Below are 57,241 nucleotides of genomic sequence, written 5' to 3'. Positions count from 1 at the left end.
CGCCTACCCCCAAAGGGTAGGCGCCGATTTTTGCGTTGGCGTGCGTTAGTTGCTGCGGCCGCGCAGCTTGTTCCAGCGGGCGGTCAGGCCCCACTTGGTCACGTTGAGCATGGCCTCCTGGACTATGTTTCCGCTCATCTTGGAGGCGCCGAACTCGCGCTCGACGAACGTGATGGGAACCTCCACCACGGTCAGGCGCTTTTGGCAGACACGCCACAGCATGTCCACCTGGAAGCCGTAGCCCACCGAGTCCACGGCGTCCAGGTCAAGGGCTTCGAGGGTTGTGCGGCGGAATGCACGGTAGCCTCCGGTGATGTCGCGGACCGAGATGCCCAGCAGGATCCTCGAGTACAGGCTTCCGCAGGTGGAGATCAGCTTGCGGTGCAGCGGCCAGTTGACCACCTTGCCGCCGGGCACCCAGCGCGAACCAAGCACCAGGTCGGCGCCCTGGTCGATGGCGTCCAGGAGCAACGGCAGTTGTTCGGGCTGGTGCGAACCGTCGGCGTCCATTTCCACCAGCACGTCGTACCCGGCGTCCAGGCCCCAGGCAAAGCCCGCCAGGTAGGCGGCCCCCAGGCCTTCCTTGCCGGCGCGGTGCAACACATGCACCTGGGGGTCGGCTGCGGCAAATTCATCGGCGATGCGCCCGGTGCCGTCGGGGCTGTTGTCGTCGGCAATCAGGACGTCGACATGGGGTGCGGCAGCGCGCAGCCGGGCCAGGGTCTTGGGCAGCGACTCAAGCTCGTTATAGGTGGGGATGATTGTCAGGACACGCAAAAGATGGTGCCTTTCCGTGATGAAAAGTCGAAGGTGGAAACACCGGGCGCGGCACCGCGATGGTGCCCGGCCCAGACGTGATCCAGCAATGCCGCGGGTCTGCGGCGCCAAGTCCCCATTATAGGCGACGGAGCAGGCAAAAAAAGATAAGCCCACGCACCTTCGGGCCAAGCAGGATTCACGTCATGGACGTGCCGTCCTGTTTGTTTTCTACTGGCGCGTGGACTTATCTCCCTAGCTCCGGCCGCCGTCTCCAACGGCCGGCGGGGAACCCCGTCAATGGGGGTATCCGCTTCAATAAAACGTAATTGCCGCCGGGCCGGGTGTCAACAGAGCGCTGACCTGCATGAAAGCGCATTCATGCAGGTCAGAGACGGGTCCCAAGGGCCGGGAATCTTGGACTTTGCCCGCGTTTTGCCGGTTCCCGGGCGTGTCGGCGCCACGTGCGAATCGCCTAGGAAAAGTCCTGTGCTGCATAAAGTTCGCGACCCCGGTGCACAGTTTGCAGGCAGCGCGGCGAGTTCGCCGTGTCCAGGGCCGGCAGCAGGGGTGTGCGGGCGCGCGGATCGGTGGACCAGGATTGCACCCGGTCGTCGGCGACCTGAACCATGAGCTCGTCGATTTCCCAGACGGCAAAGCTTGCCGGGGCGCCCGGTGCCAACTGGCCGAGCATGGGGTCGCTCCCCCGGGCGGCACGCCAGCCGGCCCTGGTGTGGCCAATGAACGCCGCCCGCGCCGAGATCCGCTGCTCCGGCTGGTGATGGGAGAGGGCCGCACGCACGCTGGCCCACGGGTCCAGCGGGGTGACGGGCGCATCGGAGCCGAAGCAGATCGGCACGCCGGCCTCGTAGAAGCGGGCCAGCGGGTTCAGTCCGGCCGCCCGCGACTCCCCCAAGCGGCGGGAGTACAAGCCGTCGGCGCCGCCCCAGAGGGCATCGAAGGCCGGTTGCACGGAAACCGTGACCGCGTGGCGGGCCAGCGCCGCCATGGCGGCGTCGTCGACCATTTCGGCGTGTTCAAAACGGTGGCCGGCGGCGCGCACCTTCTCGATTCCCACGCGCTCGGCGGCCCGGGCCAAGCCCTCGGCGGCGATGGCCATGGCGCCGTCGCCGATGATGTGGAACCCGCCGGAGATGCCCAGTTCGGAGGTCGCCGCCAAATGGTCGGTGACCTGCTCCACCGTGAGGTGCTGTTGGCCCAGGACGGCGCCGGCATCGGCATAGGGGGAACGCAACAGGGCCGAGCGGGAGCCGATCGAGCCGTCGATGTTGAGGTCGCCCGCCAGCCCCAGCACGGGGGTGCCCAGGGCGGCGAGCACCTCGCGGGCCTCCTCGACGCTGGACACGGCCTGCCCCCAGTACGGCAGCACCTCCGGGAAGGCGTCGGGCGCGTCCACGGCCGTCAGGGCTGCCAGTGCCGCCAGGTCGCCGGCGGAACCCACATGCGGGGCGCTCATCTCGGCCAGGGCCACATAGCCGTTCGCGGCCGCATGGCGCAGTGCCGCCTCCTGGGCCTGGCGGCGGTCCGCGGCGGACAAATCGCGTGAAGCGTCACGGGCCGCGGCGTGGGCGGCGCCGCTGACCAGGCCGTCGCCGTCCCAGCCGGACAGCTGCTGCAGGCCGCAGCGCGCCGCCAGTGCGGAGGAGACGATTCCGGAGTGCACGTCCACGCGCGCCAGGTACACCTCGCGGCCTCCCGCGGCACGGTCAAGCTCCGCGGCCGTCAGGGGGCGTTGTTCGGCCCACGCGGAGTCGTCCCAGCCGTGGCCGAGCAGCAGGCCGTCCGTATTCGCCGCAGCGGCCGCTACCAGGTCCAGGGCTTCCGTCACGGACCGGGCGCCGGCAAGGTCCACCGAGGCCAGGGCAAGGCCGGTCTCCGTCACATGGACGTGGGAATCTACGAATCCGGGGGTGATGAGGGTGCCGCCCAACTCCACCACGCGCATGCGGGAGTCCAGGAGGGACTCGGCGGCGTGCTCGGAACCGACCCACGCCACCGTGTCTCCGTCGACGAGCATGGCCGTGGCAAAAGGATCGGCGGCGCTGTAGACGGAGCCGTTGCGATACATGGTCAATGACATGGCTGAAGGGGGTCCTTCCATAAAAAAACTGATGAAAAATGTGGGGTGTGCCCGGGCCTAGTCAACCAGCGCGGTGTAGGCCACCACGCCGCGGCGCAGCAAGGCAATCGCCGCCTTGCACAACCGGGAAAACTCCGGCGGCATTCCCGGCACCTTCGCGAGCTGGTCAACGAGGTCGATGACCTGCTTGGTCCAGCGCACAAAGTCGCCGGCGGCCAGCTCGGTGCCGTGCAGCGACTCCTGCAGGGTCCGGCCCTTGGCCCACTTGAACATGGGCCACACCAGGCCCAGCTCCGGTTCCCCGGTCAGGGGCAGCCGGTGCGACTCCTCGGCGTCCTGCAGGACCGACCAGAGGCGCACCACGGACTCCACCGAGGTTTCCAGGCTGACGCTGGGCATGCGCGGACGCACCCCGCCGTCGTCGCGCTTGGCCTGGTAGACCACGGTGGTGGCAAATGCCGCCAGCTCGGCCGCGTCCAGGTCGGCAAAGGCGCCCTCGCGCAGGGCCAGCGCGATCAGCAGGTCCTTTTCGCCGTAGACGCGGCGCAGGCGCTGCCCGTCGGCGCTGGGACGCAGTTCGCCGGCGTCGTCGGTCTCCACGAAACCGTAGGCCGCCAGCAGGTCGGTGACCCGGTCAAAGGTCTTCGCGATCGTATTGGTGCGCTGGGAAATGGCCCTCACCAGGCCGTCGGTCTCGCGGCGCAGCTTCCACCACCGCTCGGACCAGCGGGCGTGGTTCTCCCGGTCGCTGCAGCCGTGGCAGGGATGCGTGCGCAGGGCTCGCCGCAGCGCCTCAATGGCCTCGTCCTCGGACTGGCCGGATTCGAGCCGGGTGAACGCCGTGGTGCGGTCGGGGCGGGTGCCGGTGGGATCGGCCAGCGAATCCTCGACGGCGGCCAGCAGGTTCCGCCGGTCCTTGGGAACCTTGGCGTTGAACCCCTTGCCGATGCGTACGCGCGCCACGGGCACGGCCGGGCCCGTCAGTTCATGGATGCCCAGGCGGCGGACCTCCTTGCCCACCGTCAGGATTCCGGGGCGCGGCTCCCGCGCGTTGGAGTCGGCCTCAAGCACGACGGCGTGGCCCGGGTTGCGCCCGGCGGGCACCAGGATCACGTCGCCGGGCCGGAGCCTGGCCAGTGATTCGGCCACGGCAGCCCGGCGCTGCTTGGCCTTGGTCTTGGACGCGCCGGATTCATGGTCGGACAATTCCCGGCGGAGCTTCGCATACTCGTTGAAATCGCCCAAGTGGCAGCTCATGGCCTTTTCGTAGCCGGCCAGGGACTCCTCGCGGGAACGGACCTGGCGGGCCAGGTCAACCACGGACCTGTCGGCCTGGAATTGGGCGAAGGAGGATTCGAGGATGTCGCGGGTGCGGCGGCGGCCAAACTGGGCCACCAGGTTGATGCTCATGTTGTAGGTGGGCCGGAAGCTGGAATTGAGCGGGTAGGTGCGCCGGGAGGCAAGGCCGGCCACGGCGGTGGGGTCGGTGCCCGGCTGCCACAGGACCACGGCATGGCCCTCGACGTCGATGCCGCGGCGCCCGGCCCGGCCGGTCAGCTGGGTGTACTCCCCCGCCGTGATGCCCACGTGCGCCTCGCCATTGAATTTCTCCAGCTTTTCCAGCACCACCGTCCGGGCGGGCATGTTGATGCCCAGGGCCAGGGTTTCGGTGGCGAAGACGGCGCGGACCAGCCCGTCCGCGAAGAGGCCCTCCACGACTTCCTTGAAGCTGGGCAGCATTCCGGCGTGGTGGGCGGCGAGCCCGCGCAGCAGGCCGTCCCGCCAGCCCCAGTAGCCCAGGATCTCCTTGTCGGCGTCGGGCAGTTGGGCGCAGGCCCCGTCAACGCGGTGGGCGATTTCCTCGCGTTCCTCGGGGGTGGTGAGCCAGATGCCGGCCGCCGCGCACTGCTGCACGGCGGCGTCGCAGGCGGCACGGGAAAAGATGAACGTGATGGCGGGCAGCAGGTTCTGGCTGTCCAGGGCGCGGATCACCTGGGGCCTGCTGGCCCGCTTGACGGCTCCGGAATCGGAGAAGGACCGGGCAAAGGCGTTGCTGCCGTGTCCGCGGCGGTCCCGGTGGCCGGGGCGGCCGCCCTGACGGCCGCGGTGGGCGCCGGCCGATTCCGTGCGGGCCAGTTTGAGCAGTTCCGGGTTGACCTTGACCTTGGCAGCACCGTCGAGCGCGCCGCCGGAGGCGGCGGCCTCGAGTTCGGCGGCCATCTCGTCGAAGGAGCGGTTGGTGGCAAACAAATCGACGATCTCGCGCTGGACCATGACGTGCTGCCACAGCGGCACGGGCCGGTGTTCGGAGACCACCACGGCCGTGTCGCCGCGCACCGTGCCCAGCCAGGCGCCGAATTCCTCGGCGTTGGAGACGGTGGCGCTGAGGGAGACTACAGCCACCTCCGTGGGGAGGTGGATGATGACTTCCTCCCAGACGGCGCCGCGGAACCTGTCCGCCAGGTAGTGGACCTCGTCCATGACGACGTAGGCCAGGCCGGCCAGGGTGTCCGAGTCTGCGTAGAGCATGTTGCGCAGCACCTCGGTGGTCATGACCACCACGGGGGCCTCGGAGTTGATGCTGGTGTCGCCCGTGAGCAGGCCGACGTTCTCCAAACCGTACTTGCGGGCAAGCTCCTGGTACTTCTGGTTGCTCAGTGCCTTGATGGGAGTCGTGTAGAACGCCTTGTTTCCATGCGAGAGCGCCAGGTAGACGGCAAATTCGCCGACGATGGTCTTCCCGGCGCCGGTCGGGGCGGCAAGCAAAACACCGCGGCCGGCCACCAGGGCACGGCACGCGGTGATTTGAAAATCATCCAGCTCGAAGTCGAGGGTTTCCTTGAAGGCGCCAAAGTCGGTGCCGGCGTCGGCGGCCCGGTTCTTGGCTGCCGCATAGCGTTCGGCGGGTGACGGCGACTGGGGCATTGGCATGCCTCCAGCCTACGTCAGCCGGAGCCGCTAAATTTCCTCCAGGTCGTGCAACGGCGTGGCAAGATCGGCCGTGGAATCGGTCTCCCTGGCCTGCTTTGCCGTACGCCGGTCCCGGCGCTTGTCGTTGATGATGCACAGGCCGATCGCACCGAAGTACAGCACCAGCAAAGGCACGCCCAGGAAGAACATCGACATGACGTCCGAGCCGGGGGCTGCCATGGCGGAAACGATCGTCACGCCAAGGATCGTGAAGCGCCACGCCTTCAGGTACGTGGTGCCCCGGACCAGGCCGATCGCGTTCAGCGCGAACAGCACCACTGGAACCAGGAACGCCACACCCATGAAGATCATCAGCTGCAAGGCGAAGCGCAGGTAGTCCAACGCGTCCATGATGTTGGAGCCGCCACTGGGCGTGAACGACGTCATGGCCATCACGATGTTGGGCCAGATGATCCAACCCGCCCAGACACCGGCCAGGAACAACGGCACCGAGGCAAACATGTAGGACAGCGTGTAGCGGCGTTCCTTCTTGGTCAACCCGGGGGTGATGAAGGCCCACAGTTGGTATATCCACACCGGTGAGGCAATGACCAGGCCAAGGATCAGGGAGATCTGCAGTTTCAGGTCAAAGGAGGTGGTAACCCCGGGAAAGTTCAGGGACGCCACGATGCCGCGGGCCTTCTCGATGTCTCCCAAGGGCTTGGTGAGCGCCCCAATCAGCTGGCCGTAGATGATCCAGGCAATCACGATGCCCGGGATCATCGCCAGGGCGCTCTTGAAGATACGATTGCGGGCCTCGATCAGATGCTCCTTGAGGGGCATCCTTCCTTCGGGGTTGGCCTTGCGGCCCTTCGAAGCGCTCACCGGTTCTGCGAGGGTTTCTATGACTGCGCGCCGGTACCGGTTCCGGTACCGTCGCCCGTGCTGGTGCCGGGCTGCGTCGGGTTGTTGACGATCTTGCCCTCAACCGGTGCTTCGGGAGCGGGTGCGGGAGCGGCGGTGGGCGTCTCAGCCTTGCCGTCGTTCTTCATTTCCTTGACCTCGGATTTGATGATCCGCATTGACTGGCCGAGGCTGCGGGCCATGCCCGGAAGTTTCGGTGCAGCGAACAGCAATACGACCACGATGATCAGGACGATCAGCACTGCCGGGTTCTCAAATATTCTTCCCACGATTAACGCCTTTCCTTTTGGTTCATCCTACGTCTTCCAATGCTCTGATGTCGCGCAAGGATTGGAGCTGTCCGCGTTCTTTCCTGCGGGCGACGCGCCGTTGCAGGCGGGCAAAACGCCGTTCGTCTTTGGCAGCAACGTAATCATCCTTCATTTGTTCGGGTGTTGCAAAAACAGCGGCACCCGGAACGGCCGTTCGCACTTCTGTGACGTGTGCCTCGGCAAGGGATTGTTCGCGGCGGGCCCAGTAGGCGCTTAAGTCGTCGCTGACGGCCGTGAACGTTTTCATGGTTTTGCCTGCGTCACGCCACAGTTTCAGGCCTAGGAGGACGACAAAGAGCAGGGACAGCGCAAGCAACGCCACCCATATTAGAATCCACGACCACCATGGCATCTTCGCAGTCTATCCAAGCTTGCCGGGAGTTCCCGGTGTGCTTTCGCCCACAGCGTCATAGCCTCCCGCGGCCGCGGCGAGCCATGCGGAGGTGGAGGTGCGCAGCTCCGCCGGCAGGAGCACCCTGGCGTGCCCGCCCAGCCGGGCCATCAGCGGTGCCAGCGTGGCGGGCTCCCCCACCAGGATGCGCATGCCCAGCAGCCCGGCGCCGGCCACCTCCTGTTGGAGTGGCCGGTGCAGGCTGGCGCCGTAGGCCGGGGCCAGCCTGCGTGCCGTGGCCTCATCGACCAGCAGGAGCACGTCCTGGTCCCGGGTACCGGGAGTGTAGAGAGCATCGGCCGTTGCGGGGTCCGCCGTTGCCCCGTGCAGTGCCGGCCCGGCAGCGGTCATGGAGCCGATGTGGTCCACGCGGAAGTTGCGCAGTCCGCCCGCCAGCCGGCACCAGGCGCGCACGTACCAGGTGGAGTCGATGGAAAAGATCCGCCGCGGTTCGATGACGCGCTCGGTGAGCTCGTCGCGGCTGCGCACCAGGTAGCTGATCTGCGAGGCACCGGATTCATGGATCAGGGCCTGCAGCCGGGCGATGGTGGCCACCACCGGCCCGCTCACCAGCTCAAGCGCGACGTCGTCGGCCAGCCAGGCGTCCCTTCCCGCCACGCGCCGGAGCGAGTCGATGGCCGTGCGCAGGGAGTCCGCCTCACGGGTGCCCGGGACCGCCGCAAGGGCCTGGAGCCCCACCAGCAGGGCGCACGCCTCCTCCTGGGTCAGCCGCAGCGGGCTGCCGAGGGTTTCGGCGTCCCGGATGAACACCTGTCCCGCGTCGGTCGTGACGTCCATGAGGTCCCCGTGCAGGTATCCCGGGAGCCCGGAGACCGACAACGTGTCAAGGTCCGCGGCCAGCGCCTTGGGCGTGAGCCCGAACTCGCTGGCGAGCTCGGCTTCGTCGATGCCGGGGTTGGCCACCAGGAACGGCACCATGGACAGCAGGCGCACCAGGCGTTCGCGGGGATCCTTCTTCCTGGGCGGCTCGGCCGGCAGTGCCGGCCCAAAGCCATCCGCAGGATCCAGCCCGGCGGGAAGGTTGGCGGCGGCCGCGGCGGCTGCCCGGAGCCTTTCGGTAACCGCCGTGCGCAGCTCCTCCGGTTCAAGGACGTAGGCGGCGGCGCCCAGGGCCGCGAGGTCATCGGCCATCAATTCCGGTTCCCGGTACTCCAGGGACAGCGTCTCCCGGCCCGAACCTGGAGCGGCGGCCGCCACCAGGGTCCCTTCACGGTTGCGCAGCTGCCGGGCGGATCCCGCGGGGACCTCCACCAAGGCGGTACGGCTGGGCCCGGTGCCAAGGTCGTCAAGCACCGAGGCGATCGTGAAGTCGGCGGGCCGGTCAAAATGCTCCCCGGCGGCCACGATCACCTCGGAGCGGATGCGGGAAAGCCGGAAGTGCCGCGGGGCTCCCCTGTCCGTGTCAAAGCCGGCCAGGTACCACTGGCCGTATTTGCTGCCCAGCCCCCATGGGTGGACCGTGCGGTGGGCGGTCTCGGTGCTGCCTGCGGCGCGGTAGCTGAAGCGGACGGGATTGCTGTTGCGCAGGGCGGTCCACAACGGTTCAAAGGCCGGTTCCTGGGTGCGGATGCGGGATTGGACCGTGCTGTCGTCGTCGAACCAGCCCAGTCCCGCCCGCGTGGCGACCTTGCGCAGGGCGGATTGGGCGGCCTCACCGAAGGCTGCTTCGGCCCACAGGTTCGCCGCCACGGCGAGCATCGTCATGGCCGGTTCGTCGAGGCGGACCTCCGGGACCTGGTACTCGGCCGGATTGATCCGGTAGAGGGACTGTTCCTCGTCCTCGAAGTCGTAACTGGTGATTGTGGTGATGGGGATGCCCACCTCGCGCAGGGTCTCCTTGTCCCGCTCGAACATGCGTTCAAAGGCGACCTCGGTCTTTGCCTCCTCCGCCGCCGTGGGCGCAACGCGGGCGTAGCCGTTGACGTTGTTGCGGATGAAGTGCTTGCTGTGACCGCGCCGGGTTCCGAGCAGGGCGATGACGAGGTTGAGCCGGCGTTCGGTGGCATCGATTTTGGTGGACACCACGTAAGACTACTAGGCGCCGGTGGCCGGGAAGTCCTCTGATGGCACGTGTCCGGTTTGTTAAACGCCTCCGGCCCCAAGCGGTGCTTGGGGCCGGAGGCGTTGGTGCCGGTGGGCAGTCCTAGCGGACGGCCACCAGGTCGACCACGAAGATCAGGGCTTCGTTGGGGCCGATCGCTCCGCCGGCGCCGCGCGAGCCGTAGGCCAGTTCGGAGGGGATTTCCAGGCGGCGGCGGCCGCCGACCTTCATGCCGATCAGGCCCTTGTCCCAGCCCTGGATGACCTGGCCGATGCCGGCCCGGAAGTCCAGCGGCTTGCCGCGGCCCCAGGAGGAGTCGAATTCCTCGCCGGTGGAGAAGGCAACGCCCACGTAGTGGGTGGAAACGGTGCTGCCGGGAACAACTTCGGTGCCCGTGCCCTCGATGATGTCCTCAATGACCAGTTCGGTCGGGACGGGGTGGTTCGGGAATTCGATCTCGGGCTTGCTGCGGTCATAATCGCGGGTACCAAAAGACATGGTGCTCCTTGAGGTTGGGGGTTGGTTACTTCTTCTCAACAATCTTAACCACAAACACGAGCGGGCCCGCAGGCTTGCCGGCGTCGGGCGTTTCACCGTAGGCGAGGGAGGCCGGGATGGTCAGCAGGACCGTGGAGCCGACCTTCTGCCCGGTCAGGCCCATGGTCCAGCCCGGGATGACACCGGAAAGGCTGAAGGTGACCGGTGCGTTCTTGGTGAAGCTGGAGTCGAACTCCTTGCTGTCGCTCCAGGTCCAGCCGGTGTACAGGGCGGAGATGGAATCGCTGGCCGTCAGGACGGCTCCCTTGCCTTCGGTCAGGACCTGCACGGCCAGATCGGCCGGGGCGTCCTTCTTCGGGATGGAGATGCTGGGGATGCCCTTGGCGTCGAACTTGGCCGTGGGCAGGCCGCCGGCCTTGGCCAGGGCGGCGACGTCCGCGGCGCTCATGAGCTTGGCGGGATCCTTGGCGCTGGTGACCTGGAAGACGCTCACGCTGGCGGGGGTTGCCGCCTGCGACGGCGTGGTACCGGATGCGGGAACGGCCGGCACGGCGGGCGTGGCGTAGGCGATGTAGGCGCCGAGCTTGGCGCTCAGGAACGTGTTGTAGACCAGCGGGAACTGGGTCTTGAACGTGTCGCTGAGGGTGATGCTGCCGCCCGGGCCCTTGGTGAAGTTCTCACCGAGGGTCTTGCCATTGGTGGTGTCCAGGGCGATTTCGCTGAATTCGACCACCTGGCCGTCCTTGATCTGTGCTCCGGTCCCCGGGGTTACCAGGCGCATGGACTCGGCCGAGATCTTCAACGGCTGGTCGAAGGTGACCTTCGGCGCCTTGCCCTTGCCCTGGTCGGCGACCTTGACGGACGCCAGCGCCTCCGCGTTCGAGGCTGGGACGCTTGCCGCGGGCTTGGCGGTGGACGTGGACCCGGATTGGGTGGACGCTCCCCCGGAACACGCGCTCACAAGGAGCAGCAGGGGAAGGAGCAGGGCAATAAGTCGGCGCACGGAGACACTTTCTTGTGGCAGGTGGGTGAGACAATGTTTGATCCCGTCACATGTTGTGACTTTTGGACCACATTCAGCTTATCGGCTGAAGCTGGATATACGCTGTCCGCCACCTGCCGCGTTCCTTAATGACGCGAGTTATGCCTCAGTATCCGGGCTTGAGCGAGGCGATCAGTTCGTCCACCCGGGGATCGGCATTGAGGAACGGGTCCTTGCACAGAATGGTTTGGTGCGAGCGGTCATTGAGCTTCAGGTGCACCCAATCCACCGTGTAGTCGCGCCCGGAATCCCGTGCCGCCTGGACAAATCGCCCGCGCAGGTGCGCCCGCGTGGTGGCCGGTGCCACGTCCATGGCGCTGAGGATCTCCGCATCAGTCGTGACCTTTGCCGCCGCTCCCCTGCGTTCGAGGAGGTTGAACAGGCCCCGTTCGGGGGAAATGTCGTGGTAGCGCAGGTCGAGTTGGGCAATGTTGGCCGAGCCCATGTCGACGTCGTGCCGGGCCGAGTAGGCGTCCAACAGCTTCAGCTTGATGGCCCAGTCGACTTCGGTGTCGATGCCGGAGTAGTTCTGTGTCTCGATCGCGTCCAGCGTGCGCTCCCACAGGTCAAGGATGCGCGGCACATGGTCGTTGTGGGCGCCGTGCGAGCGGACAAAGCCGGTCACCTTCTCCAGGTAGTGGCGCTGGATCTCGATCGCGTTCATGGTGCGGCCGTCGGCCATCTTTACGGCGTGCTTGCCGGTCAGGTCGTGCGAAACCTCGCGGATGCTGCGGATGGGGTTCTCCATGCGCATGTCCGTCATGATGACGCCGGCCTCGATCATGCGGAGGATCAAGTCCACGGTGCCCACCTTGACCAGCGTGGTGGTCTCGGACATGTTGGAGTCGCCGACGATCACGTGCAGGCGCCGGTACAGTTCGGCGTCGGCGTGCGGCTCGTCCCGGGTGTTGATGATGGGCCGGGAGCGGGTCGTGGCGGAGGAGACGCCCTCCCAGATGTGGTCGGCCCGCTGGGAAAACGCGTAGTGGCCGCCCTGCTGGGCCGGGAGCACCTTGCCGGCTCCGGCAATCAGCTGCCGGGTCACCAGGAACGGGATCAGGATGTCTGCGACCCGGTTGAACTCACCGCGGCGGGTGATCAGGTAGTTTTCGTGGCTGCCGTAGGAGTTGCCGGCTGAGTCGACGTTGTTCTTGAAGAGGAAGATCTTCCCGGCGTAGCCCTCCAGGGCCAGGCGGCTTTGCGCCTCGGTCACCAGGTCGTTGAGGATGAGCTCGCCCGCCCGGTCGTGGGCAATCAACTGGTCGAGGCTGTCGCACTCGGCCGTGGCGTACTCGGGGTGGGAGCCCACATCGAGGTAGAGCCGGGAGCCGTTGGGCAGGAACACGTTGGAGGACCTGCCCCAGCTGACCACCTTGCGGAACAGGTAGCGGGCCACCTCCTCGGGTGAGAGCGGGCGTGATCCCGGCGCGGAATACGCAATGCCAAACTCGGTCTCTATGCCAAATATGCGCCGGTCCACGCCTATCCCCGTCCGTTCGTCGTCAAAATTTGTTCCACCGCGGCCGTGTCGAGCCGTCTGAAGGCCCGGTGGGTGCCTCGCACTTCATGGGCGTCGCGTTCCAGTATGGCCACCTCGAGGCTGCCGGCGCCCAGGAGCTCCGCCTGGCCGCTGCCGTTCGCGGCCTCCAGCCGGGGCGCCTGCAGGGCCGCCACCGCCCAGGCGAGCGTTTGCGCAAGATCCGCGCCGGGAGCCCAGGAGTCGGCAAGTTTTTGCTGGACCAGTTCGGCCCGGCCGCCCATGGCCAGGTAGCCGGACTCGTCGGCGATGGAGCCGTCAAAGGTCAGCCGGAAGATGTGGTCGGCGTTCTGGCTGGCGCCAACCTCGGCGACGGCCAGCTCCACCTCGAACGGTTTCTGCTCCGCCGTGAAAACGGTGCCGAGGCTTTGGGCGTAGACGCTGGCCAGCCCGCGGGCGCTGACGTCGGCACGGTCGTAGGAGTATCCCCTGACGTCCGCGTACCGCACGCCGGCCTGGCGGAGGCTCTCGAATTCGTTGTACTTGCCGACCGCCGCGAACCCGATGCGGTCGTAGATCTCACCGATCTTGTGCAGGGTCGGTGAGGGGTTTTCGGCCACGAGGGCGATGCCGCCCAGGAAGCTGATCACCACCACCGATCGGCCGCGCGCAATGCCCTTGCGGGCAAAGTCGGCGCGGTCCTTCATTATTTGTTCGGGCGAGACATAGAACTGTTGCGCCATGCTAGGCCTCCCTTCCTTCGATGGTGCGGCGGGCCACGATGTCGGCCACGGTCGCGGCGAGCCTGTCGGCGGAAACCCGGTGGGCGCCGTCGTCGTTGACCACGTAGACAACCGGCCAGACCTTCCGGACCAGGTCGGGGCCGCCCGTGGCGGAATCGTCGTCGGACGCGTCCACGAGGGCCTCTACGGCGACCGTCACGGCGTCGTCCTCCGCCAGGCCCGGACGCCACAACTTCTTCAGTGCGCCGCGGGCGAACACCGAGCCGGAACCGACGCTGTGATGTTCGAGTTCCTCATACCGCCCGCCGGTGACGTCGTAGGAAAACAGCCGGCCGGCGGAAGTGCCGGCCTCCACGCCCGCAAACAGCGGCACCACGGACAGGCCCTGCAGCGCCATGGGCAGGTTGGCCCGAATCATGGCGCCGAGCCGGTTGGCCTTGCCCTCGAGGCTGAGCAGCGTGCCCTCAATTTTCTCGTAATGCTCCAGTTCCACCTGGAAGAGCCGCACGATGTCCACGGCAATCCCCGCCGTCCCGGCAATGCCGAGCACCGAGTACCGATCGGCCGGGAACACCTTTTCAATGTGCCGGTTGGCAATCATGGAGCCCATGGTGGCGCGCCTGTCCCCCGCCATCAACACCCCGCCCTCGTAACAGAGCGCCACGATGGTGGTCCCGTGCGGGGTGGGAGGCAGCTCCCCCGCGGGCAGGGAGCGGCCAAAAGGCAACAGCGCCGGGTTGCTGTGGGTCACGAAGTCAAGGAACGACGACGTCGCTCCCGCGACTACGCCCGACGGCAGGGCATCCCTCTGCGCGGCGTCCATGGCGGGTTACTGTCCGCCCTTTTGGACGAATCCGCGCACGAACTCCTCGGCGTTGGATTCCAGCACGCCGTCAATCTCATCCAGCAGGTCATCGACACCGGACGTTGCGGCCTGCGCCGAGCCGGAATCGGGGGCAGGTGTGGGCGTCGGGGCCTCATCCACCACTTCCTCCTCGGTGCGGGAGGAGACGTTCTTTTGTTCCTGCGATGCCATGATGCTTCCTTTCGACGCTCCGCGTCGCCGCGGATCGGGTTGCTTCGTCAAGTCCATCCTGCCACGGCCGCGCACGCTTTGCCCCTTGTGCGGGGCAACGTGTTGGGGCTCGTCCGGGACGGTGCGCGAACGCCTAGTGTGCGCCCGCGAGGAGCCGGCCCAGGAAGGTGCCGGCGTCGGGGCTGGAGTCAAAAAGCTCGCCCGTGAGCGCCTTCGTGCCGCGCAGCGGTTCCTTCGTGGGGACGCGTTGGAGCCGGCGCTGGTTGGGCAGTTCAAAGATGACCGAGTCCCAGCTGGCGCCGACCACGTTGGCGCCGAACCGCTGGATGCATTTGCCGCGGAAGTAGGCACGCGTATCCGCCGGGGGCTGGACGGCCGCATGCGCGATGGACTCGTCGCTGACGAGCCGTTCCATGCGGCCGCGCTGCAGGAGCTTGTAGTAGAGGCCCTTTTCGGGGCGGATGTCGGACCATTGCAGGTCGATCAGCGCAAGCCGGGGATCGGACCACTTCATGGCGTCGCGGGTGCGGTATTGCTGGAGCAGGCTCAGCTTCGCCACCCATTCCACCTGCGTGGCCAGGCTCATGGGGTCGCTGCCCAGGGCCGTGAGCACGGATTCCCAGCGGGCCAGGACGGCGGCCGTCTGCCCGTCCCCGGTCAGGGGGTCGGCGGAACCGTTGGCGGCGGCATGCGCCTTGGCGGCATCCAGGTAGCGCCGCTGGACGTCAAGGGCGCTGATGCTGGTGCCGTCGGCCAGCAAGTGGGTTTTGTGCAGCTGCCAGTCGTGGCTGACCGATTTCAGCGTGGCCACGGGGTCTGCGAAGCGCAGCTGCGGGGCCGTGCCGTGCTCAATCATGTCCAGTACCAGGGCCGTGGTGCCGAACTTGAGGTAGTTGGAGACCTGGCTGAGGTTGGCGTCGCCGATGATGACGTGCAGGCGCCGGTACTTTTCCGACACGGCGTGCGGTTCGTCGCGGGTGTTGATGATGGGGCGGCGGATGGTGGTTTCCAGGCCCACCTCGGCCTCGAAGAAGTCGGCGCGCTGGCTGATCTGGAAACCGGTGCCGGAGCCGTCCTGGCCGCGGCCCACCCGGCCGGCCCCGCAGATGAGCTGGCGGGTCACGAAGAACGCCGTCAGCCCGGCCACGATGCTGTTGAACGGCACGTTGCGGGGCATCAGGTAGTTTTCGTGGCTGCCGTAGGAGACGGCCTTGTTGTCGGTGTTGTTCTTGTACAGGTTGATGCCGGGCAGCCCCGGCGTGGCCGCGATCCGGCGGACGGCCGCCAGGGCCACGAGGTCGCCGGCGGCATCCCAGCGCACGGCGTCGAGCGGGTTGGTCACCTCCGGGGAGGAATATTCGGGGTGGGCGTGGTCCACGTAGAGCCGCGCCCCGTTGCCCAGCACCATGTTCATCATCAGCGGCCCGGTCTCTTCAGGGGTTTCCCCGCCCTCAAGGGCGATTTGGGCCGCCGTGAGCTCCGGTTCGACGTCGGTGAGCTGCGACGGGTGGGCCTCGTTGCGGGGCGTCACCCAGCCGCGGGCGTCGGCCAGCGGGTCCTCGTCCGTGTAGTCCCAGCGGGTCTCCCCGCCGGCGGCCGCACGGTGTCCGGTTTCCAGCGAATACGCGTGCACCACCTGGGTGGAGAGCCAGGTGGCGTTGAACGTGTTCACGCCGGGGGTGTGGATGCCGTATTCGGTTTCGGCGCCCATGACCCGCACAACGCTCACAGGTATTGTCCCGTGTTGGTCAGCGTTTCCAGGGTCTTGCCGGGAACCTGGCCCTCCTTGCTCTGGACGATCGTGCGGATGTACGTGATGCGTTCACCCTTCTTGCCGGAGATCCGTGCCCAGTCGTCGGGGTTGGTCGTGTTGGGCATGTCCTCGTGTTCGCGGAATTCGTCCACGACGGCGCGGAGCATGTGCTCGATCCGGATCCCTTTTTCCCCGCTCATCAGCAGGTCCTTGATGGCGTACTTCTTGGCCCGGTCCACCACGTTCTGGATCACGGCGCCGGAGTTGAAGTCCTTGAAGTACAGCATCTCGGTGTCGCCGTTGGCGTAGGTGACCTCCAGGTACTCGTTGGACTTGTCCGTGGCGTACATGGCCTCCACGGTGCGGTGGATCATGGCGTCGACGGTTTCCTGCAGGCTGCCGTTGTTGGCCTCGACGTCGAAGTGGTGGAACGGCAGTTCGGTGGTGACGTACTTGGCGAAGATGTCGGCGGAGGCCTCCGCGTCGGGGCGTTCGATCTTGACTTTCACATCCAGCCGGCCGGGGCGCAGGATGGCGGGGTCGATCATGTCCTCCCGGTTGGAGGCGCCAATGACGATCACGTTGTCGAGCCGTTCGACGCCGTCGATCTCGCTGAGCAGCTGCGGCACGATCGTCGTCTCCACGTCGGAGGAAATGCCCGTGCCGCGGGTGCGGAACAGTGAGTCCATCTCATCGAAGAAGACGACGACGGCGCTGCCGTCCGCCGCTTTTTCCCGCGCCCGGGCGAAAATGAGCCGGATCTGGCGTTCGGTTTCCCCGACGTACTTGTCGAGGAGCTCCGGGCCCTTGATGTTCAGGAAGTAGCTCTTTTGGTCCTTGACGCCGGAGCGTTCGGCGGCGCGCTTGGCCAGCGAGTTGGCCACCGCCTTGGCGATGAGGGTCTTGCCGCAGCCGGGAGGGCCGTACAGCAGGATGCCCTTGGGCGCCTTCAGGCCGTGCTCCCGGTACAGGTCCGGGTGCAGGAACGGCAGTTCCACGGCGTCGCGGATTTGTTCGATCTGGCTTGTCAGCCCGCCGATGTCGGAGTAGGAGATGTCCGGCACTTCCTCCAGGATCAGGTTTTCCACCTCGGAGCGCGGAATCTTCTCCAATGCGTAGGCGGTCTTGCCGTCCACGGTCAGGGCGTCGCCGACACGCAGCCCGCCCTCCTGGAGGGCGCCGGAAAGCCGCACGACGCGTTCCTCGTCCGCCCGGCCGGTGACCAGGGCGCGGTCGGTGCCGAGCAGTTCCTTGACGGTGACGAGCTCGCCGACGCGCTCGAAACCCAGGCCGGCGATGATCGTGAACGCCTCGTTGAGCAGGACCTCCTGGCCCACGCGCAGCTGGTGCATCGGCACGAGGGGGCTCAGGCCCACCCGCATCTTCCGGCCGGAGGCGTAGATGTCGACGCTCTCCTCCGTGACCGCGACGCCGGAGCCCGAGGCTGCCGCGTGCCCGGCGGTGCGCGGGTTCAGCGCCATGACGGTGCCAAAGCCGTAGGGCGGCTGGCCGTCATTTTCCAGGGCGGAGCGCAGCTTGAGGATTTCGGCCTTGGCGCCCTGCAGCATGGTGACGAGCTTGGTGTTGTTCTGCGTGGCGGAGGAAAGCTGCCGGTCAAGGTTGCGCGCCTTGTCGCGGAGCACGTTGAGCTGGCGTTCCAGTACTGCCTGCTGGCCGGGGCCGGCAGCGTAGGAGGCCGAAAACGTTGGCGGTTCCGGGACGTTGCCCGGTCCGGGGCCCTCCCCGGGCAGCTGGCCGGGGAGGTTGCTGGTGGCGTCGCTCATGGTGCTCTTGTCCTTCCGCAAGGAACCGGCGATGGTGCGGCCCGCGAGGGTCGCACCATCGTCACTTACTGCCGTGTGGCACGGTTCTTACAATGACCTTACTGGTCGGTGTCGCCGTCCGCGTCGTCGGAGGCAATGTTTTTGCTCTTGGTGCGCTTGGTCTGCACGGTGGAGGCGGCGTCGCGGGCGGCCCGGCGCAGCTTCCGGTCGGAGACGGCACGCTCCCCCACGGCTTCCGGGGTCCAGGCGCTGAGGTCCTCGTCGCTGAACTCGGCCTTGGCCTTCTTCTTCAGGTTCAGCCCGGTCACGCCGTCGGCGAGCCGGCGGGTCACCATGAGGAAGCCGGTGTGGGCCACCATGCGGTGGTCCGGGCGCACGGCCAGGCCCTCCAGGTGCCAGCCGCGCACCATGGATTCCCAGGCGTCGGGTTCGGTGAAGCGGCCGTCGGCGCGGATGGCCTCGGCGGTGCGGGAGAGCTGGGTGACGGTGGCCACGTAGTTGATCCAGACGCCGCCGGGGGCCAGCACCGTGGCAACGGCGTCGAGGCATTCCCAGGGGGCCAGCATGTCCAGGACCACGCGGTCAACGCTGCCGGGGGCCTCCTGGGCCACCACCTGGTCCTGGAAATCGCCCAGGGAGATCTTCCAGGCCGGGTGCGGGCCGCCAAAAATGGTTTCGACGTTGCCGCGGGCGATGTCGGCGAACTCCTCGCGACGTTCAAAGGAGTGCAGGTAGCCGTTGTCGCCAACGGCGCGCAGCAGCGAGATGGACAGGGCGCCGGAGCCCACGCCGGCTTCGACGACCCGTGCGCCCGGGTAGATGTCGCCCATCGTGATGATCTGGCCGGCGTCCTTGGGGTAGACGACGGCGGCACCGCGCGGCATGGACAGCACGAAGTCGGAGAGCAGCGGGCGCAGGGCCTGGTACTGCTGGCCCACGTTGCTTTCGACCATGCAGCCCTCGGACTGGCCGATCAGGGAATCGTGATTGAGGAAGCCCTTGTGCGTGTGGTAGGCGGTGCCGGGGGTCAGGGTGATGGTGTTCATCCGGCCGCGCTCATCCGTCAGCTGCACACGCTCGCCGGCGCGGAACGGCCCGCGCCGGGACGAGGCACCGTGCGGTTCCGTGGATCCTTCTTGCGGCGTGGTGTTGATGGTCTGGCTCATGCGTGGGTGTCCTATCGGGCGGGTTCGTGCGTGAAAACTTATACTGTGGGCGCCGCGGGTGCAAACCGTTGGCAGTGGATGGCAGAGATTATTTTCCGGTGATGGCCGCAACAACCTTGGCCTGGCTGAGCAGGCCGGTGACGCGTCCTTGCGGATCAACCACCACATACTCGGTGTCGGGCAGCTTGGAAAGGTACTCCACGAAGTCGGGCCCGGACGCCGTGTCCGGTACGTACGCGCCGGCGGAAAGGGTGCGGGCGACGGCGTTGGCCGGGGTGTGGGCGGCGGCGTGGGGCGGAACGTTGGCCAGGGCGTGTTCGTCGACCACCGCGGTGGGACGGCCGTCGGGGGCGCACAGCACAATGGCCTCGGACGGGTAGCGGGCGCGCAGGGACCACAGTTGGGCCACGCTGCACTCGACGGAGGCGCTGACGGCCGGTGCGGCCAGCGAGGCGGCCGAGATCCCCGGCAGGCGCAGGCGGATCCCGGCGCCCCGGATGGAAGCCGAGGCGCCCATCCACAGGAAGCCGGCCAGCAGGATGAAGATGAAGGTGGTGCTCAGGCTGGGCTGATTGCCCTGCAGGTAGGGCACCACGAGTGCGCCAATCACGATCAGGACCACGATGACCCGGCCGGCCCAGCCTGCGGCGACGGTGCCCTTTTCCTGGCTGCCGGTGGCCTTCCACACGATGGACTCCACGAGACGCCCGCCGTCGAGCGGTGAACCCGGCAGCACGTTGAACACGCCGATCAGCAGGTTGGCCCAGATGAAAATCTGGGTCAGCAAATAGCCCATGGCCGCGACCAGGGTCATGGACGGCCCGTCGGGCAGGGCCAGAAGCACCAGGTAGCCGAGGCCGGCCAGCACGAAGTTGGCCAGCGGGCCGGCAAAGGCCACCACCAGGGCGCGGCCGGGGGTTGCCTTGGTGAAGTCGAACTCGGTGTGGCCGCCCCACAGGTTCAACACGATCTTGTGGGTGGTCCAGCCGTACATCTTCGCCGTCAACGCATGGGCCAGCTCGTGGATGAAGACCGAGAACAGCAGCAGCAGGGCGTAGGCGAAGGCCACCAGGTAGGCGCCGGCGCCCAGGCCGGAGTAACTCGACTGGAGCTGCGGACCAAAGATCAGCACCGTGATGGCGGCAATCAGGAACCACGAGTTGGCGAGGATGATCGGAGTGCCGCGCACCGAGCCCAGGACGAACCCTTCGCGCCGGGTCCGGGCCTGCGGGGCGGTGCCGCTCATGTCCGTGCCCCCACGGAAGCTGCGCGGCCGGCGACAACGGCTGCGACGTCGTCGTACGTCTTGCCGGCAAGGGTGTCCCACGTGGTGCGGGCCGGGTCATCCGCCAGCGCCACCACATGCGGGATGGCGATCGTGGCCACGCCGGCGGCCATGGCGGAGGCAACCCCGGGGGCCGAGTCCTCGAGTGCCACGCAGTGGGCGGCGGTCAGCTCGGGATCGGCCGCGCGCAGGAGCTCAATGGCATTCAGGTACGGTTCCGGGTGGGGTTTGCCGTTGACCACCGAATCGCCCGTGACAAGGAATTCCATGTACTGCGCGGGCAGCGCGTTGACCACTTCCTGGGCCAGCGGGCGCTCGCTCATGGTGACAAGCACGCAGCGCACGCCGCGGCCGTGCAGTTCGGCCAGCAGTTCCCGGGCGCCGGGCCGCCACGGCAGGGCGGCCCGGATACCTTCGATGACCTTGGTGGAGAGGTGGTCCACGATCTCGCGCACCTCAAGCTTCACGCCGGCGTCCTGGAGGACCTTGGCCGAGGTTTCCAGCGCGTTACCCACCAGGGTCTTGGCCATTTCCGCATCCCAGTGCCCGCCGTGGGCGCGCACCAACTCAATTTCCGCTGCGATCCAGTACGGTTCGGTGTCCACAAGGGTGCCGTCCATGTCCCACAAGGCGGCCTTGAGGGCAGGTGACGCATCGGCGGAGGCAACGGAAATTGTTGGCTGGGCGGAGCCCGTCGGTAAATGCATGCAATCAGTCTACGTGGGTTACCGTCGGGTATTTTTTTCCGCCAAAGTCTTGGGTGATTTGCGGTGGCACAAATCCGTCCGCGTCGTAGGCTGGTGCCGTGAGCAGTGACAATGAGGTGCCGGCACAAGAATTTCGCCGCCTGCTGGAGCCGGCGGCCGGAGACGAGCGCGTCACCGTGCTGATGGCCGCCTTTGAGGGCTGGAACGACGCCGGTGAGGCCGCCAGTGATGCGCTGAAGTACCTGCACCATTTATGGGGTGCCAAACGGGTCGCCGTGATTGAGCCGGACGAGTACTACGATTTCCAGTTCACCCGGCCGGAGGTCCACCAGACGGCCGCCGGCACCCGGAAGATCAAATGGCCCGTGACGAAGATTGCCAAGGCCACGATCCCCGGCACCGCCATCGACGTCATCTTTGTGCACGGCATTGAACCGTCCTACCGCTGGCGCGCCTACACGGCTGAATTGCTGGCCAAGGCCGCAGCCCTCAATGTGAACTATGTGCTGCTAGTGGGTGCACTGCTTGCCGACGTGCCCCATTCGCGGCCCATCCCCGTCACCGCGACCTGTGACGACGCCGAGTTGCGCGAACGGTTTGAGTTGGAAGCCTCGGAGTACGAGGGCCCCATCGGGATCGTGGGCGTACTGAACGAACTTGCCCTGCTGGCGGGGCTGCCCACCATTTCCCTGTGGGCGGCGGTGCCGCACTATGTGGCTCAGGCCCCGTCCCCCAAGGCCGAGCTGGCGTTGCTGAACAAGGTGGAGGACTTCCTGCAGGTGGCGTTGCCCACCGCCGAACTGCTCGATGACGCCCAGGCGTGGGAGCGCGGCGTCAACGACCTTGCCGCCGGGGACCCGGAGATTGCCGCCTATGTGCGCCAGCTGGAGGAGGCGAAGGACACCGAAGACCTCCCCGAAGCCACCGGGGAGTCCATCGCCAAGGAATTTGAGCGCTATCTGCGCCGCCGCGGCAAGGACCAGCCCTAGGAACATCCTGCGGGCATGGCTGTGCCCCGGCGGGTTTCCGCCGGGGCACGCTTGTTGCCAGGGGCCTCTCTCCTAAAGTGCTACGCCCAGCAGTGCCTCGATGGCGTCGGAGACCAGGGCGGCGTCGCGTTCACAACCGTCGGCTGCGGGTGCCGCTGCCGCGGTTGCGGCCCAGGCGTCGACGGCGGCCAGGGCGCGGGGGGCGTCGAGGTCTGCGGCCAGGGCCGCACGGAGCTCGGCCATCAGTTCGGGGGCGGAGCCTTCCGGCGTCTGGGGCAGGGCGGCCCGCCAGGCGGCCAGCTGTGCCTGGGCGTTTTCCAGCAGGGCGTCGGTCCAGAACCAGTCGGAACGGTAGTGGTTGGCCAGGATGGCCAGGCGGATGGCCGAGGGGTCGACTCCTTCGGCGCGCAGCTTGGACACCAGCACCAGGTTGCCCAGGGACTTGCTCATCTTTTCGCCGTCGAGGCCCACCATGCCCGTGTGGGCGTAGTGCTGGGCCATGGGCACGTGGCTGAGGGCGAAGGCGTGGCCGGCGCCCATCTCGTGGTGCGGGAAGATCAAGTCGGAGCCGCCGCCTTGGACGGTGAAGGGCTCGGGCAGGAAACGCTGGGCAATGACCGTACATTCGATGTGCCAGCCGGGGCGCCCCTCCCCCAGCGACGCGCCGTCCCAGTGGGGTTCGCCGTCGCGGGCCACGCGCCACAGCAGGGCGTCGAGCGGGTTCCGCTTGCCGGACCGCTGCGGGTCGCCGCCACGTTCGGCAAAGATGGGCAGCATTTCCTCCGGGCTCAGGCCGGAGACCTGGCCGAGCCACCAGGGCCCGTCGATGCCGTCCTGGCTGCTCGCCGAGGCGGCGTCCACCGAGAAGTAGACGTCGCCGTCGGGACCGCCCTCGCTGCCGGGGACCGTGTAGGCGACGCCCGCCGCCACGAGGGCCTCGATCTGGGGCACGATCCACTCGATGGCCTCCACGGCCCCGATGTAGTTGTCGGGTGCCAGCACGTTCAGCGCTTCCATATCCTCGTGGAAGAGCGCCGTCTGCTCGGCGGCCAGCTCACGCCAGTCGACGCCGTCGCGGGTTGCACGCTCCAGGAGGGGGTCGTCCACGTCCGTCACATTCTGCACATAACTGACGGTGCGCCCGGCGTCGCGCCAGGTACGGTTCAGCAGGTCGAACGCCACGTAGGTGGCGGCGTGGCCCATGTGCGTGGCGTCGTAGGGGGTGATCCCGCAGACGTACAGGCTGGCCGTGTCACCGGCGGGAAGGGCCGTGACACGGTTTGCCGTGGTTTCATGCAGGAAAAGCGCGGGCATTTCGCCGGGCAGCTCGGGGACGGGGCGGGACTTCCAAGTTTTCACAGAGCTAAGCGTAACGTCCGAGGGGCCACAAGCGAGCGAAGCGAGCCTGGGGAGGACGTTTCGCGGTAACGCGCTTGACGTAGGTGTTACGCGGTGATGACGCCGAGGCCGAGCAGGATGAACAGCACCAGGCCCAGGGCGATCCTGTACCAAACAAAGGGACGGAAGCTCTTGGTGGAGATGAACTTCAGGAACCAGCCGATGATGAGATATCCCACAACGAAGGCGATGACCGTTGCCAGGGCGATCTGGCCGATGCCGAACGGGCCCTGGGCGCCTTCGTGCTTGGCGAAGACCTTGTACAGCTCGTACAGGCCGCTGGAGAAGACTGCGGGGATGGCCAGCAGGAATGAATACCGGGCGGCCGATTCGCGGGTGTACCCCATGAGCAGGCCGGCCGTGATGGTGCCGCCGGAGCGTGAAACGCCCGGAATGAGCGCCAGCGCCTGGGCGAAACCGTAGATGATGCCGTCCCTGACGGTGAGGTCCTTGATTTCGCGTTCCTGCCGGGCCACGGCGTCGGCGAAGGCCAGGATCAGGCCAAAGACAATCAAGGTCGTCGCCACTATCCACAGGTTGCGCAGGGTCGATTCGATTTGGTTCTGGAAGACCACGCCGAGCACGGCGATCGGGATGGTGCCGACGATGACCAGCCAGCCCATCCGGGCGTCGGGGTCGCTGCGCGGCACCTTGCCGCGCAGGGAACCGAACCAGGCCTTGATGATGCGCACGATGTCGCGCCAAAAGAAGACGACGACGGCCGCCTCCGTGCCAAGCTGGCTCACGGCCGTGAAGGCCGCGCCGGGGTCGGCGCCCGTTGGCAGGAACTTCCCGACAATAAATAGATGGGCGCTGGAGGAAATGGGGAGGAATTCCGTCAAGCCTTGGATGAGGCCCAGGAAGGCCGCTTCAAACCAGTTCACGGCACTTAGCCTAGAGCATGCGCGGCGCCCCGGGGTGCGGCCGCGCCGGACCGCGCGTCGCAAAAACGGCCCCCGGATTCCCCGTAAGCTTGCGTGCATGGAACAACGATTCGTGGGCACCAGCGGACTACGGGTTTCCGCACTGGGCCTGGGCACCATGACCTGGGGCAAGGAAACCGACGCGGACACTGCCAAGGACCTATTGCGCAGCTTTGTCGACGCCGGCGGCACCACCCTTGATACGGCCGTGAGCTATGTCGAGGGGCGCAGCGAGGCAATCCTGGGTGAACTTTTGGGGGATGTGGTGCCGCGCAGCGACGTGGTCCTGGTATCCAAGGCCGGCGTCAGCCACCGCAATGGCAAACGGATGGTCGACACGTCCCGCCGCGCCATGCTGGCAAGCCTTGACGCCTCCCTGGCCCGGCTGGGCACGGACCACCTGGATTTGTGGCTGGCCCATATTTGGGACGAGAACGTGCCGCTGGAGGAAACCCTTAGCGCCCTGGACCTTGCCGTATCCACGGGGCGGGTGCGCTACGCAGGGGTGTCCAACTACAGCGGCTGGCAGCTGGCACGCGCCGCAACCTTGTCCGACACGGCCCTTGTGGCGAACCAGGTGGAGTATTCCCTGCTTGCCCGGGGCGCCGAACGCGAAATCCTGCCGGCGGCCGAACACGTGGGCACCGGGGTCATGTGCTGGGCACCCCTGGGGCGCGGAGTGCTCACGGGAAAATACCGGGGACAGATTCCCACCGACTCCCGTGGAGCCAGCGAAACCATGGGCTCCTATGTGGAACCGTATTTGTCGGGCCGACCCAGCCGGATCACCGAGGCGCTCATGACGGCCGCCCAGGGGCTGGGGCGTACACCGTTGGATGTGGCTCTGGCCTGGGTCCTCGACCAGCATTTGGTGGCCGGCGCCGTGGTGGGGCCGCGAACCAGCGAACAGTTGAAGGAAATCCTCGCGTCATCCCTGGAGCCGTTGCCCGAACAAATCGGAACGGTGCTGGACGAAGTCTCCTGCTGAGGCCCCCGGCAGGGATGCCCAGTAGGGACTCCCAATAGGGATTGCAGCTAGTCGTCGATCGGTTCCAGGTCGTCGTCGACGTCCTGCTCCTCGGCGTCGGCATCTTCCTCGCCGTAAATGACCAGCGGCGTCACCTCGTCAAAGGCGTCGAACAGGGCTTCCTCGTACACCTCGAAGGCGTCGATGATGCCCAGGAAGGTTGCTTCGACAATCGGGTCTTCTTCGCCGCGTCGTGCCGAGGCAGCCACAAGGTGTTCTTCAAGGGCTGTCGTCAGGGCAGTTAGTGCCGCGCGGGGATCAATGCTCATGACTTTGACGGTACCAGTGTGTCAGCCAACATGAAAGACCTTTCCACGGCCCGTGAGGGTAGCTTTAATGGTGGGAGCAAGTTCAGCCCACCAGCGGCAGAATGGACGGACATGAAGGAAACCCTGCACGCCGTGCGCCAAGGTTCGGGAGCCCCCGGACGGCAGTACGAATATCTCATTTTGACCGTCCGGCCCGACGAATCGGTGCCGGTCGCCTACCAGCGTTTGCGCGAGCACGCGGAGTACGGGAAATGGGAATTGGAGCGCAGCCGCCTCTATATGGGTGGCGGGCGCCAGTACTGGATGCGGCGTCGCGTTTTGCGGGTGGAACGGACGCTGGACGTCTTCTAGGAAGACGCCCGGCACACGGTCTTTTCCCCCATGGGATTAGTCCTCCACGGGGCCCAGCCAGGCGTTGGCGATGGTGCCGTGCGCGGATTCGTCGTCCGAGGGGTGGAACATGCCGGCCAGCACGTCCCGGTACAGCCGGCCCAACTCGCTGCCGGCGAAGTAGCTGCCGCCGCCGCTGACCCGGATGATCAGGTCAACCACCGTGCGCGCCGTCTCGGTGGCGCGGACCTTCAGCCCCACCAACTGGGGGAACCATTGGGCGCCATGGTCGGCGAGCTCGTCGACATCGCGGGCGACGGCGTCCAGCTGCGGGTACAGCCCGTCCATGGCCAGGGCGGCGTCGGCAATGCGCCAGCGGATGTCCGGGTCCTGCGAGTAGGGCTTGCCTGTCTTCTTGGAGGTGCGCTTGTGCACCGTGGCGACGCCGATCTGCAGCGCCCGCTCCCCCAGGCCCGTGTAGACGGCGGCCAGCAGGGTTTCAAAGCAGGCGAAGATGGCAAAGATCAGGGGGTCGCTGTTGGGGCCCACGGGAAGTTTCCTGAACACCCGCCCGGCCGGGGCCACGGCACCGTCAAGGACCGTTGTGTTGGACTGGCTGGCGCGCATGCCCAGGGTGTTCCAGTCGTCCTTGATGGAGTAGCCCGGGGTGTCCCGGGTGATGAAGGCGTGCACCAGCGCCGGCTCCTCCCCCGTGGTGTCCTTGCCAAAGATGCCCAGGCGTGTCCAGGCCGGTGACAGCGAGGTGAAGATCTTGGTGCCCGTGAACGCATAGGAGCCATCCCCCAACGGCGCCGCCACGGTGTTGGAGTCGAACAACACCGAATCGTTGCCGGCCTCGGAGTTGCCAAACGCGAACACCTCGCCGTTCACGGCTTCCGTGAGGACATAGTGCAGGGAGTCGTCGCCGCGCCGGGACAACACGTGCGCGACGCCGGTCCAGACCAGGTGCATATTGATCGCCAACGCGGTGGCGGGGGCCGCCGTGGCCAACCTGCGCTGCGCGGCGGCGACCTCCCGCAGCCCAAAGCCGAGACCGCCGTCGTCGGTGGCGGCAAACATCCGCAGGTAGCCCTGGGCCTTGAGTTCGGCCAGGTCCTCGTGGAAGAACTCGTTGCGTTCGTCGTAGCCGGCGGCCCGCTCGCGGAACCGTTCCAGGAGGGCGTCGGGCAGCAGTTCGTGCAGGTCCATGCGGGGTCTCCCTAGTAGTTGCTGAGCAGGCGGTCCAGGACGCGGGCGCCAAACTTCAACGACTCCACCGGCACACGCTCGTCAACGCCGTGGAACATGCCCGTGAAATCAAGGTCGGCCGGCAACTGGAGGGGGGCAAAGCCGTAGCCGGTAATCCCGAGCCGGCTCAGCGACTTGTTGTCCGTGCCGCCGGAGAGCGTGTAGGGCAAGACGGTGGCGCCGGGGTCCTCGACGTGGAGGGAATCGATCATGGCGTCCACCAGGTTCCCCGCGAACGGGGTTTCCAGCGAGACATCGTTGTGGATGGTGGAGATCTCGATCCCGTCCCCGGCCAGTTCACGCACCAGTTCCAGGACTTCCTCATGGCGGCCCGGCAGCGTGCGTACATCGACCATGGCCTCGGCAGTGGCGGGAATCACGTTGGCCTTGTAGCCGGACTGCAGGAACGTGGGGTTCGCCGTGTTTTGCAAGGTAGCGCCCACGAACCGGGCCACCGTCCCCAGCTGGTCCAGCAGGATCTGCGGGTTGCCTTCGTCGAATTCGACGCCGGTCAGTTCCGAGACGCCCTCCAGGAACTGCCGGGTGGTGGGCGTGTACTCGATGGGCCACTCGTGGTCACCGATCCTGGTGACGGCGCGGGCCAGCCGGGTGACGGCGTTGTCGGTGTTGATCTGTGAGCCGTGCCCGGCGCGGCCGTGGGCCGTCAGGCGCAGCCAGGACAGGCCCTTCTCGGCGGTCTGGAGCAGGTACGCGCGCTTGCCGCCAATTTCGGCGGAGAATCCGCCCACCTCGGAGATGGCCTCGGTGGCGCCGTCGAAGAGATCGGGGCGGTTGTCTACCGACCAGCGGGCCCCGTAGCTGCCGCCGGCTTCCTCGTCGGCAAAGAAGGCGAAGATCAGATCACGCTTTGGTTTGCGGTTCTCCCGACCCATGGAACGCATGACGGAGAGGGTCATGGCGTCCATGTCCTTCATGTCCACGGCCCCGCGGCCCCAGATCAACCCGTCCTTCTCCAGGCCGCCGAACGGGTCAACGCTCCATTCGTGGGCCAGCGCCGGAACCACGTCGAGGTGGCCGTGCACCACCAGGGCCGGCAGGGATGGGTCGCTGCCCTCAACGCGGGTCACCACGTTGGCGCGGCCCGGCGCGGATTCATAGAGTTCCGGTGTCAAGCCGGTGTCGGAGATGAGGGCTGCGACGTGCTCGGCGATGGCGCGCTCACCGGGGCCCTCATTCGTGCCGAAGTTGCTGGTGTCGAAACGGATCAGGTCCTGGCAGATGCCAACTACTTCTTCGTCGGGCCGAACGGTGTTCACGAGGGGGCTCCTTAGGGCTTTTCAAGTGTTTGTTTCAGCCTACATCCTGGGTGTTGGGGGCCCTTTGAGGGGGTCGAATGGGGTCATGAACCACTCGATTGTTCTTTCACCCAAAACCTGTGCTATCGTATTCATCGCTGCTTCGGGGGCAAACGATACGACTGAGAGGTTGGAATCGAGCTCCTGATGACACCTGCGCGGGTGGCGGAATGGCAGACGCGCTAGCTTGAGGTGCTAGTCCTGGAAACGGGGTGGGGGTTCAAGTCCCCCTCCGCGCACAAGATGGCCCGGAAGATCAATTGATCTTCCGGGCCTTTTTTGTTTGCCCAGGAATGGTCAAATGCGTGGCCGGGTGTGATCCCGCTCGCATTTGCGCCGGGTCAGGCCTCGAAGATTTCCTTGGCCAGGGTGATCGCGGACATCGCCTTGGGCCAGCCGGCATAGAAGGCCAGGTGGATGATGGCCTCCTTGAGTTCGGTTTCCGTCAGCCCGTTGGCCTTGGCCCGTGCCAGGTGGCCGCGGAGCTGTTCGGTGCTGCCGCTGGTGACCAGGCTGGACACCGTGACGAGGCTCCGGTCCCGCGGGGAAAGTTCGTTCCGTTCCCAAATGTCCCCGAAGAGCACGCCGTCCGTCAGCTCGACGAGCTTGGGGGCGAAGTCGCCGATGAGTTGCCGGGCCCGGGTCTGGGATGAATCAGTCATTCTTGACCTCTTTCGATGATTGGGTAGGTAGGGGTTTTCGCCGGTGTCAGTTGTAGCGGCGCCCGCCGAGCCAGCTGACCATGGCGGGGTCGCGGTGGTCGAAGAATTGGCTGGTACCGGCGTCGAGGGTCGCGATCGTGGCCATCTGCTCCTCGGTGAGGGTGAAGTCGAAGACATCCATGTTTTGGGCCATTCGCTCCGCCTTCACCGACTTGGGGATGACGACGACGCCGCGCTGGGTGAGCCAGCGCAGCACGACCTGGGCGACGGACTTGCCGTGTGCCGCACCGATCGCGCCAAGCAACGGATTGGTGAACAGGCCGTTCTTCCCTTCGGCGAACGGCCCCCAGGACTCGATCTGCACGCCGCGTTCGATCATGAGGGCCTGGTCGGCGGCGCGCTGGTGGAAGGGGTGGGTTTCGATCTGGTTGACGGCCGGGACAATCTCGTTGTGGTCAATGAGGTCAACCAACCGGTCCGGGTGGAAGTTGGACACTCCGATCGCCCGGGCCAGGCCTGCCTTGTTCAGCTTTTGCAGGGCCCGCCATTCGCCGTAGTAGTCGCCCAGCGGCTGGTGGATCAGGTACAGGTCCAGGTAGTCCAGGCCGAGCCGGTTGAGCGAGTTGTCGAAAGAGCGTCGGGTGTCCTCCTCGACGCTGCCGGTGGGGGCGTGCTGGATCCAGAGTTTGGTGGTGACGAACAGGTCTTCGCGGGCGATGCCGCTGGCCTTGATGGCGGCCCCGACGGCTTCTTCGTTGCCGTAGGAGGCTGCCGTATCCAGGTGGCGGTACCCGGTGGCGAGTGCGCTCTCCACGGCTGCCTGGGTCTCACCGTCGGGGATCTGGTAGACCCCGAAGCCGAGGATGGGCATCTGGACGCCGTTGTTGAGTGTCACGTTGTGCATGGAGTTTTCCTTTGTTGGTGGTTGTGGTTAGCGGGAAGCTTGTTTGGTGGCGGTTTCGTAGTCCTGCTCGGTGACCGGTTCAGCCCAGGTGGCGCCGGATCCGTCGTCGTGTTCGGCCAGGGCCAGATGACCCATCATGGTGTCCGGGGTGGCGCCGTGCCAGTGCTCCTCCCCGGGCGGCGTGTGGACCGTGTCGCCGGCGCGCATGCGGATGACGTTCCCGTCACGGGTGGCGACCAGCCCTGTCCCGTCGGTGCAATGCAGGGTTTGGCCCAGCGGGTGCGAGTGCCAATTGGTGCGGGCGCCGGGGGTGAACCGGACCAGCGCGGCGATGAGCCGGGACGGCGCCTCGCCGGCGTGCAGCGGGGTGAGGTAGACGTCGCCCGTGAACCGCTCCTTCGGGGCTTTTGCCGTGGGGGCTGGTGGTATCAATTCCATGTCGTTGCTTCCCTTTTTGTGCCGTGGTTGCTCAGTGCTGTGGTTGTTTCGGATTGCGCAGCGCCAGGGACGCGGCGGTCAAGATAAGGAGGATGACGGCTGTGGTGCCGAGTCCCAGGCGGAGCCCGTCCATGAAGCCGTGCCCGGCCAGCAGGGCACCGTAGATCGCGACGCCAAGGGACCCGCCGAGCTGCCGGGCGGTGTTGATGACCCCGCCCGCGGTGCCCGCAGTCTCCACCGGCACCTGGTCCATGACCAGTGCGATGATGGGTGGCACCGTGAAGGAGCCGCCGACGCCGACCGGGACCATGACGAGCGCCACGAGCAGGAGGGGTGCATTGGCGGGCACCAGCCACAGGCCGAGCAGGCCCAGGGCCATGAGCAGCTGGCCGGCAGCGATCATGGCCGCGTTGCCGTAGCGGATCATCAGCCGGGCCGCGAAGGGGTTAAGAAGGGCGACCAGGCCCGTCATGGGCAGGAACAGGAGTCCGGTTTCCAACGCCGTCGCCCCGCGTTGCTGCTGGAAGTACAGGCTTTGCAGGAAGACGACGCCGTAGAAGGCCGCCATCGTCACGGTCGCGATGACCACGGCGGAGGAGAGCGTGCGTGAACGGAACAGCTCCAACGGGACCATGGGATGGGTCCCCCTGGCCTGTGCCAGCACGAAGGCGGCTGCCGATGCCGCACATGCAACGAGGAGCGTGATGATTTCGGGGCTTGAGTAGCCGATGTGTGCGCCCTCGATGATGGCGTACGTCAGGCTCGCCAGGAATAGCACCGCGGTGATCTGGCCGACCCAGTCGAAGGGCACGGGGCGTCGCGGTGATGGGGCGACACGGGCCAGGACGACGAGGGCGCCCGCCCCGACGGGAAGGTTGACGAGGAAGATCAGCCGCCAGTCGAGCTGGGTGAGGAGGCCGCCGAGGACCGGGCCTGCCGCCGCGGCGACGGAGCCGCCCAGGCCCCAGTACACGATGGCCCGGCCCCGCCGGGCCGCGTCCTGGTAGGCCTCCCGGATGAGTGCGAGGGAACTAGGGGTGATCATCGCTGCGCCGATGCCCTGCAGGATCCGCCCGGCAATGAGGGCCGGGAGGCTGGGGCTGAAAGCGCACGCGGCGGATGCCACGGTGAACAGGACCATGCCAAAAGCGTACGCGCGGCGGGCTCCGACCCGGTCGGAAAACGTCCCCGAAAACAATTGCAGGGCCGAGAACATCAGGGTGTAGCCGGTGACGATCCACTGCAGCCCGGACAGTCCGCCCCCAAGATCGTTCCGGATCGCCGGAAGGGCCACGTTGACGATCTGGGCATCCAGGGCGACGACGAAGAAGCCCAGCATCGCTGCCGCAAGCGCTGCCGCAAGCGCTGCCCGTGGCCGGGCCGCCGTCATCGGAGGGTTGAGTGTGGAGACTGACATGGTGACCTTTGGACGGGGAGTGAACGGGTGTTGATTCAAGAAAACCAGCCCCGATCCCGGCGTGGAAGGACCTGCCGTGAGGTGTACTGCCAGTTCCTGTTAGGAAGGGCCGGTCCGCCGTAATGTGGAGGTCATGGACAACAGCCAAGACGTCCGCGAGTTCTTGACGAGCCGCCGGTCGCGCATCACCCCCGCCCAGACCGGGCTGCCGGCGTACGGCGGAACTCGGCGGGTCCCGGGCCTCAAACGCGAGGAGGTGGCCATGCTGACCGGCGTCAGCACCGAATACTATGCCCGGCTGGAACGGGGAAACCTGCGCGGAGTCTCCGAAAGCGTTCTGGAATCCCTGGCCGGGGCCCTCCGCCTCGACGAGGCCGAACGGGCCCACCTGCTCGACCTGGCCAGGGCCGCCGCGCCGTCGCCGGCAGCCGGACCACGCCGTTCCCGGACGGAAGTGCGTCCCGGCATTCAACGGCTGCTTGCCGGGATGACGGGTACGCCCGCCTATGTCCGTAATTCCCGCATGGACATCATGGCCGCGAACAGCGCCTGTTTCACCCTCTACGCCGGGATCTTCAGCCCGGAGGCCCTGCCCTTGAACCTTGCCCGGTTCATGTTCCTTGACCCCCGCGCCCGGGAGTTCTTCCTTGAGTGGACGACCCTTGCCGATGACCTTGCCGCCGCGCTCCGCGGCGAAGCCGGACGCAGCCCGCACGACAGGGCGCTGGCCAGCCTCATCGGGGACCTCGCCACGGGAAGCACCGAATTCTCCAAACGCTGGGCACGGCACAACGTCCGCTTCCACCGCACGGCCCGCAAGAGGCTGCACAACCAGCTGGTCGGCGACATCGAGCTCACGGGCGAATCCCTCGAGATCCCCGGCGAGGGCCTGACGATCATCGCCTACACGGCCGAACCGGGAAGCCGGGCGCAGGAGCAGCTTGAATTCCTCGCCAGCTGGAGCACTGCCGGGAAACGCCCCAGCGAAGCCGCGCCGTCGGCCGGCACCACGGCACCCTAAGCGTCCAGCACCCTAAGCGTCCAGGCCCTAAACGTCCAGGGGCACGGCGCTTCCACTGACGTCAATGCCGCCGGTTTCGGGAATGTGCACGGTCAGCAGGGACGGGCGGCCCATATGGTGCCCCTGGTGGACGGTGACGTCCGCGGGGAGCGCCACCAGGCCCAGGTGCCGCAGGTAGCCGCCCAGGGACGCCGCGGCTGATCCCGTGGCGGCATCCTCGCGCACTCCCCCGGGCGGGAACGGATTGCGCACCTCGAAGGTGTGCCCGTCCACGCGATACATGACGCTGACGGTGGCCTGCCACCCTTGTTCGGCCATGAGTGCCTCCAGCGCCGCAAAATCGTAGTCAAGGCCCGCCAGGATGGCGGCGGACGCCACGGGCACCATGGGGTGCCAGTTTCCGGAAAAGGAGATCAGCAACGGTAGCGCGGGGTCCAGGTCCTGGGGACGCAGCCGCAGGGCGGCCAGCAGGCGTACGGCAAGCTCCGGCGCCGGCTCCACCACCTTGGTGTCCACGCTGGTCAGGGTCGCGGTGAGGATTCCGTCCAGCTCCCGGGTGACGACGGGGATCTCCCCCACTGCCGTATGGAAGGTCAGCGGCCCGGGACCGGTCTTCCTGGCCAGGGCAACGGCCGCGGCGATGGTCGCGTGACCGCAAAACGGCACCTCGGCCGCCGGCGCAAAGTACCTCACCTTGAAACTGCCGTCCGCCCGCGGTGAAAGGAAGGCACTTTCCGAGTAGCCAAGCTTGGCGGCGATGGCCTGCATCTGCCGGCTGTCGAGGGTATCCGCCGGCAGGATGACGCCCGCCTGGTTGCCGCCGTCGGGATCCGTGGTGAACGCGCTGTAGTGAAGTATCTCCATGTGCAACAGGCTAGTTTGGGTGCGCGGCGCTTTCCATGCCGGAGGGGGGTCCACGGCGGGAAAAGTGGCCTTGTTTAAGCAGATAGCATAGGGGGTCCATGGCGTCACCGCAGGGGGAACACCACATGAATTGGAACCGGCTGTCCGGTCTTCTCGGCGCCGCGGCGGGGCTTGCGGCCGTTGGGCTCGCGATGACTCCGTCCCTGGTGCCCCGTCCGGCCCTGTTCCAGGGTTTCCTGGCGGGCCTGAGCTTTTCCCTGGCCTATCTGCTGGCGGCGTGGATCACCCGTGCCGTGGGTGTGGCCGTGGCACGACGCCGGGGCCGCAGCTTTGCCGATCGGCTCACCTGGGGGACGCGGGGCCGGGTGCTGGCGGCGGTTGCCGCCCTCCTCTATGTCGCTGCCATTGCTGTTGCCACCATCGCCTGGCAAAACGACGTTCGCGCCCATGTCGACATGCCTCCTGCGGACGGCGTGAACCTGGCGACCTTCACCGTAGTGGCCGTGGTGGTTGGCGCCATTGTGTTTGCCGCCCGCCGGGGACTTTCCGTCATCGCGGCTCGGACCCGCCGCATGGTCCGCCGCCGCAGCAACCGGCCCGGACTGGCTAAGGCCTCCGGTTTGCTTGCCGGGGCACTGTGCGCGGCGTTGGCGCTGAGCCTGCTGGTCGGTGGGGCGCTGCTTGGCACCGACCGGGTGTATGCGGCCCGCAACGCCACAACGCCCGCCGGGATCACGGAGCCGGCGTCGACCTTTCGCTCCGCGGGCGCCGCTTCCGCCGTCGTCTGGTCCCAACTGGGCATGCAGGGCCGGGCCTTTGTAGGCGGCGGGCCGACCGCCGCACAGATCAGCGCCGTGACGCATCAACCGGCCAAGGAACCCGTCCGGGTCTACGTGGGATCGGCACAGGAGGATTCCGCCGAGTCCCGGGCCGCGCTGGCCGTGGCGGAACTCAAGCGCACCGGTGGCTTCGCCAGGGGCAGCCTGATTATTGCGACGCCCACGGGCTCAGGCTGGCTGGAACGCCAGGCCATGGACTCGGTGGAGTACCTGCACGGCGGGGACACCGCGATTGTCTCCCTGCAGTATTCCTACCAGCCCAGCTGGGTGTCGTTCCTGTTCCATGAGGACCTTCCGCGGGAGTCCGGGCAGGCGCTCTACCAAGCCGTGCACAAGGAGTGGCTGGCCATGCCCGCAGCGGCCCGGCCCAAACTGTATGTGTATGGATTGAGCCTTGGCGCGGCCGGCATGCAGTCGGCCTTCAAGGACGCCGCGGACCTGACCGGATCCGTGGACGGCGCTGTATTCTCCGGTGCCCCCAACAATTCCCAGCCGTGGCGTTCCCTGCAGGCCGCCCGTGATGCCGGCTCCCCTGTTTGGCAACCCGTGTACGACGGCGGCCGGCACATTCGCTGGTTGTCCAAGCACGGCGATTTTTCCCGCGTGCCGGGCCCCTGGGAGGCGGGCCGGGTGGCGTACCTCCAGCACGGCACGGACGCCGTGAGCTGGCTGACCCCCACCCTGATCTGGCAGCGTCCCGACTGGCTGGGCGGCAGCGCCGCCCAGGGCGGCCGGGCACCCGACGTCAGCGATTCCATGGTGTGGATTCCGTTGGTGACCTACCTGCAGGTGGCCTTCGACATGTTCATGGGTGAGGCGGTGCCGGCCGACCACGGGCACAACTTCGGCGACGTGGCCGTGGAGGCCTGGAACAACGTGGCCCCCAGCGGCCTGGACCAGCCGGCCGTGGACAGGATCCAGGCGGTCATCGCCGCCTACCCGTATGAGGACGCCATGACGTCCTAGGGACCGCTACGCCGCTCAGGACCCGAGCAGGCCGCCCCACACGGCCCGTGAACCTGCCTCGCCAATGACCGCCACGTCCGCCGTGATGCCAACACATGCCAACAGCACCGCCACCGTGACAAGCACGGCCACGGTTGCGGCAAACCGCGGGCCGATCCGCGCCCGCAGCCGGGCGCGCATGGCCAGGCGGTGCCAGAACCACGCGACGATCGCCGCGCCCATCAAGGCCCACGCCCACGGCAGCAGGGTCCGGCCGTCGTTGGCATGTTGGAGGATGGCCGGCGTCTGGGCAACCCGCAGCAGCAGCCACTCCCCCGCCTTCATGGTGACAAACACCAGCGCCACACACGCGATCCCCAGGGCCGGGGTCAGCAATCCCAGACGGCGCCGCGCCATGGGCCACACCATGGTGGCCGCCGTACAGAGCGCCGTGAGTGGAACAATGACCACCACGGCGTGGACGAGGAGAATGTGAAGAGGCAGGCCGTTAAATTCGTACGTCATGGTTTCGACTCCCGGAGTATCGGGTGGGTGGGTCTCATAGCCTTCATACGGGGCGGGGGCCCGCGGGGTTCAATGGGACGGCTGGCCCGGCGCCGTGAAGGGTGATTGAACCGTTCCGCCCGGTGATTCGTGTTAAGGGCAAAGGAGGCATGTGTGAACCAGCAAGGACGACCCCAGGCGCCGGCGCGGCATGATGCCATGTTGGCCCTGCACGAGGACTATGCCGCCGTGCTCACCCGCTTTGTCCGCCGGCTCACCACCGAGGGAACGGTGGCCGAGGACGTGGTGGCGGAAACCCTGCTGCGCGCCTGGGAGCACCAGGATGTGTTGCAGCGCCCGGAGGGGGCATTGCGGGCCTGGTTGTTCACGGTGGCGCGGAACCTGGTCATCGATGACTGGCGCAGTGCGCGCCACCGGTTGGAACGGGCCCGGGCCGAACTGCCCGAAAACGCCGCCCCCGACCAGACGGACAGGATCCTTGACACCTGGCTGGTGGCGGAGGCGATGGCCACGCTGACGGAGGATCATCGCGCGGTGATTACGCGCGCGTATTTTGGCGGCGAGGACACCGGCACCATCGCCGCGGCCTTGGGCATTCCGGCGGGAACAGTGAAGTCCCGCCTCCATTACGGATTGCGGGCATTGAAGCTCGCGCTGGCTGAGAACGGGGTGGGCAGGCCATGACCGGTCAAAGGCCCGATGAGGCGCAGGATCCGTACGCGCTCTGGGACGGCGCCTATGTGCTTGGTGCCCTGCCGCCGGCGGAACGGCGCGAATTCGAGGACCACCTGGCCGGCTGCGCGTCCTGCCGGGCCAGGGTGGCCGCCGTTTCCGGGCTGCCAGGCTTGTTGTCGGCTGCGGGGGCGGAGGCCTTTGCCCCAGCGGCGGAGTCGGCACCGCCGGCACCATACGCCCTCTATGCCGAAAAGGTACGACGCCGTAGGGCCCGCCGGGTGGGCCTCGCGGCCGCCGCCGTGCTCGTCGTCGGACTCGGCATGGGTGCGGCGGGCCTGGGGCTTGGCCGGCAGTCGGCTCCGCCGCAGGCGTCCGTCGCGGCAGGAGCGGCCCTTCATTTTGCCGACGCCGGTACGTCGAGCCCATTGCAGGCCACGGGCACCCTGACCGCCGAGCCGTGGGGAAGCAGGTTGAGTTGGAGCTGCAGCTATGCGGCTGCCGGAACACCCGGCTACACCGCCCCGTCGGCCTATGAACTCGTGGTGGTGACCCGTGCGGGCGCGAGCACCGTGGTGGGCAGCTGGAGCGCCGGACCCGGGGAGACCGTCAATCCGGTGGCGTCCACGAGCGTGCCGAAGCAGGACATTGCCAGCGTGATTATCCGCAGGACGGGCTCCGGTGTGGCCCTTTTGGCGGCCACACCGTAGCTCCAAGCCGGGCCGCTTAGTAACCTTGGCCGTAGCTTCCGCTGCTGGCAGGTGCCGACGATGCGGGTGCCGGGGCGGCGGTGATCTTCTTGCCGGTGGGTGCCACGACCCACCAGATGCCGCCGTATCCCTGGCCGGTCACGTCGCCGGCTGCGGCGTCGGGTGCATAGGTGTACAGGGGCAGCCCGTCGACCGTGACCTGCTTGGTGCCGTTGGGCAGGCTGATGGTGCCCACCGTGCCGGTGACGCCCGTGACCGTGGGGGTGGCGGTGGTCGAGGTGATGGCGGGCCAGAGCGTGGCACAGGGCCCCGTGCAGGCGCTGGTCCCGGCGCCGGCCTTGTCCTTGTCAAAGACGTACGCCGTCTTTCCCTGACCATTGACGATGATGGTGCCCAGCGTCGATTGTGCCGTGCCCAGGCCCGAGGACGTGCCTGGGGCGGAGGCGGCAGGGGTGGTGCCGGACCCGCCCGAGCCGGCGCCCGTGCCGCAACCGGCCAGGACCAGGACCGACAGGGAGGCCGTGGCCGCCACTTTCCAGAGATGACTTTTCATGGTGATGCACTTCCGTTCGCCGCGAAGGGATGCGGCAGTCAACCACCGCACCCCTTGAACGGAACGCGCACCACTTTGGTTCAGCCTGTTGTAGGCGTTAACGACGTACAGCCCCGTGGAGGGGCTGTACGTTGCGCAAACCGCGCCGGCAGGAGACGGTTGGCGCGTTGTTAGTTCCGCCCGGCCGGGGCGCCGGCCGTCGAGGACTCGGTTTCTGTCTCTGTTTCTGTCTCAATGAGAGTTGCATCAACCACGACGTCGGCCACGGCCGCCACCGACTGGCCGGCCAAGGCGCCGGCGGTTGCGCCGTCGTCGTTTTTGGTTGCCACCATCTCCACCGTGCGGCGCAGCGGGATCTCCTTGATCAAGAGGACGGCGATCAGGGCGACAACCGCGATGCAGGCGCTGATCATGAAGATCATGGCGGCACCGTCACCGTAGGAGGCGCGGACGATCAACTTGATCGGTTCGGGCATCGTGGAAAGGTCCAGTTCCGCGCCGCCGCCGGCAGGGGCCTTGATGCCGATTCCGGCGAGGCCCTCGGTGATCAGCTTGGCGACCTTGGTGCCCATCATGGCGCCCAGTACGGCAACGCCGGCGGCACCACCAACGGTGCGGAAGAACGCCACCGAGCCGGATGCGGAGCCAATGTCCTTGGCTTCGACCGTGTTTTGCACGGCGAGGACCAGGTTCTGCATCATCATGCCCAGGCCCAGGCCGAAGATGAACGTGTAGATGCCCACGAGGGTCAGTGACGTCTGGTGGTCCATGGTGCCGGCCAGGCCCAGGCCGACGATCAGCAGGACGGCGCCGCCCACGAGGAAGCGCTTCCACTTGCCGGTGCGGGTCACGAGCTGGCCGGAGACGACGGCGCCGATCAGGTTGCCGGCGATCATCGGCAGGGTCAGCAGGCCGGCCTCGGTGGGCGTTGCGCCACGGGCCACCTGGTAGTACTGGCCCAGGAACGTCGAGGACGCGAACATGGCGATGCCAACGGAGACCGAAGCCACGATGGCCAGGGCCGTGGTGCGCTGGCGGATGATCTTCAGCGGGATGATCGGCTGGGAAACCTTCGTTTCGACAAAGATCAGCGCGGCCAGCAACAGGACGCTGCCGCCGACCATGAGGGCCGACTGCGGGGAAACCCAGTCGTAGTAGCCGGCCTGGCCGGCGAAGGAGACCCAGATCAGCAGCAGGCTGACTCCGGAGGTCAGCAGGATGGAGCCGAGCCAGTCGATCTTGGCGGGCCGGCGCACGTGCTTGATCTTCAGCGTGAACTGCAGCAGCACCAGGGAGATGACGGCCAGCGGCACGCAGACAAAGAACGTCCAGCGCCAGCCCAGCGGGCTGTCCACGATGTAACCGCCCAGCAGGGGGCCGCCGGCGGTGCCCACGGCCATGACCGCTCCCATGTAACCGGAGTAGCGGCCACGCTCACGCGGCGGGATGATGGTGCCGATGATGGCCTGGGCCAGGGCGGTCAGGCCACCCATCGCAACACCCTGGATGACGCGGGCCGTCAACAGGAACGGGATGGTCGTGGCGAAACCCGCCATGACCGATCCCGCCACGAAGATGACGATGCTCAGCTGGACCAGCAGCTTCTTGTTGAAAAGGTCGGCAAGCTTGCCCCAGATGGGCGTGGTGGCGGCGTTGGCGAGCAGCGCGGCGGTGATGACCCAGGCGAAGTCGGTTTGCGTGCCGTGGAGCTGGTCCATGATGGTGGGCAGCGCGTTGGCCACGATCGTGGAGGACAAAATAGCCGTGAAGAATGCGGCCAGCAGGCCCGTCAGCGCCTCAAGCACCTGGCGGTGCGTCATCCCTGATTCGTTCGGGGTTGCGGCCGCCTGGTTCGGTGGGGCCATGGTGGATCTATTTTTCATGCTGCCTGGGTGTCCTGCCGTTTGAAAGAGTGAAAGTGATGTGGCCGCGGCCATGCCATTCAAGGCGCCGCATAGAAAGTTGCCTTATACAACTATAATTCCCGGCGTTGATTAGGACAACTAAACATTGCTGTTGGATGCGTCACTTAAACGACGCTGCCCGCAACCGGTGGTACCGGTTGCGGGCAGCGTCGGCGGGTTGGCGGGCGTGGTGTCCTTAGGCGGCGCCGGCTCCCGCCGTAACGCTCCCGTGGAAGTATGCCCTGGTGCTGCGCGCGTTCCAGGCCGTGAATTCCGAACCCAGCCAGGCGCCGTCGTCGGCCAGCGAATCGGCAATGTGCAAGGACACGGTGGCGGGCAGGAAGATGGGAGAGTCAAAGCTGATGTCCCAGCTGAAGCCCACCGGCTTGGGCGAGCCGATGTCGCCCACCACGCGGGCGGCCGCGTACATGCCGTGGGCGATGGAGCGCCGCAATCCCAGTGCCTTGGCCGACAACACGCTCAGGTGGATGGGGTTGAAGTCGCCGGAGACCGCCGCGTACGCCCGGCCCGTGTCCACGCCGAGCTGCCACTGGGCCGTGGGCGGGGGTGGCGAGAAGACCGGCCGCTCCCCCGGCGCGGATGGTGTGGCGGGCTTGTCGAGCCCGGGCAGGAACACGCCTTTGGCAAGATACGTCGAAACACCGCGCCACAGCACGTCCGTGCCGTCGTCGGTGCAGACCTCAACGACCAGTTGCACCTGGGTGCCGCTGCGGTGTCCGGCCAGGTCGCGGGCCCAGGAACGGATCCGCAACACGTCGGTGAAGTGGATCTGGGCGAAGTGCTGCACCTGGTTGCGCAGGTGGATCATGCCCAGCAGGGGCAGCGGAAAATCCTCCTGCACCATGACGGACATGGCCACGGGGAACGCCAGCGCGTGGATGTAGCCCGAGGGCAGCACGTCGCGGGCGGGCTTGCCCATCAGGTGCGCGAACGCCGTCAACTTGGCAAGGTCCGCGCTCACGCCGCGCACCTCCACGGCCCGGGCCGGCAGGGCCACCACCGGCGTTGCCCGGAGCAGCCGCTGCCGGGCCGCCGTGGCCGCCGCATTCACATACAACTTTGACAGCGACGGCATCTCGCTCAGCTCAGTGTCCGCCGGCATGCTCATTGCCCCACCAGGTTTTGCCCGCACACGCGCAGCACGTTGGCGGTGACGCCCGCGGCGGCCTCCGAGGCAAAGAACGCGATGGCCTCCGCCACATCACCGGGCAGCCCGCCCTGTTGCAGGCTGTTCAGCCGCCTCGCCACCTCGCGGGTCGCGAACGGGATCTTTGCGGTCATGTCCGTTTCGATGAAACCGGGGGCGACGGCGTTGACGGTGCCGCCGCGTTCGGCCAGCAGCGGCGCCGTGGAGCGGACCATGCCGATGACGCCGGCCTTCGACGCGGCGTAGTTGGTCTGGCCGCGGTTGCCGGCAATGCCGCTCGTGGACGCCACGCTGATGATCCGCGGATGGTCGGTGAAGTGGCTGCTGGCCAGGAACGCCTGGTTCATGCGCAGCTGGGCGGCAATGTTGACGGCAATGACGGAATCCCACCGCCCCGGATCCATGTTGGCGAGCAGTTTGTCCCGCGTAATGCCGGCGTTGTGCACCACGATGTCGAGCCGGCCGTACCTCTGCGCGGCGTGGTCAAGGATGCGCGCGCCCGCCTCGGTGGCCGTGATGTCCAGTTGCAGCGCGGTCCCGTGAATTTCATTGGCGACGGCGGCCAGGTGGTCCCCGGCGGCGGGGACGTCCACCACGATGACCTTCGCGCCGTCGCGGGCCAGGGTGCGGGCAATGGCGGCACCGATGCCGCGGGCTGCTCCCGTGACGACGGCGACCCGACCGGCCAGCGGGCTGTCCCAATCGGTCTCCTGTTCCGCGCCCTCCAGTGATGCGGTGAGGAACTGGCCGTCCACAAAGGCGGAGCGGGCGGAGAGGAAGAAGCGCAGGGCGGCCGTTGCACCCGGGGATGTCGCGGCAACGCCGTTGGCCAGGAGCACGCCGTTCGCCGTGGCGCCGGCGCGGAGTTCCTTGGCCAGTGACCGGATGATCCCGTCGACCCCGTTGCGGGCCGCGGCCACCGCGGGAGCGTCGTCAACCGTGGCAGCGCGGGAAATGCTCAAGACTCGCCCGTTGCGGGCCAAATCGCGCAGGGACGCGCCCACTTCGCGCAGGGGTGCAGACAACTGCTCGGGATGCGCCAGTTCGTCGAGGGCCAGCACTATGGCACCCAGGCGTTCCTTGGGGGTGGCATGCCGGCGCACGTCCTGGCCCCATGCGAGCAGGACCTTGGCGACGGCGTCGGCACCGTCGCCGTGGCCCACCACCAGGATGGGACCCTGCACCAGCGGTGCGCCCGGCGCGTAGCGGCGCAGGATGGCCGGTTGCGGCAGGCCCAGGCGCTTGGCAAGGTCCCGGCCCAGGCCGCGGCTGACGAATTCGGTGTACTTGTCCACGGGAGCGCGGCCCCCGGTCCTCTTCTCTGCCATGGTTCCTACCTCGATTCCAGCAGGGCCACGACACCCTGACCGCCGGCGGCGCAGACGGAGATCAGCCCGCGTGCCGGGCGGCCGTCCACCAATCCGCGTTCGTGGAGCATCTTGGCCAGTGTGGCCACGATCCGTCCGCCGGTTGCGGCAAACGGGTGGCCGGCTGCCAGGGACGAGCCGTTGACGTTGAGCTTGTTGCGGTCCACGGTACCGAACGCGCCATCCAGGCCCAAGCGGTCCCTGCCGAAGTCCGGATCCTCCCACGCCGCCAGGGTGCTCAGCACGGTGCCGGCAAAGGCTTCGTGGATTTCAAAGTAGTCAATGTCCGCCAGGGTCAGCCCGTTGCGGGCCAGCAGGCGCGGCACGGCAAAGGCCGGTGCCATGAGCAGGCCGTCCTTGCCGTGCACAAAGTCAACGGCCCCGGCTTCGCCGTCCACCACGTTGGCCAGCAGGGGGAGGTCGTGGGCCTGCGCCCATTCCTCCGACGCCAGCAATGCGGTGGAGGCGCCGTCGGTCAGCGGGGTGGAGTTGCCGGCGGTCATGGTGGCGGCGTCGCCGAGGTTGCGGCCAAAGACCGGCTTGAGCGAGGCAAGCTTCTCCAGGGATGTGTCGGCGCGCAGGTTGGAGTCCCGGCTCAGGCCGCGGTACGGGGTGAGGAGGTCGTCGAAGAAGTGGTGGTCGTAGGCGGCCGCCAACCTCTTGTGGCTGGCCAGCGACAACTCGTCCTGCGCCTCGCGGCTGATCTTCCACTGTGCCGTGGTCAGGGCCTGGTGTTCACCCATGGAAAGGCCCGTGCGGGGCTCTCCGGTTGACGGGGCGTCCGGGGACAGGTCCTTGGGGCGGATCCGGCCGGCCACCTTGACCTTCTCGAGCAGGGTCTTGGCGCGGTTGAGGTCCAGCAGGATGGCCCGCAGCCCCTCACTGACGGCAATGGGTGCGTCGGAGGCGGAATCGACACCGCCGGCAATGCCGGATTCAATCTGGCCCAGCTTGATCTTGTTGCTCAGCCCGATCACCGTCTCCAGGCCGGTGGCGCAGGCCTGCTGGAGGTCGTAGGCGGGGGTGGTCGGTGACAACGCCGATCCCAGGACAGCCTCGCGGGTGAGGTTGAAATCCCGGGAGTGCTTCAGGACCGCTCCGGCGGCCACCTCCCCGATGACCTCATCCTGCAGGCCAAACCTTGCCACGAGCCCGTCCAGGGCGGCGGTGAGCATGTCCTGGTTGGAGGAGTGCGCATATGCCCCGCCGGCCCGCGCAAACGGGATGCGGTTGCCACCGACGATGACGGCCTTGCGGACCGTGGGCGTATAACTGGCTGCTGCCGTGGGGGAACTCATGGAGCGGTCTCCTTCAATGTGGCGTGGATTACTGATACCCAGCGTACCTGATACGCTGGGTATCGTGAACACAGCGCAACCCGGGCACCCCGCTCCCCCGCCCGCCACCAGCCCCGGCGGCACCACCGCCACGATCGACGGGCGTTCGGCACGCTGGGAAACCCACCGGGAGCAACGCCGTCGTGAGCTCATCAAGGCCACCCGCCGGGCCATCCACCACCTGGGCGCCGACGCCTCCATGGAGGACATCGCGGCCAACGCCGGCACGTCCAAATCCGTGTTCTACCGCTACTTTGGCGACAAGGCCGGGCTGCAGCAAGCCGTCGGCAAAGTGGTGATCGGCCAAATGCAGGACACCATCCTGGCGGCCGGAAAAACCGCACGGACCCCGCGCGAGGGGCTTGTCAACATGGTCACGGCCTACCTGCAAATGGCCGAGACCTCCCCGAACGTCTACACCTTCGTCACCGCGCCAGGCGACGCGAGCCCGCAGCCCACCGGTGAACTCAGCGGCTTCTTCGACGCCGTGACCGCCATGATCTCCGACCCCCTGCGGGACCTGCTGGGCGGCACCGAATCCCCCCTGCTGGGCTACTGGCCCACCGCGGCCATCGGGCTGGTCCGCACCACCGGCGAACTGTGGTTGAAAACCCCGCCGTCGCCGGCCAAGCCCGACCACCTGGCCATGGCCGAACAAATCTCCACCTGGCTCTTTGACGGCGTGCGACGCCAAGTCACCGCGGCCGCCTCCCCCAACCTGTCACTGCAAGTAGAAGGAATCTCATGACTGACGTATTGACCCCGGCAGCACCAGCCACCAACGGCGACGGCGCAACTGTGAACCAAGCGGCGCTTGGCGAGGCCCTCCTTGGCAAATGGGCGGCGGTCCGCATCCAGGCGCGCGCGCTCGCCGGTGCGCCGGAGCTGCGCAAAATCGAGGGGCTTTCCCACACGGAACACCGCCTGCGTGCTTACGGCCAGCTGGAATACCTGGTGAAGCAAAACGGGGTGCACCGGGCGTTCCCGACGCGGCTGGGCGGCACCGACGACCACGGCGGAAACGTTGCCGGATTCGAGGAACTGGTCATTGCGGACCCGTCCGTGCAGATCAAGGCCGGCGTGCAATGGGGGCTCTTCGGCTCCGCCGTGATGCACCTTGGCTCCCCCGAACACCAGGACAAATGGCTGCCGGGCATCATGAGCCTTGACATTCCGGGCTGCTTCGCCATGACGGAGATCGGGCACGGCTCGGATGTGGCGTCCATTGCCACCACAGCCACCTACGATCCGGCCTCGGAAGAGTTCGTCATCAACACCCCGTTCCGTGCCGCGTGGAAGGAATTCATCGGCAACGCGGCCGTCGACGGGCTGGCGGCAGTAGTCTTCGCCCAGTTGATCACCCGGGGAGTCAACCACGGCGTCCACGCGTTCTACGTGGAGCTGCGCGACCCGGCCACCAAGGAGTTCCTGCCCGGCGTGGGTGGCCTGGACGACAACCTCAAGGGCGGCCTGAACGGGATCGACAACGGGCGCCTGCACTTTGCCAACGTCCGGATTCCGCGGACCAACCTGCTCAACCGCTACGGCGACGTCGCGGCCGACGGCAGCTACAGCTCTCCCATCGCCAGCCCGGGCCGGCGCTTCTTCACGATGCTCGGCACCCTGGTCCAGGGACGGGTGTCGCTCGACGGCGCCGCGGTGGCGGCGTCGAAGGTGGCGCTGAAGATCGCCATCCAGTACGCGTCGGAGCGCCGGCAGTTCAATGCGGCCTCGGACACCGAAGAGGTGGTGCTGCTTGACTACCAGCGCCACCAGCGCCGGCTGCTGCCGCGCCTGGCCACGACGTACGCGGCCGCCTTCGCCCACGAGCAGTTGCTGCAGAAGTTCGACGGCGTCTTCTCCGGGGCGCACGACACCGACGCGGACCGGCAGGACCTGGAAACGCTCGCGGCGGCCCTGAAGTCGCTGTCCACCTGGCACGCCCTGGACACGCTGCAGGAATGCCGGGAGGCGTGCGGCGGTGCCGGATTCATGGTGGAGAACCGTTTCACGTCCCTGCGTGCAGACCTTGACGTGTACGCCACCTTCGAGGGCGACAACACCGTGCTGTTGCAACTGGTGGCCAAGCGGCTGCTGGCGGACTACGGCAAGGAATTCCGGCACATGGACTTCGGCGTACTGGCCCGCTTCGCCGTCAGCCAGGCCACCGACCTCACGTTCAACAAGACGGGCCTGCGCCAGGTGGCCCAGTTCGTCTCCGACACCGGCTCGGCGCAAAAGTCCGTCAAGGCGCTCAAGGACGAGGCCAGCCAGCGGGACATGCTCACCGAACGCGTCCAGGCCATGGTCACGGAGGTTGCCGGCTCCCTGAAGGGTGCGGGGAAGCTGCCCAAGGAAAAGGGCGCCGAGGTGTTCAACTCACACCAGAACGAGCTCATCGAAGCCGCGCGCGCCCACGCCGAGCTGCTGCAGTGGGAGGCGTTCACGGAAGCCCTGCATGCCATTGACGACGCCGGCACCAAAAAGGTGCTGACCCGCCTTCGCGACCTCTTTGGGCTCTCGCTCATTGAAAAGCACCTTGACTGGTACCTGATGAACGGCCGGATTTCCATGCAGCGCGCCCGGACGCTGTCGCCCTACATCAACCGGTTGCTGGCCAAGCTGCGCCCGCACGCCCTGGACCTGGTGGATGCGTTTGGCTACGGGCCCGAGCACCTGCGGGCCACCATTGCCACGGGCATCGAGCGTGAACGCCAGGACGAGGCCCGGGACTACTACCGCACGCTGCGGGCCAGCAAGGACGCGCCGATGGATGAGAAGGTCATGATCCACAAGGCAAGGGCGCACGCGGGCAAGTAACCGATAATCATCCGGCCCATGGTTTGAGCGGCGGCGGCACCCATTGTCGGGTGCCGCCGCCGTCGCTTAAGTAGCGGGCGTGAGCAGTCGCGTGACGAGGAGGTCGATGCGCTGCCACGCCGGACTGACGATTCCGCCGTGGCCGGTGAGCAGCTCCAGGGTTTCGCGCGGGACGTTCTTGAATGCGGGGAGGTCGGACGGCATGCTCATGTGCCGCGCAACCTTTGCGGCCGCTTCGGCGATCGCGCCGAGCCGGGGACCGTCGGGACTCCAGTCGAGGGCACCGTCGTAGGCGTGCAGGACCGCGAGGTATTCGTCATGATCGAGCAATGCCCGCCTTGACGGCAGGATCGCGCGGGTGAGTTCGGGGGCCAGCGTGTAGGCAAGAATCCAGCCGTCCCGGGTCGCGCGCTCGTGCTGGTCGCTCAGCCCGAGTTCGTGAAATCGGTCCATGTATTCGATGGCCTCGGGCGGCAGGCACAGCGTGTCGGGCCGGTTGAGTTGCTGAAGCCGAACCCGGCGGTCCCGGAGCTCGCGAATGCGAAGGCGCAGTTCGGCATCGATCTTCTCGATTTGTTTCGCGGCCTCGCCGGCGTCCGCGTTCAATATGTCCGGGATGCGGGCCAACGGCACGCCGGCCTGGGCAAGGGTACGGATGCGGGCCACGTCGATGATCGCCTGCGCGTCGTAGCGGCGGTAGCCGGAGGCGTCCCGATCCGGCTCGGCCAGCAGGCCCTTGGCATGGTAGACGCGAATGGTCTTGGTGGACACACCCGCCTGCCGCGCGAGTTGCCCGATGGTGATCATGATTGATTATGGCCCTTGACCTTGCCCCAAGGTCAAGGCTGCAGGATGGTCATATGAGTGAGCATGGATTTGACGAGGACACCCTCCGCGAACTGGCGGATGAGGGCAACGAGGCCGCGTTGGACAGGCTCGCCGACCTTGCCGACTCCCGCGGGGATCTGGACGGGTTGTCCGGGCTGCTCGATGAGGGCAGCGAGCACGCGGGCCGCCTGCTGACCCGCCGGGCCGTGGAAAACCGGGATCTGCGCGAGCTCCAGCGGCTCTCCGACGCCGGGAGCAGGGAAGCCGGGGCGGAGCTGGAACGGCTCCTGCGCTAGGGCCGCCGCTCGTGGCCGGAAATAGGACGGAGTGCCCGGTCCGTTGGGACCGGGACACTCCGTTGCTTGCAGTGGGGAACCTCGCATGAGGCTGGGCGCAAGACCCGTTCAAGGCCATGCGCCGGTGGGACTATTGCGGGAGAACGCTGCGGTAGACGTCGAGGGTCTGCTCCACGATCGACTCCCAGGAGAAGTGGTCCTGGGCGCGAATGCGGCCCTTCTCCCCCATGGCGCGTGCCCGGCCGGGATCGGAAACAACCTCGATCAACGCGGCGGCAAAGTCGGCGACGAACTTCTCCGGGTCCAACGGGGTCCCCGTGCCGTCCGAAACCTGTTCCAACGGCACCAGCAGGCCGGTCTCCCCGTGGGCAATCACCTCGGGGATGCCGCCGGTGGCGCTGGCCACGACGGCGGCACCACAGGCCATGGCCTCCAGGTTGACGATTCCCAACGGTTCGTAAATGGAGGGGCAGGCGAAAACGGTGGCATGGCTGAGTACCTGGATCAGCTCGTTGCGCGGCAGCATCCGTTCAATGACGACGACGCCGTCACGCTGGGCCTTCAACCCCTCGATCAGGGCATTGACCTCCGCACCGAGCTCGGGAGTGTCCGCCGCACCGGCACACAGGATCAGTTGCACCTCGGGCGGCAGGGCGGCGGCGGCCTTCAACAGGTAGGGCACGCCCTTTTGCCGGGTCACCCGGCCAACCCACACCACGCTGGGACGGTCGGGATCGATCCCCAGGGAACGGACGACGTCGACGTTCTCGTCCCGCTGCCACAAGGACACGTCGATGCCGTTGTGGATGACCTTGACCTTTTCCGGGTCAACGTCCGGGTAGCTGCGCAGGATGTCCTGGCGCATGCCGTCCGAAACGGCGATGATTGCGGCCGCGGCTTCATAGGAGGTCTTCTCGACCCAGGACGACAACGCATAGCCGCCGCCGAGCTGTTCGGCCTTCCAGGGCCGCAACGGCTCCAGGCTATGGGCGCTGAGCACATGGGGAATCCCGTGCAACAGCGAGGCGAGGTGGCCCGCCATATTCGCGTACCAGGTGTGGGAGTGGACCAGGCTGGCCCCGGCAACGTCCGGCACAATCTGAAGGTCAACCCCCAACGTCTGCAACGCGGCATTGGCCCCGTCCAGTTGCGGGAGGTTTCCATAGGACGTAACAGACGCCCCGTGGAACTCAGGATCGCGGTCCGCGCCAAAGGCGTGGACCCGCAAATCAACCTTCTGTGCCAAGACGCGGCTGAGCTCGGCGACATGCACGCCGGCACCACCGTATATCTCGGGCGGAAATTCTTTTGTCACAATATCGATACGCACCCTCTCAAAGTAGTCTGTTCGGTCACATTGTTCTACTGTGAAGGTGTTCTACCCGGTCACGGGGGTTATTCTTTGCAACATTTTAGGTGTGGGAGGTTGTCACATGTCCGTCAAGAAGGTTCTTGCGATTGTATTGGCAGGCGGCGAGGGCAAACGATTGATGCCCTTGACAGCAGACCGGGCCAAACCGGCGGTTCCGTTCGCCGGATTTAGACTTGTGGACTTTGCTGTGTCAAACCTTGTCAACTCGGGATATCTTAAAATTGTGGTGTTGACGCAATACAAGTCACACAGCCTGGACCGGCACATCTCCGAAACGTGGCGGATGTCCGAGAACCTGGGTAACTATGTCGCCACGGTACCGGCACAGCAGCGCCGTGGCAAGAGCTGGTTCCTTGGCAGCGCCAACGCCATCTACCAGTCCATGAACCTGATCAACGATGCCGAGCCGGACATTGTGGTGGTGGTCGGAGCTGACCACGTCTACCGCATGGACTTCGAGCAGATGGTTCAGAGCCACATCAAGTCGGGCGCCCGGGCCACGGTTGCCGCGGTCCGCCAGCCCTTGGAGATGGCCGACCAGTTCGGCGTCATCGAGGTGGACACGTCCATCGATACCGGTGTGACGGGGGCCCACAAGATTTCGGCGTTCGTTGAAAAGCCGAGCTCCACGCCGGGTCTTCCGGATGCGCCGGACCAGTTCCTGGCCTCCATGGGCAACTACGTCTTTGACGCCGATGCACTCGTGGAAGCCCTGGAGCGGGACGCGTCCAAGGTTGATACGAAGAACGACATGGGTGGGGACATCATCCCCTACTTCGTGAACCGCGATGAGGCGTTCGTCTACGATTTCAGCACCAATGACATCCCGGACGCCACGGATCGCGACCGCACCTATTGGCGGGATGTGGGGACGATCGATTCGTACTACGACGCCCACATGGACCTGATCTCCCCCATGCCGATCTTCAACCTCTACAACCGCGCATGGCCCATCTACACCCGCGGCACCGTTTCCCCGCCGGCGAAGTTCGTCCGCGGCGACCACAACTCGATCGGAACAGCACTGGATTCAATCGTTGCGGCCGGCGTCGTCATCTCCGGCGGCGTGGTGGAAAGCTCGGTCCTCTCCAACGACGTCTACGTGGGCACCGGCGCCCGCGTCATGGAGTCGGTGATCATGGACAAGGTGGTCGTGGGGGCCGGCGCCGTGGTCAAGCGGGCCATCATCGACAAGAACGTCCGGATTCCCGCCGGCGCAACGATCGGCGTGGATCCCGAGCTGGACCGGGCACGCGGCTTCACCATCACCGAATCCGGGCTCACCGTGCTGAGCAAGGGCCAGGTGGTGCCGGTTCCCGACGCCGCCGAGAGGGCGCTTGCCGCAACCGCGGCGGCGGAGCTTCCGGAGGCCCTGCAACTGGCCATCGACGCCGACCGGGTCTCCCAGGACACCGTGGATCTGGTGGTTGACAACCAGTTGGAGGCCATGGCGTCGGCGACCGGGTCAAAGGGCGCTAAAATTGGTGGGTGACTGCAGCTGACCTGACTCCGGAAGAAATCCAAAATTGCATCAAAGTTTTGGAAAATATTCATATTTATGACGAAGAAAACGAAGACTACGTAAAAGTTCGTCGTGCTACGGGAAAAATGTTCAAGGCGGTCAAAAGGCACCGTAGAACATCTAAAAGGGATGCCATTAATGAGGCGGACCGGGCGGTAATTGCTAAAACCGCCACGGCGGCCCCGGACCGCATTGATGATGAAACCCGTGGCAATAAGTTGACAACGTCGACCACCGGCAAGATGGCGGGAACGCTGCAGCGTTCCCGCCCGTGCTACATCTGCAAGCAGCACTACACGCAGGTCGACGCCTTCTACCACCAGCTCTGCCCCGAATGCGCCGCGTTCAACCACTCCAAGCGGGACGCCCGCACGGACCTGAGCGGCAAACGCGCACTTCTGACCGGTGGCCGTGCCAAGATCGGCATGTACATTGCGCTGCGCCTGCTCCGGGACGGCGCCCACACCACCATCACCACGCGCTTCCCCAAGGATGCGGCCCGCCGTTTCGCCGCCATGGAGGACAGTGCCGACTGGCTGCACCGGCTGAGGATCGTGGGCATCGACCTGCGCGACCCCGCCCAGGTCATCGCCCTGACCGATTCCCTGAACGAAGCCGGCCCGCTGGACATCATCATCAACAATGCCGCCCAGACCGTGCGCCGCTCGGGCAACGCCTACAAGCCCCTGGTGGACGCCGAGCTGGAGGCGCTGCCCACCGACACACCCATGCCGGAACTGCTCACCTTTGGCCACGCCCACGACAAGCACCCGCTCGCGCTGGCCAGCCAAATGTCCGAGCACCCGCAGCTGGGGGGCGACGAAATCGCGGCACTGGCCCTGTCCATGGGTTCGGCATCGCTGGAACGCGTTGTTGCGGGGACGGCCATCGACGCCGGCGGCCTGGTGCCCGACGTCGCCACCATCAACAGCTGGACCCAGGTGGTGGAGCAGGTCGACCCGCTGGAAATGTTGGAAGTGCAGCTGTGCAATGTCACGGCACCGTTCCTCCTGGTGTCCCGGCTGCGTCCCGCGATGGCCGCCTCGGACGCGCACCGGAAGTACATCGTGAACGTTTCCGCCATGGAGGGCCAGTTCTCGCGGGCCTACAAGGGCCCCGGCCACCCGCACACCAACATGGCCAAGGCGGCCCTGAACATGCTGACCCGCACCAGTGCCTCCGAAATGCTGGAAAAGGACCGCATCCTCATGACCGCCGTCGACACCGGCTGGATCACCGACGAGCGTCCGCACTTCACCAAGATCCGCCTGGCCGAGGAGGGCTTCCACGCCCCCCTGGACCTGGTGGACGGCGCCGCGCGTGTCTATGACCCCATCGTCATGGGCGAATCCGGTGAGGACCAATACGGGGTGTTCCTCAAGGACTACAAGCCGAGCCCGTGGTAACGGCCGGAGCGCCCGCCAAGCCCGGCTGGCGCACCCGTACCCGCCCCCTGGTTCCGGGCCTGGCCGCGGCACTGGCCGCCACCGGAATCGCGCTGCTGGTGCACCAGGTGGTGCCCGTGCTCCCGGCCATGACCATCGCCGTCGTGCTGGGCATCGCGGCGGTGAACCTGCCCGGCACCTCAGCCCTGTGCGACGGCCCGCTGCGGGCCGGGTTGAGCTTCGCCGGCAAGCACCTGATGCGCGTAGGCATCGTGTTCCTGGGCCTGAAACTGAGCCTCGGTGACATCGCGGCCCTCGGCTGGGTCACGGTGGCACTCGTAGTCGGCGTGGTCCTGCTGAGCTTTGCCGGCACCTATGCCCTCGGCAAGCTGTTCAGGCTCGACGGCGACACTCCCCTGCTGATTGCCACCGGCTTTTCCATCTGCGGAGCCTCCGCAATCGGCGCCATGGCCGCCGTGAAAGGCACCAAGCAAAGCGACACCGTACTTCCGACGGCGCTCGTCACCCTGTGCGGCACGCTCGCCATCGGGGTGCTCCCCCTGCTCATGTACCCGCTGGGACTGTCGGCCCTGCAGTTCGGCCAATGGGTCGGCGCCGGAGTGCACGACGTCGGCCAGGTCGTGGCGACGGCACAGACCGCCGGCACCGTGGCGCTCAGCGCGGCCATCATCATCAAGCTCACCCGCGTGGTGCTGCTGGCCCCCATCGTGGGGGTCGTGGGCGGGATCGAACGGCGCCGCCACACCCGGCTCGCCGCGGCCGCCACCGCCCAAAACGGTGCCGCCACGGATGCAAAGACGAAGTTTCCGCCCATCGTGCCGCTCTTTGTGATCGGCTTCCTCGCCATGATCGTGCTGCGCACCACCGGCTGGCTGCCTGCCGGCGCGGTCGCAGCCGGCTCCACGGCACAGGACATCGCCCTCGGCGCGGCACTGTTTGGCCTGGGCTCCTCGGTGCGGGTCCGCGAACTGCTGCGCACGGGCCTGCGCGCCACCGTCATGGCCCTGTGCGCCTGGGCGCTCATTGCCGCGCTTGCCCTGGGCGCCGTCCACCTGATGTCGGCGTAACGCGGCATCCGGATCGGCTCCGGGCTCCGGCTCGGCCCGGCATCGGGGCCGGGCGGCACGGAAGGGGCGTCCGTGATTGAATGAAACGGTGTCAAATTCCAACCTGAGCCGTGCCGAAGCAGCCGCGCGCAAACAAGTGATCACTGTCCACCACTACGATGTCCGCGTCGACGTCGGCAATGCCGCCGAGCTGTCCGCCCCCGGTTTCGCCACCCAAAGCACCATCACCTTCAGTGCCGCAACCGCCGGAGCCTCGACGTTCCTGGACTTCATCGGCCTCGGCGTGGAATCCGTGGTGCTCAACGGCGTCGCCCTTGACGTGGCGGCCGTGGTGGACGACGCCCGCATCCACCTGCCCAACCTTGCGTTGGAGAACGAGGTCACCGTCAAGGCGACGGCCGCGTACTCGCGCAGCGGCGAAGGCCTGCACAGGTTCCAGGATCCGGCCGACGGCCGGGTGTACACGTACACGCAATATGAGCCGGCCGATGCCCGCCGCGTGTTCGCCAACTTTGAACAGCCCGACCTGAAGGCCGTGTTCACCTTCCACGTCACCGCTCCCGCCGGGTGGGAGGTCGCGTCAAACCAGGCCGTGACCGGCTACGCCGGCGTCGCGACGGACGTCGGTGGCACGGCCGTCACCGGATGCTGGGACTTTGCCCCCACGCTTCCCATCTCCACCTACATCACCACCATCCTGGCCGGCCCCTACTTCAAGGCCGAGGACTCCTTCACCATGACGTACGGTGCCGACAGCAGCCACGCCGGCACGGTCCTGGAGATCCCGCTGGCGGCGTACTGCCGGGCGTCCCTGGCGGAGGCCTTTGACACCGAGCCGATCTTCGCCGTCACCAAGGCCGGCCTGGAGTACTTCAACGAGCTCTTCGACTACCCGTACCCGTTTGGCAAGTACGACCAGGCGTTCGTGCCCGAATACAACCTGGGCGCCATGGAGAATCCGGGCCTCGTGACATTCACGGAATCGTACATTTACGCGTCCCGCGCCACGGACACCCAGTACCAGCAGCGGGCCAACACCATCATGCACGAGATGGCGCACATGTGGTTTGGCGACCTCGTGACCATGAGCTGGTGGGACGATCTGTGGCTCAAGGAGTCCTTTGCCGACTTCATGGGACACCTGGCCGTGGCCGAGGCGACGCCGTGGGGCGAGAAGTCCTGGACGCTCTTTGCCAGCCGCCGCAAGACCTGGGCCTATCTGCAGGACCAGCTGCCCACCACGCACCCGATCGTCGCCGACATTCCCAACCTTGAGGCCGCCAAGCAGAACTTTGACGGCATCACCTACGCCAAGGGCGCCTCGGTGCTCAAACAGTTGGTGGCGTATGTGGGCCAGGATGCGTTCATGGCCGGCGCCCGCGACTACTTCCGCGCCCACGAATTCTCCAACACCTCACTCGGCGACCTCCTGGTCCCGCTCAGCACGGCCTCCGGCCGGGACCTGGCCGCCTGGGCCGCCCAATGGCTCCAGACCGCCGGCATCTCCACGCTCACCCCGACCATCACCACCACGGACGGCTCCATCGCCGAATTCACCATCACCCAGGAGGCCGTGGACCCGGTCACGGGGAAGCCGGCCCTGCGCCCCCACCGTTTGGCCGTGGGCCTGTTCAACCACGACGACGCCGGGCGGCTGGTGCGCACGCACTCCGTCACGATCGATGTGGCAGGGGCCGTGACGGTGGTGGCCGAACTTGCCGGGCTCCCCGTCCCGGCGCTGGCCGTGGTCAACGACCGTGACTACAGCTACGCCAAGGTCCGCCTGGACGAGGTCTCCCTCACCACGGCCCTGGCCTCGCTGGGCAGGATCGAGGATCCCCTGGCGCGCAGCCTGGTCTGGTCCTCGCTGTGGAACGCCGTCCGCGACGCCGTCCTGCCCGCCAACCTTTATGTCCAGGCCGTGTGCGACCACGCGGCCGGCGAAGCAGACATCGCCCTGCTCCAGTCGCTGGCGGACAACGCCCGCCACGCCCTCTCCGACTTCTGCCCGCCCGCCGCCCGCGGTGAGCTGGGCGCAGCGCTCCGGGCCGCCGTCGAACGCCATCTTGACGCCGCGGTACCAGGAAGCGACGAACAACTGGTGTGGGCCCGGACGTTTGCGGCCCTGGGCCGGGGCTCCGACGCTCCCGCCGCACGGATCCGCGCACTCCTGGACGGCGTCGACGTGCCTGCCGGCTTGAGCGTTGACAGCGAACTGCGCTGGCTACTCTGGCAGGCACTGGCCGCGCGCGGCATGGCCACGGAAGCCGAGCTGGACGCGGAACTGGCAGCGGCAACCACGGCCCAGACCCGGGTGGGCAGGTTGACCGCTGGAGCGGCGTTCCCGGAGGCCGGCGTCAAGGCCACGGCCTGGGCGGATGCCGTGGACGGTACCGAGCTGACCAATGAACTGCTCTCGGCCACGATCGACGGCTTCATGATGGGCGGCCACGAGCTCCTCGACGCCTACGTTGAGCCGTACTTCGCCGTGATCGACACGATCTGGGCGCAACGCAGCATCGAGATTGCCGGACGCATAGTGCGAGGCCTGTTCCCCGCCCACCAGGACGCCGCAGCCGGTGCCGATCCGGTGGACCACCCGGTGGTGGTGCGGGCTGATGCCTGGCTGGCCGGGCATGCCGATGCAGCGAGGGGCCTGCGCCGGCTTGTGGTGGAGCAGCGCGACCACCTGGTGCGGTCCCTGCGCGCGCAGGCGGCAGGGGCCGGGCAGCTCTAACTTCCTTGACCCCGGCTTCCGGCCGGGGTCAAGGCTGTTTCTGCGGCACCAGCACCTGCTGGATGGCCGGGGCAAGCACGGCGACCAATTCCTCGGTTTCGGCCGTGTGAAGTACGGGCACGCCGATGATCTGCCGGCTTGTCACGACCCCGACGAGCATGGCCGAGGCGATGCCCGCCCGCAGCGCTGCGTCCGTATCCGTGCGTTCGCGGGTTCCCTCGAGGAGTCGGGACTGGATAAAGCTGCGCAGTTGCTCGGCGGCGCTCTCATTGACGATCGCGCCGCGCAACATGGCCATGAGCGGCTCGGATGCCTCGTGCGTGCCCTCCCACGCGCTCAGGTAGGCTCGAACCACCCGCTCCCCCAGGTCGTCGTCGGGCCCTTCGAAGGCCGTGTCGAACTGCGCAAGTGCCTCGGGCGGAATGGCCATGACCGCGGCGAAGAGCTCGTCCTTGGAGCGGTAGAACTGCATCACCTGGGAGGCGTCGACTGAGGCGTCGGCGGCGACGAGCCGAATCGTGGTGGCGGCAAAGCCGTCGTTCGCAAAACGGGTACGGGCGGCCTCGAGTATGTCCTGGCGGGTGTTCGACGGTCCCGGCCGCCGCCCTCGGCGCGCCTTGTGTACGGTGTCGTCCTTGATCCTCATGCCTCAAATCTAGTCCGTGCCGGGCATTTTCTCAACGCCTGTTGATTTAATGCCCTGGTGCGGCGTACGCTCGCTTCGAACGAGGTATTGACCCCGGGTACGAGCCAAGAGGAGTCCGTCATGAGCGAAGACCAGAAGATATTTGTCCCGTCCCATCCGTTGCCGGCTGCCCGGACCGGCCTGTTGACCGGCTTCGATCCGGGCACCCGAACCCTGGAGCCGGGCTTCCAGACAGCCCCGCAATTCCGTCCCCTGCCGGTGGGGATGGTGTTTGAAAAGGATGTTGCCGTCCGGTTGCGGGACGGTGTGAGGATCCACGTCGATGTGTTCCGCCCGACCGGAGTTGAACAGGTGCCGGTCATCGTGGCGTGGAGCCCGTACGGCAAGGGCCAGGGCACCTCCGCCAGCGTGATGGGTGTCTTCGGTCTTGTGGGCCTGGACAACGGCGTCGTTTCGGGCCTGGAAAAGTTCGAGGCCCCGGATCCGGCCTACTGGTGCGCGCAAGGGTACGCGATCTGCAACCCTGATATCCGCGGCGTCGTCGACTCCGGCGGCGACAGCGTACTCTGGGACCGCCAGGAGGGTCTTGACTGCTACGACCTGATCGAGTGGCTTGCCGAACAGCCGTGGTGCACCGGCAAGGTCGGCATGAGCGGAACATCCTATCTGGCCGTTTCCCAATGGTTCACGGCCGCCGAACAGCCACCCCACCTGGCGGCGATCAACCCGTGGGAGGGCGTGAGCGACGTCTACCGTGACCTGGTGATGCGCGGCG

General features: G+C 67.0%; 51 protein-coding genes, 1 tRNA gene and 1 pseudogene (1 of these 53 running past the window's edge). 16 read left to right on the top strand and 37 right to left on the bottom strand.

Translation table 11 applies throughout. The features are described 5' to 3' along the window. Window positions 1-45: 45 nt before the first annotated feature. The 18 genes from AL755_RS11875 to AL755_RS11790 all read right to left on the bottom strand — a co-directional run bounded on the left by AL755_RS11875 (window position 46) and on the right by AL755_RS11790 (window position 20,946). Entirely contained in the window at window positions 46-777 is a 732-nt protein-coding gene (locus AL755_RS11875) for a polyprenol monophosphomannose synthase (RefSeq protein WP_054011185.1), read from the bottom strand. Window positions 778-1,231: 454 nt separating this feature from the next. Next, a complete protein-coding gene (locus AL755_RS11870) occupies window positions 1,232-2,857 on the bottom strand; it encodes an amidohydrolase (RefSeq protein WP_082369195.1) in 1,626 nt (541 codons plus the stop codon). Between the two features lie 57 nt (window positions 2,858-2,914). Next, window positions 2,915-5,788: a DEAD/DEAH box helicase gene (locus tag AL755_RS11865; RefSeq protein ID WP_054011183.1), complete on the bottom strand. Its 2,874-nt coding sequence runs from the start codon at window positions 5,786-5,788 to the stop codon at window positions 2,915-2,917. A gap of 27 nt (window positions 5,789-5,815) precedes the next feature. Then, a complete protein-coding gene (gene tatC, locus AL755_RS11860) occupies window positions 5,816-6,652 on the bottom strand; it encodes a twin-arginine translocase subunit TatC (protein WP_237762673.1) in 837 nt (278 codons plus the stop codon). A 17-nt stretch (window positions 6,653-6,669) separates the two neighbouring features. Then, window positions 6,670-6,960, bottom strand: a complete 291-nt coding sequence (gene tatA, locus AL755_RS11855; RefSeq protein WP_054011181.1) for a Sec-independent protein translocase subunit TatA — start codon at window positions 6,958-6,960, stop codon at window positions 6,670-6,672. Window positions 6,961-6,982: 22 nt separating this feature from the next. Beyond that, the gene (locus AL755_RS11850) at window positions 6,983-7,324 is read right to left on the bottom strand and encodes a hypothetical protein (RefSeq protein WP_237762672.1); all 342 of its coding nucleotides are present in this window, start codon (window positions 7,322-7,324) and stop codon (window positions 6,983-6,985) included. 39 nt (window positions 7,325-7,363) lie between these two features. After that, window positions 7,364-9,439, bottom strand: coding sequence for a helix-turn-helix transcriptional regulator (locus AL755_RS11845; protein WP_160318897.1), 2,076 nt, complete (start codon window positions 9,437-9,439; stop codon window positions 7,364-7,366). Window positions 9,440-9,557: 118 nt separating this feature from the next. Next, entirely contained in the window at window positions 9,558-9,953 is a 396-nt protein-coding gene (locus AL755_RS11840) for an FKBP-type peptidyl-prolyl cis-trans isomerase (protein WP_054011178.1), read from the bottom strand. Window positions 9,954-9,978: 25 nt separating this feature from the next. Then, window positions 9,979-10,956 (bottom strand): FKBP-type peptidyl-prolyl cis-trans isomerase, encoded by a 978-nt coding sequence (locus AL755_RS11835; RefSeq protein WP_054011177.1) that lies wholly within the window; start codon window positions 10,954-10,956, stop codon window positions 9,979-9,981. Between the two features lie 145 nt (window positions 10,957-11,101). Further along, entirely contained in the window at window positions 11,102-12,475 is a 1,374-nt protein-coding gene (gene pafA, locus AL755_RS11830) for a Pup--protein ligase (RefSeq protein WP_054011176.1), read from the bottom strand. Between the two features lie 2 nt (window positions 12,476-12,477). Next, entirely contained in the window at window positions 12,478-13,215 is a 738-nt protein-coding gene (prcA, locus tag AL755_RS11825; protein ID WP_054011175.1) for a proteasome subunit alpha, read from the bottom strand. A gap of 1 nt (window position 13,216) precedes the next feature. Further along, window positions 13,217-14,038, bottom strand: a complete 822-nt coding sequence (gene prcB / locus AL755_RS11820; RefSeq protein WP_054011174.1) for a proteasome subunit beta — start codon at window positions 14,036-14,038, stop codon at window positions 13,217-13,219. Between the two features lie 6 nt (window positions 14,039-14,044). Beyond that, window positions 14,045-14,251 carry a ubiquitin-like protein Pup gene (locus tag AL755_RS11815; RefSeq protein WP_054011173.1) on the bottom strand — a complete coding sequence of 69 codons (207 nt, stop codon included), beginning with the start codon at window positions 14,249-14,251 and terminating at the stop codon, window positions 14,045-14,047. Window positions 14,252-14,384: 133 nt separating this feature from the next. Next, on the bottom strand, window positions 14,385-15,962 hold the full coding sequence (gene dop, locus AL755_RS11810; protein ID WP_054013025.1) for a depupylase/deamidase Dop: 1,578 nt from the start codon (window positions 15,960-15,962) through the stop codon (window positions 14,385-14,387). A gap of 14 nt (window positions 15,963-15,976) precedes the next feature. Continuing rightward, window positions 15,977-17,665, bottom strand: coding sequence for a proteasome ATPase (gene arc / locus AL755_RS11805; RefSeq protein WP_445290515.1), 1,689 nt, complete (start codon window positions 17,663-17,665; stop codon window positions 15,977-15,979). A 221-nt stretch (window positions 17,666-17,886) separates the two neighbouring features. Continuing rightward, on the bottom strand, window positions 17,887-18,954 hold the full coding sequence (locus AL755_RS11800; RefSeq protein WP_054011171.1) for a tRNA (adenine-N1)-methyltransferase: 1,068 nt from the start codon (window positions 18,952-18,954) through the stop codon (window positions 17,887-17,889). Between the two features lie 88 nt (window positions 18,955-19,042). Further along, window positions 19,043-20,200 (bottom strand): site-2 protease family protein, encoded by a 1,158-nt coding sequence (locus AL755_RS11795; protein ID WP_054011170.1) that lies wholly within the window; start codon window positions 20,198-20,200, stop codon window positions 19,043-19,045. Continuing rightward, a complete protein-coding gene (locus AL755_RS11790; RefSeq protein WP_082369194.1) occupies window positions 20,197-20,946 on the bottom strand; it encodes an HAD family hydrolase in 750 nt (249 codons plus the stop codon). The genes AL755_RS11795 and AL755_RS11790 overlap by 4 nt, the downstream gene beginning before the upstream one ends. A gap of 98 nt (window positions 20,947-21,044) precedes the next feature. On the opposite strand from AL755_RS11790, the gene AL755_RS11785 reads away from it, so the two are divergent. Next, entirely contained in the window at window positions 21,045-21,935 is an 891-nt protein-coding gene (locus tag AL755_RS11785) for a PAC2 family protein (RefSeq protein WP_054011169.1), read from the top strand. Window positions 21,936-22,007: 72 nt separating this feature from the next. On the opposite strand, the gene mshC is transcribed toward AL755_RS11785, so the two are convergent. Together mshC and AL755_RS11775 are read right to left on the bottom strand one after the other, a co-directional pair. Next, the gene (gene mshC, locus AL755_RS11780; protein WP_054011168.1) at window positions 22,008-23,294 is read right to left on the bottom strand and encodes a cysteine--1-D-myo-inosityl 2-amino-2-deoxy-alpha-D-glucopyranoside ligase; all 1,287 of its coding nucleotides are present in this window, start codon (window positions 23,292-23,294) and stop codon (window positions 22,008-22,010) included. An 86-nt stretch (window positions 23,295-23,380) separates the two neighbouring features. Beyond that, window positions 23,381-24,217 (bottom strand): undecaprenyl-diphosphate phosphatase, encoded by an 837-nt coding sequence (locus tag AL755_RS11775; protein WP_054011167.1) that lies wholly within the window; start codon window positions 24,215-24,217, stop codon window positions 23,381-23,383. Between the two features lie 97 nt (window positions 24,218-24,314). On the opposite strand from AL755_RS11775, the gene AL755_RS11770 reads away from it, so the two are divergent. Continuing rightward, a complete protein-coding gene (locus AL755_RS11770; protein ID WP_054011166.1) occupies window positions 24,315-25,244 on the top strand; it encodes an aldo/keto reductase in 930 nt (309 codons plus the stop codon). Window positions 25,245-25,291: 47 nt separating this feature from the next. Here the strand turns inward: AL755_RS11770 and AL755_RS11765 are convergent, their stop codons facing one another. Further along, window positions 25,292-25,552 (bottom strand): hypothetical protein, encoded by a 261-nt coding sequence (locus AL755_RS11765; RefSeq protein ID WP_054011165.1) that lies wholly within the window; start codon window positions 25,550-25,552, stop codon window positions 25,292-25,294. Between the two features lie 111 nt (window positions 25,553-25,663). On the opposite strand from AL755_RS11765, the gene AL755_RS11760 reads away from it, so the two are divergent. After that, window positions 25,664-25,903 (top strand): DUF5703 family protein, encoded by a 240-nt coding sequence (locus tag AL755_RS11760; RefSeq protein WP_054011164.1) that lies wholly within the window; start codon window positions 25,664-25,666, stop codon window positions 25,901-25,903. Window positions 25,904-25,939: 36 nt separating this feature from the next. Here the strand turns inward: AL755_RS11760 and AL755_RS11755 are convergent, their stop codons facing one another. Together AL755_RS11755 and AL755_RS11750 are read right to left on the bottom strand one after the other, a co-directional pair. After that, window positions 25,940-27,091, bottom strand: a complete 1,152-nt coding sequence (locus AL755_RS11755; RefSeq protein WP_054011163.1) for an acyl-CoA dehydrogenase family protein — start codon at window positions 27,089-27,091, stop codon at window positions 25,940-25,942. A gap of 11 nt (window positions 27,092-27,102) precedes the next feature. Further along, window positions 27,103-28,407, bottom strand: a complete 1,305-nt coding sequence (locus AL755_RS11750) for a M20/M25/M40 family metallo-hydrolase (RefSeq protein WP_054011162.1) — start codon at window positions 28,405-28,407, stop codon at window positions 27,103-27,105. A gap of 195 nt (window positions 28,408-28,602) precedes the next feature. On the opposite strand from AL755_RS11750, the gene AL755_RS11745 reads away from it, so the two are divergent. Then, a tRNA-Leu gene (locus AL755_RS11745) sits at window positions 28,603-28,685 on the top strand. 102 nt (window positions 28,686-28,787) lie between these two features. On the opposite strand, the gene AL755_RS11740 is transcribed toward AL755_RS11745, so the two are convergent. The 4 genes from AL755_RS11740 to AL755_RS11725 are packed head-to-tail and all read right to left on the bottom strand — an operon-like array spanning window position 28,788 to window position 31,867. Further along, a complete protein-coding gene (locus AL755_RS11740; protein WP_054011161.1) occupies window positions 28,788-29,108 on the bottom strand; it encodes a carboxymuconolactone decarboxylase family protein in 321 nt (106 codons plus the stop codon). Window positions 29,109-29,154: 46 nt separating this feature from the next. Then, window positions 29,155-30,012: an aldo/keto reductase gene (locus tag AL755_RS11735; protein WP_054011160.1), complete on the bottom strand. Its 858-nt coding sequence runs from the start codon at window positions 30,010-30,012 to the stop codon at window positions 29,155-29,157. A 27-nt stretch (window positions 30,013-30,039) separates the two neighbouring features. Next, window positions 30,040-30,450: a (R)-mandelonitrile lyase gene (locus AL755_RS11730; protein WP_054011159.1), complete on the bottom strand. Its 411-nt coding sequence runs from the start codon at window positions 30,448-30,450 to the stop codon at window positions 30,040-30,042. A 31-nt stretch (window positions 30,451-30,481) separates the two neighbouring features. Then, a complete protein-coding gene (locus AL755_RS11725) occupies window positions 30,482-31,867 on the bottom strand; it encodes an MFS transporter (RefSeq protein ID WP_054011158.1) in 1,386 nt (461 codons plus the stop codon). 133 nt (window positions 31,868-32,000) lie between these two features. On the opposite strand from AL755_RS11725, the gene AL755_RS11720 reads away from it, so the two are divergent. After that, complete coding sequence (locus tag AL755_RS11720) at window positions 32,001-32,888, top strand: helix-turn-helix transcriptional regulator (protein WP_054013023.1); 888 nt, start codon at window positions 32,001-32,003, stop codon at window positions 32,886-32,888. Between the two features lie 27 nt (window positions 32,889-32,915). Here the strand turns inward: AL755_RS11720 and AL755_RS11715 are convergent, their stop codons facing one another. Then, window positions 32,916-33,752, bottom strand: coding sequence for a PhzF family phenazine biosynthesis protein (locus AL755_RS11715; RefSeq protein WP_054011157.1), 837 nt, complete (start codon window positions 33,750-33,752; stop codon window positions 32,916-32,918). 98 nt (window positions 33,753-33,850) lie between these two features. Between AL755_RS11715 and AL755_RS11710 the strand changes: the two genes are divergently transcribed. Beyond that, the gene (locus AL755_RS11710) at window positions 33,851-35,557 is read left to right on the top strand and encodes an alpha/beta-hydrolase family protein (protein ID WP_082369193.1); all 1,707 of its coding nucleotides are present in this window, start codon (window positions 33,851-33,853) and stop codon (window positions 35,555-35,557) included. 15 nt (window positions 35,558-35,572) lie between these two features. On the opposite strand, the gene AL755_RS11705 is transcribed toward AL755_RS11710, so the two are convergent. Beyond that, window positions 35,573-36,061 (bottom strand): DUF2231 domain-containing protein, encoded by a 489-nt coding sequence (locus AL755_RS11705; protein ID WP_054011155.1) that lies wholly within the window; start codon window positions 36,059-36,061, stop codon window positions 35,573-35,575. Window positions 36,062-36,214: 153 nt separating this feature from the next. Between AL755_RS11705 and AL755_RS11700 the strand changes: the two genes are divergently transcribed. Then, window positions 36,215-36,745, top strand: a complete 531-nt coding sequence (locus AL755_RS11700; RefSeq protein WP_272946702.1) for a sigma-70 family RNA polymerase sigma factor — start codon at window positions 36,215-36,217, stop codon at window positions 36,743-36,745. Beyond that, window positions 36,742-37,443, top strand: coding sequence for a zf-HC2 domain-containing protein (locus AL755_RS11695; protein ID WP_054011153.1), 702 nt, complete (start codon window positions 36,742-36,744; stop codon window positions 37,441-37,443). The genes AL755_RS11700 and AL755_RS11695 overlap by 4 nt, the downstream gene beginning before the upstream one ends. A gap of 16 nt (window positions 37,444-37,459) precedes the next feature. Here AL755_RS11695 and AL755_RS11690 read toward each other — a convergent pair whose 3' ends face one another. The 5 genes and pseudogenes from AL755_RS11690 to AL755_RS11670 form a co-directional block, all read right to left on the bottom strand. After that, window positions 37,460-37,996, bottom strand: a complete 537-nt coding sequence (locus AL755_RS11690) for a COG4315 family predicted lipoprotein (protein WP_054011152.1) — start codon at window positions 37,994-37,996, stop codon at window positions 37,460-37,462. A gap of 239 nt (window positions 37,997-38,235) precedes the next feature. Continuing rightward, window positions 38,236-39,861 (bottom strand): annotated as a pseudogene (locus tag AL755_RS11685) (MFS transporter); the annotation flags it as partial. Window positions 39,862-40,096: 235 nt separating this feature from the next. Next, a complete protein-coding gene (locus AL755_RS11680; RefSeq protein WP_054011151.1) occupies window positions 40,097-41,029 on the bottom strand; it encodes a MaoC/PaaZ C-terminal domain-containing protein in 933 nt (310 codons plus the stop codon). Beyond that, window positions 41,026-42,396 (bottom strand): 3-oxoacyl-ACP reductase, encoded by a 1,371-nt coding sequence (locus AL755_RS11675; RefSeq protein ID WP_054011150.1) that lies wholly within the window; start codon window positions 42,394-42,396, stop codon window positions 41,026-41,028. The genes AL755_RS11680 and AL755_RS11675 overlap by 4 nt, the downstream gene beginning before the upstream one ends. Window positions 42,397-42,401: 5 nt before the next feature. Beyond that, window positions 42,402-43,733 carry an acetyl-CoA C-acetyltransferase gene (locus AL755_RS11670; RefSeq protein ID WP_054011149.1) on the bottom strand — a complete coding sequence of 444 codons (1,332 nt, stop codon included), beginning with the start codon at window positions 43,731-43,733 and terminating at the stop codon, window positions 42,402-42,404. 64 nt (window positions 43,734-43,797) lie between these two features. Here AL755_RS11670 and AL755_RS11665 point away from each other — a divergent pair, with 64 nt between their 5' ends. Together AL755_RS11665 and AL755_RS11660 are read left to right on the top strand one after the other, a co-directional pair. Then, window positions 43,798-44,520, top strand: a complete 723-nt coding sequence (locus AL755_RS11665) for a TetR/AcrR family transcriptional regulator (protein WP_237762670.1) — start codon at window positions 43,798-43,800, stop codon at window positions 44,518-44,520. Further along, window positions 44,517-46,592: an acyl-CoA dehydrogenase family protein gene (locus tag AL755_RS11660; protein WP_054011148.1), complete on the top strand. Its 2,076-nt coding sequence runs from the start codon at window positions 44,517-44,519 to the stop codon at window positions 46,590-46,592. Before AL755_RS11665 ends, AL755_RS11660 begins: the two co-directional genes overlap by 4 nt. A 66-nt stretch (window positions 46,593-46,658) precedes the next feature. Here the strand turns inward: AL755_RS11660 and AL755_RS11655 are convergent, their stop codons facing one another. After that, the gene (locus AL755_RS11655; protein ID WP_054011147.1) at window positions 46,659-47,399 is read right to left on the bottom strand and encodes a MerR family transcriptional regulator; all 741 of its coding nucleotides are present in this window, start codon (window positions 47,397-47,399) and stop codon (window positions 46,659-46,661) included. Between the two features lie 53 nt (window positions 47,400-47,452). Here AL755_RS11655 and AL755_RS11650 point away from each other — a divergent pair, with 53 nt between their 5' ends. After that, on the top strand, window positions 47,453-47,716 hold the full coding sequence (locus AL755_RS11650) for a hypothetical protein (RefSeq protein WP_054011146.1): 264 nt from the start codon (window positions 47,453-47,455) through the stop codon (window positions 47,714-47,716). A gap of 130 nt (window positions 47,717-47,846) precedes the next feature. Here the strand turns inward: AL755_RS11650 and glgA are convergent, their stop codons facing one another. Beyond that, a complete protein-coding gene (gene glgA, locus AL755_RS11645) occupies window positions 47,847-49,046 on the bottom strand; it encodes a glycogen synthase (RefSeq protein ID WP_054011145.1) in 1,200 nt (399 codons plus the stop codon). A 103-nt stretch (window positions 49,047-49,149) separates the two neighbouring features. On the opposite strand from glgA, the gene glgC reads away from it, so the two are divergent. From glgC to pepN, 4 genes are all read left to right on the top strand, one after another. Next, complete coding sequence (gene glgC / locus AL755_RS11640; protein ID WP_054011144.1) at window positions 49,150-50,580, top strand: glucose-1-phosphate adenylyltransferase; 1,431 nt, start codon at window positions 49,150-49,152, stop codon at window positions 50,578-50,580. Continuing rightward, window positions 50,577-52,016 carry an SDR family oxidoreductase gene (locus AL755_RS11635; RefSeq protein ID WP_054011143.1) on the top strand — a complete coding sequence of 480 codons (1,440 nt, stop codon included), beginning with the start codon at window positions 50,577-50,579 and terminating at the stop codon, window positions 52,014-52,016. Before glgC ends, AL755_RS11635 begins: the two co-directional genes overlap by 4 nt. Then, window positions 52,010-53,083: a YeiH family protein gene (locus AL755_RS11630; protein WP_192841669.1), complete on the top strand. Its 1,074-nt coding sequence runs from the start codon at window positions 52,010-52,012 to the stop codon at window positions 53,081-53,083. The genes AL755_RS11635 and AL755_RS11630 overlap by 7 nt, the downstream gene beginning before the upstream one ends. 88 nt (window positions 53,084-53,171) lie before the next feature. Beyond that, window positions 53,172-55,820, top strand: a complete 2,649-nt coding sequence (pepN, locus tag AL755_RS11625) for an aminopeptidase N (RefSeq protein WP_054011142.1) — start codon at window positions 53,172-53,174, stop codon at window positions 55,818-55,820. Between the two features lie 28 nt (window positions 55,821-55,848). On the opposite strand, the gene AL755_RS11620 is transcribed toward pepN, so the two are convergent. Further along, complete coding sequence (locus AL755_RS11620; protein ID WP_054011141.1) at window positions 55,849-56,466, bottom strand: TetR/AcrR family transcriptional regulator; 618 nt, start codon at window positions 56,464-56,466, stop codon at window positions 55,849-55,851. A 120-nt stretch (window positions 56,467-56,586) separates the two neighbouring features. Here AL755_RS11620 and AL755_RS11615 point away from each other — a divergent pair, with 120 nt between their 5' ends. Beyond that, on the top strand, window positions 56,587-57,241 hold the start of the coding sequence (locus tag AL755_RS11615; protein WP_082369191.1) for a CocE/NonD family hydrolase. The gene runs 1,820 nt beyond the window's last position; 655 of the gene's 2,475 nt are visible here — the first part of the coding sequence; it begins with the start codon at window positions 56,587-56,589; its stop codon lies off the right edge, out of view.

It is taken from the genome of Arthrobacter sp. ERGS1:01, assembly GCF_001281315.1.
GTDB lineage: Bacteria > Actinomycetota > Actinomycetes > Actinomycetales > Micrococcaceae > Specibacter.
The sequence above is the reverse complement of the archived record's forward strand: the minus strand, read 5'-3'. Positions and strand labels throughout refer to the sequence as shown.

Coding starts and splice junctions, on each gene's coding strand:
- AL755_RS11870 (WP_082369195.1), bottom strand. CDS start 2,857: ATGTCATTGACCATGTATCGCAACGGCTCCGTCTACAGCGCCGCCGAT.
- AL755_RS11865 (WP_054011183.1), bottom strand. CDS start 5,788: ATGCCAATGCCCCAGTCGCCGTCACCCGCCGAACGCTATGCGGCAGCC.
- AL755_RS11840 (WP_054011178.1), bottom strand. CDS start 9,953: ATGTCTTTTGGTACCCGCGATTATGACCGCAGCAAGCCCGAGATCGAA.
- prcA (WP_054011175.1), bottom strand. CDS start 13,215: ATGGCGCAACAGTTCTATGTCTCGCCCGAACAAATAATGAAGGACCGC.
- prcB (WP_054011174.1), bottom strand. CDS start 14,038: ATGGACGCCGCGCAGAGGGATGCCCTGCCGTCGGGCGTAGTCGCGGGA.
- AL755_RS11815 (WP_054011173.1), bottom strand. CDS start 14,251: ATGGCATCGCAGGAACAAAAGAACGTCTCCTCCCGCACCGAGGAGGAA.
- dop (WP_054013025.1), bottom strand. CDS start 15,962: ATGGGCGCCGAAACCGAATACGGCATCCACACCCCCGGCGTGAACACG.
- AL755_RS11800 (WP_054011171.1), bottom strand. CDS start 18,954: ATGAGCCAGACCATCAACACCACGCCGCAAGAAGGATCCACGGAACCG.
- AL755_RS11795 (WP_054011170.1), bottom strand. CDS start 20,200: ATGAGCGGCACCGCCCCGCAGGCCCGGACCCGGCGCGAAGGGTTCGTC.
- AL755_RS11790 (WP_082369194.1), bottom strand. CDS start 20,946: ATGCATTTACCGACGGGCTCCGCCCAGCCAACAATTTCCGTTGCCTCC.
- AL755_RS11770 (WP_054011166.1), top strand. CDS start 24,315: ATGGAACAACGATTCGTGGGCACCAGCGGACTACGGGTTTCCGCACTG.
- AL755_RS11765 (WP_054011165.1), bottom strand. CDS start 25,552: ATGAGCATTGATCCCCGCGCGGCACTAACTGCCCTGACGACAGCCCTT.
- AL755_RS11760 (WP_054011164.1), top strand. CDS start 25,664: ATGAAGGAAACCCTGCACGCCGTGCGCCAAGGTTCGGGAGCCCCCGGA.
- AL755_RS11755 (WP_054011163.1), bottom strand. CDS start 27,091: ATGGACCTGCACGAACTGCTGCCCGACGCCCTCCTGGAACGGTTCCGC.
- AL755_RS11740 (WP_054011161.1), bottom strand. CDS start 29,108: ATGACTGATTCATCCCAGACCCGGGCCCGGCAACTCATCGGCGACTTC.
- AL755_RS11735 (WP_054011160.1), bottom strand. CDS start 30,012: ATGCACAACGTGACACTCAACAACGGCGTCCAGATGCCCATCCTCGGC.
- AL755_RS11730 (WP_054011159.1), bottom strand. CDS start 30,450: ATGGAATTGATACCACCAGCCCCCACGGCAAAAGCCCCGAAGGAGCGG.
- AL755_RS11725 (WP_054011158.1), bottom strand. CDS start 31,867: ATGTCAGTCTCCACACTCAACCCTCCGATGACGGCGGCCCGGCCACGG.
- AL755_RS11720 (WP_054013023.1), top strand. CDS start 32,001: ATGGACAACAGCCAAGACGTCCGCGAGTTCTTGACGAGCCGCCGGTCG.
- AL755_RS11715 (WP_054011157.1), bottom strand. CDS start 33,752: ATGGAGATACTTCACTACAGCGCGTTCACCACGGATCCCGACGGCGGC.
- AL755_RS11710 (WP_082369193.1), top strand. CDS start 33,851: ATGGCGTCACCGCAGGGGGAACACCACATGAATTGGAACCGGCTGTCC.
- AL755_RS11705 (WP_054011155.1), bottom strand. CDS start 36,061: ATGACGTACGAATTTAACGGCCTGCCTCTTCACATTCTCCTCGTCCAC.
- AL755_RS11695 (WP_054011153.1), top strand. CDS start 36,742: ATGACCGGTCAAAGGCCCGATGAGGCGCAGGATCCGTACGCGCTCTGG.
- AL755_RS11690 (WP_054011152.1), bottom strand. CDS start 37,996: ATGAAAAGTCATCTCTGGAAAGTGGCGGCCACGGCCTCCCTGTCGGTC.
- AL755_RS11680 (WP_054011151.1), bottom strand. CDS start 41,029: ATGAGCATGCCGGCGGACACTGAGCTGAGCGAGATGCCGTCGCTGTCA.
- AL755_RS11675 (WP_054011150.1), bottom strand. CDS start 42,396: ATGGCAGAGAAGAGGACCGGGGGCCGCGCTCCCGTGGACAAGTACACC.
- AL755_RS11670 (WP_054011149.1), bottom strand. CDS start 43,733: ATGAGTTCCCCCACGGCAGCAGCCAGTTATACGCCCACGGTCCGCAAG.
- AL755_RS11660 (WP_054011148.1), top strand. CDS start 44,517: ATGACTGACGTATTGACCCCGGCAGCACCAGCCACCAACGGCGACGGC.
- AL755_RS11655 (WP_054011147.1), bottom strand. CDS start 47,399: ATGATCACCATCGGGCAACTCGCGCGGCAGGCGGGTGTGTCCACCAAG.
- AL755_RS11650 (WP_054011146.1), top strand. CDS start 47,453: ATGAGTGAGCATGGATTTGACGAGGACACCCTCCGCGAACTGGCGGAT.
- glgC (WP_054011144.1), top strand. CDS start 49,150: ATGTCCGTCAAGAAGGTTCTTGCGATTGTATTGGCAGGCGGCGAGGGC.
- AL755_RS11620 (WP_054011141.1), bottom strand. CDS start 56,466: ATGAGGATCAAGGACGACACCGTACACAAGGCGCGCCGAGGGCGGCGG.